The 57,343-nt window shown below is 64.0% G+C and carries 43 protein-coding genes and 1 other RNA gene; 19 read left to right on the top strand and 25 right to left on the bottom strand.

From position 1 onward, the window contains the following. Positions 1–478 precede the first annotated feature (478 nt). From CR105_RS24265 to CR105_RS24285, 5 genes are read right to left on the bottom strand one after another with little or no spacing between them, the layout of a single operon-like run. Positions 479–1,546 (bottom strand): alpha/beta hydrolase, encoded by a 1,068-nt coding sequence (locus CR105_RS24265; protein WP_099793053.1) that lies wholly within the window; start codon positions 1,544–1,546, stop codon positions 479–481. Continuing rightward, positions 1,543–4,338, bottom strand: coding sequence for an esterase (locus tag CR105_RS24270; protein ID WP_099793055.1), 2,796 nt, complete (start codon positions 4,336–4,338; stop codon positions 1,543–1,545). The genes CR105_RS24265 and CR105_RS24270 overlap by 4 nt, the downstream gene beginning before the upstream one ends. Further along, positions 4,335–6,080, bottom strand: a complete 1,746-nt coding sequence (locus CR105_RS24275) for an amylo-alpha-1,6-glucosidase (RefSeq protein ID WP_099793057.1) — start codon at positions 6,078–6,080, stop codon at positions 4,335–4,337. The genes CR105_RS24270 and CR105_RS24275 overlap by 4 nt, the downstream gene beginning before the upstream one ends. An 18-nt stretch (positions 6,081–6,098) precedes the next feature. Further along, entirely contained in the window at positions 6,099–6,620 is a 522-nt protein-coding gene (locus CR105_RS24280; RefSeq protein ID WP_131021825.1) for a hypothetical protein, read from the bottom strand. Between the two features lies 1 nt (position 6,621). Beyond that, on the bottom strand, positions 6,622–8,481 hold the full coding sequence (locus tag CR105_RS24285; protein ID WP_229414106.1) for a glycoside hydrolase family 13 protein: 1,860 nt from the start codon (positions 8,479–8,481) through the stop codon (positions 6,622–6,624). 466 nt (positions 8,482–8,947) lie between these two features. On the opposite strand from CR105_RS24285, the gene CR105_RS24290 reads away from it, so the two are divergent. From CR105_RS24290 to CR105_RS24300, 3 genes are all read left to right on the top strand, one after another. Then, entirely contained in the window at positions 8,948–11,677 is a 2,730-nt protein-coding gene (locus CR105_RS24290; protein ID WP_099793063.1) for a TonB-dependent receptor, read from the top strand. 562 nt (positions 11,678–12,239) lie between these two features. After that, a complete protein-coding gene (locus tag CR105_RS24295) occupies positions 12,240–14,072 on the top strand; it encodes a DEAD/DEAH box helicase (RefSeq protein ID WP_099793065.1) in 1,833 nt (610 codons plus the stop codon). Positions 14,073–14,129: 57 nt separating this feature from the next. Beyond that, complete coding sequence (locus CR105_RS24300) at positions 14,130–14,501, top strand: glutaredoxin domain-containing protein (RefSeq protein WP_099793067.1); 372 nt, start codon at positions 14,130–14,132, stop codon at positions 14,499–14,501. Positions 14,502–14,508: 7 nt separating this feature from the next. Here CR105_RS24300 and CR105_RS24305 read toward each other — a convergent pair whose 3' ends face one another. Both CR105_RS24305 and CR105_RS24310 read right to left on the bottom strand, forming a co-directional pair. Next, positions 14,509–15,516, bottom strand: a complete 1,008-nt coding sequence (locus tag CR105_RS24305; protein ID WP_099793069.1) for an alpha/beta hydrolase family protein — start codon at positions 15,514–15,516, stop codon at positions 14,509–14,511. Between the two features lie 144 nt (positions 15,517–15,660). Further along, positions 15,661–16,932 carry an MFS transporter gene (locus tag CR105_RS24310; RefSeq protein ID WP_099793071.1) on the bottom strand — a complete coding sequence of 424 codons (1,272 nt, stop codon included), beginning with the start codon at positions 16,930–16,932 and terminating at the stop codon, positions 15,661–15,663. Positions 16,933–17,133: 201 nt separating this feature from the next. On the opposite strand from CR105_RS24310, the gene CR105_RS24315 reads away from it, so the two are divergent. The 4 genes from CR105_RS24315 to CR105_RS24330 all read left to right on the top strand — a co-directional run bounded on the left by CR105_RS24315 (position 17,134) and on the right by CR105_RS24330 (position 23,849). Further along, positions 17,134–18,465 carry an MFS transporter gene (locus tag CR105_RS24315; RefSeq protein ID WP_099793073.1) on the top strand — a complete coding sequence of 444 codons (1,332 nt, stop codon included), beginning with the start codon at positions 17,134–17,136 and terminating at the stop codon, positions 18,463–18,465. Between the two features lie 82 nt (positions 18,466–18,547). Continuing rightward, positions 18,548–20,179, top strand: coding sequence for an alpha-D-glucose phosphate-specific phosphoglucomutase (locus tag CR105_RS24320; protein WP_099793075.1), 1,632 nt, complete (start codon positions 18,548–18,550; stop codon positions 20,177–20,179). Between the two features lie 13 nt (positions 20,180–20,192). Beyond that, positions 20,193–21,848, top strand: coding sequence for an alpha-amylase family glycosyl hydrolase (locus tag CR105_RS24325; protein ID WP_099793077.1), 1,656 nt, complete (start codon positions 20,193–20,195; stop codon positions 21,846–21,848). A 153-nt stretch (positions 21,849–22,001) separates the two neighbouring features. Continuing rightward, positions 22,002–23,849, top strand: coding sequence for a glucokinase (locus tag CR105_RS24330; RefSeq protein WP_099793079.1), 1,848 nt, complete (start codon positions 22,002–22,004; stop codon positions 23,847–23,849). Here the strand turns inward: CR105_RS24330 and CR105_RS24335 are convergent, their stop codons facing one another. Next, a complete protein-coding gene (locus CR105_RS24335) occupies positions 23,850–26,567 on the bottom strand; it encodes an alpha-1,6-glucosidase domain-containing protein (RefSeq protein ID WP_099793081.1) in 2,718 nt (905 codons plus the stop codon). Between the two features lies 1 nt (position 26,568). Then, positions 26,569–28,110, bottom strand: coding sequence for a POT-type proton-dependent oligopeptide transporter (locus tag CR105_RS24340; protein ID WP_099793130.1), 1,542 nt, complete (start codon positions 28,108–28,110; stop codon positions 26,569–26,571). A 317-nt stretch (positions 28,111–28,427) separates the two neighbouring features. Here CR105_RS24340 and CR105_RS24345 point away from each other — a divergent pair, with 317 nt between their 5' ends. Both CR105_RS24345 and CR105_RS24350 read left to right on the top strand, forming a co-directional pair. Beyond that, complete coding sequence (locus CR105_RS24345) at positions 28,428–30,050, top strand: alpha-amylase family glycosyl hydrolase (protein WP_099793083.1); 1,623 nt, start codon at positions 28,428–28,430, stop codon at positions 30,048–30,050. Beyond that, on the top strand, positions 30,047–31,903 hold the full coding sequence (locus tag CR105_RS24350; protein ID WP_099793086.1) for a glucokinase: 1,857 nt from the start codon (positions 30,047–30,049) through the stop codon (positions 31,901–31,903). The genes CR105_RS24345 and CR105_RS24350 overlap by 4 nt, the downstream gene beginning before the upstream one ends. A gap of 152 nt (positions 31,904–32,055) precedes the next feature. Here the strand turns inward: CR105_RS24350 and CR105_RS29115 are convergent, their stop codons facing one another. From CR105_RS29115 to groES, 7 genes are all read right to left on the bottom strand, one after another. Continuing rightward, complete coding sequence (locus tag CR105_RS29115; RefSeq protein WP_229414107.1) at positions 32,056–32,532, bottom strand: hypothetical protein; 477 nt, start codon at positions 32,530–32,532, stop codon at positions 32,056–32,058. Between the two features lie 136 nt (positions 32,533–32,668). Next, on the bottom strand, positions 32,669–34,699 hold the full coding sequence (locus CR105_RS24360; protein ID WP_099793088.1) for a S9 family peptidase: 2,031 nt from the start codon (positions 34,697–34,699) through the stop codon (positions 32,669–32,671). A gap of 26 nt (positions 34,700–34,725) precedes the next feature. Next, positions 34,726–36,567, bottom strand: a complete 1,842-nt coding sequence (locus CR105_RS24365) for a hypothetical protein (RefSeq protein ID WP_099793090.1) — start codon at positions 36,565–36,567, stop codon at positions 34,726–34,728. Positions 36,568–36,576: 9 nt separating this feature from the next. After that, positions 36,577–37,500 (bottom strand): ABC transporter ATP-binding protein, encoded by a 924-nt coding sequence (locus CR105_RS24370; RefSeq protein ID WP_099793092.1) that lies wholly within the window; start codon positions 37,498–37,500, stop codon positions 36,577–36,579. Then, positions 37,500–37,910, bottom strand: coding sequence for a GntR family transcriptional regulator (locus CR105_RS24375; RefSeq protein ID WP_099793094.1), 411 nt, complete (start codon positions 37,908–37,910; stop codon positions 37,500–37,502). The genes CR105_RS24370 and CR105_RS24375 overlap by 1 nt, the downstream gene beginning before the upstream one ends. A 302-nt stretch (positions 37,911–38,212) precedes the next feature. Continuing rightward, entirely contained in the window at positions 38,213–39,862 is a 1,650-nt protein-coding gene (gene groL / locus CR105_RS24380) for a chaperonin GroEL (protein ID WP_099793096.1), read from the bottom strand. Positions 39,863–39,911: 49 nt separating this feature from the next. After that, a complete protein-coding gene (groES, locus tag CR105_RS24385) occupies positions 39,912–40,202 on the bottom strand; it encodes a co-chaperone GroES (protein WP_099793098.1) in 291 nt (96 codons plus the stop codon). Positions 40,203–40,562: 360 nt separating this feature from the next. On the opposite strand from groES, the gene CR105_RS24390 reads away from it, so the two are divergent. From CR105_RS24390 to CR105_RS24415, 6 genes are all read left to right on the top strand, one after another. Next, entirely contained in the window at positions 40,563–40,796 is a 234-nt protein-coding gene (locus CR105_RS24390) for a hypothetical protein (protein ID WP_099793100.1), read from the top strand. After that, the gene (locus tag CR105_RS24395; protein WP_099793102.1) at positions 40,793–41,104 is read left to right on the top strand and encodes a cell division protein ZapA; all 312 of its coding nucleotides are present in this window, start codon (positions 40,793–40,795) and stop codon (positions 41,102–41,104) included. The genes CR105_RS24390 and CR105_RS24395 overlap by 4 nt, the downstream gene beginning before the upstream one ends. 46 nt (positions 41,105–41,150) lie before the next feature. Beyond that, positions 41,151–41,331, top strand: a non-coding RNA gene (gene ssrS / locus CR105_RS24400) — 6S RNA. A 110-nt stretch (positions 41,332–41,441) separates the two neighbouring features. Continuing rightward, positions 41,442–41,900, top strand: a complete 459-nt coding sequence (locus tag CR105_RS24405) for an EVE domain-containing protein (protein ID WP_099793104.1) — start codon at positions 41,442–41,444, stop codon at positions 41,898–41,900. Positions 41,901–42,024: 124 nt separating this feature from the next. After that, complete coding sequence (locus tag CR105_RS28545; protein ID WP_180288303.1) at positions 42,025–42,468, top strand: glycine zipper family protein; 444 nt, start codon at positions 42,025–42,027, stop codon at positions 42,466–42,468. A gap of 111 nt (positions 42,469–42,579) precedes the next feature. After that, complete coding sequence (locus tag CR105_RS24415; RefSeq protein ID WP_099793106.1) at positions 42,580–43,392, top strand: sulfite exporter TauE/SafE family protein; 813 nt, start codon at positions 42,580–42,582, stop codon at positions 43,390–43,392. Here CR105_RS24415 and lgt read toward each other — a convergent pair. After that, positions 43,389–44,231, bottom strand: coding sequence for a prolipoprotein diacylglyceryl transferase (gene lgt, locus CR105_RS24420; protein ID WP_099793108.1), 843 nt, complete (start codon positions 44,229–44,231; stop codon positions 43,389–43,391). The two genes, CR105_RS24415 and lgt, sit on opposite strands and share 4 nt — an antisense overlap. Next, positions 44,225–45,127 (bottom strand): LysR family transcriptional regulator, encoded by a 903-nt coding sequence (locus CR105_RS24425; protein ID WP_099793110.1) that lies wholly within the window; start codon positions 45,125–45,127, stop codon positions 44,225–44,227. The genes lgt and CR105_RS24425 overlap by 7 nt, the downstream gene beginning before the upstream one ends. Before the next feature lie 115 nt (positions 45,128–45,242). Here CR105_RS24425 and ilvD point away from each other — a divergent pair, with 115 nt between their 5' ends. Next, entirely contained in the window at positions 45,243–46,928 is a 1,686-nt protein-coding gene (gene ilvD / locus CR105_RS24430) for a dihydroxy-acid dehydratase (RefSeq protein ID WP_099793134.1), read from the top strand. Positions 46,929–47,035: 107 nt separating this feature from the next. Here ilvD and CR105_RS24435 read toward each other — a convergent pair whose 3' ends face one another. Beyond that, complete coding sequence (locus CR105_RS24435) at positions 47,036–47,260, bottom strand: TIGR04438 family Trp-rich protein (RefSeq protein ID WP_099793112.1); 225 nt, start codon at positions 47,258–47,260, stop codon at positions 47,036–47,038. Between the two features lie 186 nt (positions 47,261–47,446). On the opposite strand from CR105_RS24435, the gene CR105_RS24440 reads away from it, so the two are divergent. After that, positions 47,447–47,755, top strand: a complete 309-nt coding sequence (locus tag CR105_RS24440; RefSeq protein WP_099793114.1) for a c-type cytochrome — start codon at positions 47,447–47,449, stop codon at positions 47,753–47,755. Between the two features lie 223 nt (positions 47,756–47,978). On the opposite strand, the gene CR105_RS24445 is transcribed toward CR105_RS24440, so the two are convergent. The 6 genes from CR105_RS24445 to folD form a co-directional block, all read right to left on the bottom strand. Further along, positions 47,979–49,121 carry a branched-chain amino acid ABC transporter substrate-binding protein gene (locus CR105_RS24445; RefSeq protein WP_099793116.1) on the bottom strand — a complete coding sequence of 381 codons (1,143 nt, stop codon included), beginning with the start codon at positions 49,119–49,121 and terminating at the stop codon, positions 47,979–47,981. Between the two features lie 210 nt (positions 49,122–49,331). Further along, positions 49,332–49,871 carry a DUF2486 family protein gene (locus tag CR105_RS24450; protein ID WP_099793118.1) on the bottom strand — a complete coding sequence of 180 codons (540 nt, stop codon included), beginning with the start codon at positions 49,869–49,871 and terminating at the stop codon, positions 49,332–49,334. After that, on the bottom strand, positions 49,868–50,293 hold the full coding sequence (locus tag CR105_RS24455; RefSeq protein WP_099793120.1) for a DNA polymerase III subunit chi: 426 nt from the start codon (positions 50,291–50,293) through the stop codon (positions 49,868–49,870). The genes CR105_RS24450 and CR105_RS24455 overlap by 4 nt, the downstream gene beginning before the upstream one ends. Positions 50,294–50,301: 8 nt before the next feature. Continuing rightward, positions 50,302–50,895, bottom strand: a complete 594-nt coding sequence (locus tag CR105_RS24460) for a glutaredoxin family protein (RefSeq protein ID WP_180288304.1) — start codon at positions 50,893–50,895, stop codon at positions 50,302–50,304. 49 nt (positions 50,896–50,944) lie between these two features. After that, the gene (locus tag CR105_RS24465) at positions 50,945–53,035 is read right to left on the bottom strand and encodes a M3 family metallopeptidase (RefSeq protein WP_099793124.1); all 2,091 of its coding nucleotides are present in this window, start codon (positions 53,033–53,035) and stop codon (positions 50,945–50,947) included. 19 nt (positions 53,036–53,054) lie between these two features. Further along, the gene (gene folD, locus CR105_RS24470) at positions 53,055–53,915 is read right to left on the bottom strand and encodes a bifunctional methylenetetrahydrofolate dehydrogenase/methenyltetrahydrofolate cyclohydrolase FolD (RefSeq protein ID WP_099793126.1); all 861 of its coding nucleotides are present in this window, start codon (positions 53,913–53,915) and stop codon (positions 53,055–53,057) included. A gap of 295 nt (positions 53,916–54,210) precedes the next feature. Between folD and aceE the strand changes: the two genes are divergently transcribed. Together aceE and CR105_RS24480 are read left to right on the top strand one after the other, a co-directional pair. Further along, positions 54,211–56,907, top strand: a complete 2,697-nt coding sequence (aceE, locus tag CR105_RS24475; protein WP_099793128.1) for a pyruvate dehydrogenase (acetyl-transferring), homodimeric type — start codon at positions 54,211–54,213, stop codon at positions 56,905–56,907. A 107-nt stretch (positions 56,908–57,014) separates the two neighbouring features. Beyond that, positions 57,015–57,343: biotin/lipoyl-containing protein (locus CR105_RS24480; protein WP_307189655.1), on the top strand; the 329-nt coding region annotated here is incomplete at its 3' end.

Raw genomic sequence — 57,343 nt, forward strand, 5'->3', positions numbered from 1 at the left:
GTTCGTGCATCATCTGGAGGAATGGCGTACGGCATTCTGCCTTGACACGAAACCTGTCAACGCCGCCGTCGAGACACGCGAGGTACGCAGTCTGCAGCAAGAAAACGATAAGCTCAAAAAGGATCTGAGTAGATCCTCCGGGGTCAGTGCCGGCAAGCGGACACGGTCTCAGCCGTTCAGTAAATCCTCCGGGGTCAGTGCCGGCAATCGGACACGGTCTCAGCCGTTCAGTGGTCACTACGGATCGGCTCGTGTCCGATTGCCGGCACTGACCCCGGCGGGTAGTACCCCAGTAAATCCTGCGGGGTCAGTGCATCCTGCGGGGTCAGTGCCGGCAATCGAACACGGTCTCAGCCGTTCAGTGGTCCGCGACGGATCGGCTCGTGTCCGATTGCCGGCACTGACCCCGGTGGGATTACGTTCAGTGGTCCGCGACGGATCGGCTCGTGTCCGATTGCCGGCACTGACCCCGGTGGGATTAGTAGCTGGTGCTGCCCCACGGGAAGAACCAGGTGAGCGGCTTTTCCACGCGCGCGGCCCACGATGCTTCGTTGTGCTTGCCCCCTTCGGCGGAATCGAACAGCAGGTCGGCCCCGGCCCTGTAGCCTTGCGCGAGCATGGCGTCGCGCATCAGCAGCGTGTCCTCCAGGCCGTCGCCGCTGGTGCCGGCGTCGAGATAGAACTTGACGGGCACCCGCGCCGCAGCTTTTGTGACCAATGTCCGTTCGTTCCACCAGAACGAGCTCGATACCCCGCCCGCCTTCGAGAACACGTCCGGCCGATGCTGGGCGATCAGCACGGATGCGATGCCGCCGAGCGACGAACCCATGATCGCGGTGGCTTCCTTGCCCGGCAACGTGCGCAGCCTCTTGTCAATCATCGGTTTGACGGTGTCGACGACGAACGCCTCGTACGCATCGAGCTTGCCGCCGCCGTGTTTCGGATCGCAGCACGGCGTGTACTCGGGGATGCGGTCCGGTGTGTTGTCGATGCCGACCACGATCACTTCGTCCATCGCGCCAATGGCCACCAGGCGGTTGACCGTTTCGTCGATGGCCCATTCGACGCCATACGCGGCCGTTTTGGCGTCGAACAGGTTCTGCCCGTCCTGCATGTAGAGCACGCGGTAGCGCTTGGCGAGGTTTTCCTGGTAGCTGGCCGGCAGGAAGATGCGCAGCGAACGACTGTTTTTCAGCTGCGGCGATTCGACGCCCGCAACGATGGTCACCTTGCCGAAAGGCGGCCCGAAAAACGGGTAGATGTCGACGCTTGAACCGGCCGCGATTCGGTAGGTGCCGCCGATCGAGACCTTCTCGCCCAGCGCCGGCTTCATCGTGATCTCGCCCAGTTCGTCGGGCCACGAATAGGTCCACACGTGGCCACTGCCAGCTTTCGCCGGCGCGCCTTTCGACCAGGTCATCGGCCCCTTGTCGCCCAGGATCGCGATGCTGCCCTTGCCGGCGTCGTAATGCACGCGCACGGTGGTGGCGCCGGCGCTCGTCGCCACCAGCAGGGCCACAAGGGCGGCGGGAAGGTTGTTCTTCATTTGACCCTCAACAGGCGTATGCCGTAAATATCGAAACGGTTAAAGATGCCATCGAACCCGCCTGCGGCACTGAAGGTGCTGTTGTTTTGCAGGTAGCTCATATTATAAAAATCGTCGAGTTCGACGCTGTAGGTACCGGCCGCCAGACGCGCCTTCAGCGGCGTCGAATACACCGCCGGCGCGCGCGAGTGCGGAAGCTGTATCACCTGGCGCGCGACGATCCGGCCAGCCTGGTCTTTCACCGCCATCCATTTCACGCCGCCGCTGATGCCCAGGCTGATCTGGCTGGCGCCGTTATGATAGCGAACCTGCACCTGGTACTCGCCGTCCGCCGGCACGGCGATTGCATCGACCGCAAACCGGTCGCCAGGCTTGCCCCAGTCCTTGACCGCCCGCGCGATGTCGATGCCGGGATCGGCGCAGATCGCGGCGCTGTGGTGGCTGCGATTGCCCGATGCGCGATCGACCGCTTCAACGGCGTAGCAGGCGGTCGCACTGCGGTCGCGCCAGGCTCCGGCCTTCAGGCCGACAGCGGCGAGCTTGCCGTCGCGGTAGACGTTATAGACGATACCCGCTCCGTTTTGTCCGGCGTCGATGTGAAAGCGCACGCCGCCGCCATCGCGCGTGAAGTTGGCGATCGCCGGCTCGCCTGGCGCGAATACCGCGCCCGACGTGGCATACGGATCGGCGTTGACGCGGCGGATGCGCTGCTGCCCCGGCGCCAGCGTGCCGAGCACGATCTCGACGGCGCTGTTGGCCGGCAGCGCATTCCAGTTGACGTGTCGCGAGACCCGCACGCCATTGACGCTGATACGTTCGACCAGGTAAAAGCCTTCGCCAGGCTGCGCCGGCGGCAAGTGAATCTTTACCGATATCGTCTTGTCGCGCAGCCGCAGCCCGTTAAGCGAAATCGAGGTCGATTGGCCAAACGTTTCGCGCCGCAACCTGGTCGTGATGAAAGGGCTGATATTGACGCCGGTGGCGGTGGCCGAGATGCCGAACACGTTCTCGATCACCATGCCGAGGTAGGCGCCGACGGACCACAGCTGGCGCCGCGAATTGATGACAGGCCCATTCAGCGCGGGGTTCTTCTCGTCGAGCAGCAGCGGCTGGCCGCTCAGCCACTCCAGGTTCTCCATGTGCGACAGGTTCAGCGCGGCGCCGCGCATCAGCGACTCGTAGGCCGCGTCGGCGACACTGGCGTTGCCGGTTATGGCCGCGGCCTTCAGGCCGTACGCCGTGACGAAGGGCCACATCGCGCGGTTGTGATAGACCGGCACTCCCTGCTGCTGCGGATGAATCACGGGCGGTCCCATCGGACCGTGCGGGTAGCGCTCCAGGATGCTGCGCGCGCGCTCGAACCCGGCGACCCCGGTGACGATCGCCAGCGACTGGCCCAGCCAGTCGAACTTGTGCATCGGCGCACCGTCGAAATGCGGCGCCGTCAGGCTGCTGTACATGCCTTCGTCCGCCAGCCAGAAACGCTGGTTGATGGCACGCTGCAGGTCGACCGCCCACGTACCGTACTTCTTCGCCAGCGCCCGTTGGCCCTGCTGGCCGGCGAGCGACGCGGCCAGCGTCAGCGCCTTGTAGTGCGCGACGTTGGTCGACAACGCTTTCGAGCTGGCCAGCGATGCGATGTCTCCGGTAATCCACGAGGCGTAGCTCTGCTCGCGCCAGTCGAGGAAGGATTGCTCGCCCGTGTAGAGCCGGTCGGTCGGGTCGAACGCGGCCAGCCGGTCGTTTTCGATGGTGTTGACCAGGGCGCGCAGCGCGCGCTCGGCAAACACCTTGCGCTCGTCGCTCGGCAAGGTCTTGAGCACTTCCTCGGCGCCGAAGGCCCAGCTGACCCGGTCGGTGCTGACCGGCCAGCTGCCGCCGCTGCCGGTGTCCTGGATGATTTGCAGGCCGTCGGCGCTGCCCGCCACCTGGGCCGGATTGATGGCGCCTTCGCGGTAGCCGGACAGCTTGAAGTTCAGCGAATTCATCACGCGCAGCGGGTCGAGCATGGCCAAGCCAAGGTCGGCCGCATACGCCAGGTCGCGCGTCCAGACGTAGTGCCACTTCTCTCCGGTGGCGAAGCAGTCGCAGGCTATCGCGGCGCCGCCATTGTAGTTGCCATCCCTGATGTCGCTGACCGAGTTCTGCTTCATCTCGGTCGCCGCCAGCGCGAACAGCGCATCGAAGGCGAGGTTGCCGCTGCGGACAGTGGGCAGGCCGGCACTTTCCTGGTACGTGACGAATTGCGGTCCCGGATCGCGCAGTTGCATCGTGCTCGATTGCGCATAGTCGCGCAGCGGGGCATCGGCGTCTTTTGCCGAGAAGCGCGCGGTCTCCTGCTTGCCGTCGAAAGCAGGGTAGGCGACCGCCACCGATTGCCGATGGTCCTGATGCGGATCGATTGTGGCAACCGGCGCCGAGGCGACGCGTGCAACCCGCAGCACCGGTTTCGCTTTCGACATGTCGATGCTGAAGCGGTAAGTCCCGGTCTGCCTGACGAACAGGTAGTTCTCTGGCCCGGACTGGGCGCCAAGGATGTAGTCGGTATCGGTCGCTACCGTCACGCTGGCCGCCGGGTCGATGACCCACTCGACCGACCAGTCCTTGTGGCCGACCTTGAAAACGTGGTTGCCCGGGCTGATGACAATCTGCGTTTCCAGCACGCCGTTGCCCTGGTCGACGAGCAGATTGTCGATGCCCCAGCCGTTGAAGGCGCCGCGGACGTACAGGTCCTTCGCAGGCGAGGCGCCAGTTAGCAGCAACACGCAGATCAGAAAGGCGGATCGCTTCATCGGTACTCACCCCGCTCGACGATCCCTTTGAGGGCATCCTTCGACCTCAGCATAAGAAAGCGGGCGGGATCGTACCGGGCCGGCTGGCGAAATCCCAGCTTGCCAATGACGCCTGCGTGCGAAGCCTGCACCGGCCGCACCGCCAGCGCGCGGCCATTCAGGCTGGCCCCGCGTGCGCCGACCAGCAACGTGGCGCGTCGGCCCGCAGCGAGCGTGAAGCGCACTTGCGAGCGGCTCTTGTCGCCATTGAGGAAGCTGAAGCGCACCGTCCGCGCCGCTGCGCCGTCGAGGCGGAAATGCCAGCGTCCCGGCGTGTAGTCGACCTGTACCGATTCGCCGCGGCCAAATGGCAGCACCGCGTAGAACGATGTCCATGCGGCGGGAATCGCTGGCGTAAACGCCAGCGTATCGGCCGGCAGGTCCGGCTTAAAGCCGACATAGTCCTGGTAACCGTTGCGCGCATATTCGGCCACGCTCCACGATTGCGCCCAGGTCCCCGATGGTGTCGGCTTTCCGGCGGCGTCGGGCAGCGCGTTTAGCAGTTCGCTCATCGTGCCGAGCGTACCGAGGCCAAGGATCTGGCGCCCGAGATTTTGCGTCAGCGGCCACGCCAGGTCCTGGTAGCCAAATTTGGATAACGCGGTGACGGTGAACCCGGCGTTCCAGCCCCAGATCGTGCCCTGGTGATAAGCGGCGTCCTTGTGGTGAAAGCCCGGGTTCTCGTGGAGCGGGTGGAAATAGCGGTCGTCCTGGCTCAGCGATGCGATGCCGTAAGGGTAGAGCAGCTGCGACGCCGCGTTGCGCGTGACCCGTGCCTGCACCGCCGGCGGCACGAAGTCGCCGAACGGGATCGACACCAGCATCAGCTGGTTCGGCCGCACGCGCATGTCGCGGCTGCCGTCTTCGCGCAGGCGGTCGGCCATGACGGCGCCATCCCAGAACGTCGACAGGAAGCTGCGCTGCACCTGTGCCGCCAGTGCGCTCCATTCGCGCGCCTTGGCCTGGTCGCCCGCCTGCCGCGCCAGGTACGCGCCGGTTTGCAGCGCGGTGTACCACAGCGCCTGGATTTCGACCGCGCGAGGGCCGCGCGCGGACCACGGCTGCTTGTTGTCGATGCGCGCATCCATCCAGGTATCGGCGCTGTCGTGCGACAGCAGGCCCTGGCGGTCGGTGTAGTTGGCGATGGCGCCTTCGAAGTAGGGCAGGGCCAGCTTGTACATCTGGGCGGTGAACTCCCTGTCGCCGGTATAGCGGATGTACTCGAGCGCCTCGCGCAGCATCCATGGCGTGCCGTCGACGGTGTTGTAGATGGTTTTCTCGGTGGCCGACACGCGGTTCGGGATGCGGCCGTATTCCTTGTCGCGCGCGTCGAGGTTCTGGTAGCGGGCGAAATTCGACAGCACCGCTTTGGCCTGTTCGAACTGGCCGGAGACGAGCAGGGTGCCGGCCAGCGCGATGAACGTGTCGCGCCCCCAGTTGTCGCGAAACCACGGCAGGCCGGCCCAGATGCCGGTGCCGAATTCCTCGACCACGAACATGGCGGCCGACGCCTTGGCCCAGTTCAGCGCCTTGTTGTACTCGGCGTCGCTGGTAGCGAGGTAGCTGCGGGTGAGCGCGGCATGGCGGGATATTCTTTCGGCGCGGATCGGATCGGCGGTGGCCAGTTGGCGGGCCCGCTGCGCTGCTTCCCCGGCGCTGGCGCCGAACGCGGCGACCACCGTCAGCGATGTGGCGGGATGCACGGTGCGCAGCGTCAGCGCCTAGTCAAGCACGATGGGCTGGTCGGCGGCGAACGCGGCAAACTGGCCGGCGCCTTCGACGATGACGACGTCGCCTTCCTGGCGCACGCTGCGCGTGTCCTTTAGCAGCGGGGCGATCGCCAGTATCGCCGCGCGCGGGCTGGCGACCGACATGGCCAGCGCGTGCCGCTTCGACAGCAGCGCCATCTCCTCGACCGCGCCGTTTGGATAGCGCACCCGGTGCCCGTAAGGCAGCACCTGCTCGGCCGAGCGCGAGCGCTCGTTGGCATTGCCATCGACAAAGCTCGCATAGTCGATGAACAGCGTGCCTTGCCGCGTTACGTAGCCTTCGCCTTTGCCCAGGCTTTGGGTGCGCCCTGCGAAGTAGCCGGCAAGGTTGTCGCCGCTGACAAATTGCGCTTGCTGGCCCGGCGCTACCGTGATTGCCATGGCGTCGAAATAGGCCTCCACGCCTGGCACCGCACCGGCCGCCGCCAGGGGCATCGCCAGTGCGGCAGCCAGCGCCATCATCGTTCGCCGCATGTCAGATCTCCACGATGACGACCGAGCGCGCCGGCAGCGCCAGCGCGTCCTTCAGGTCGACCGTCCTGCCGGTCAGCGCATCGACGCCGCTTTGCGCGCCTTTCAGCATCTCCTGGAAGCGTGCGGTCGGCAGGCTCACCGCCTTGGCGTTCTTGTTGAATGCAACCATGACGCGCTTGTCGCCGGTGTAGCGGAAGTAGACCCAGGTGTCGTTCTCGGGGCCGAACTGCATCGTCTTCCCATGATGGATGACGGCGCTGGTCTTGCGCCAGTTGACCAGCTTCCTGACAAACGCCTGCGCGTCCTGCTGCCTGCCGGTCAGGCCGGCGCCGCTGAAGGCGCTGACCTTGTCGCCGGCCCAGCCGCCGGGAAAATCGCGCCGGTAGCTGGCGTCGTCACGGCCCTTGGCGGTGCTGGTCATCAGGATCTCGGTGCCGTAATAGAACTGCGGGATGCGCGGCGTCGTCATCGTGAACGCCAGCGCCATCTTGTACAGGTCGACGTCTTCGCCCACGGCGCTGAACAGGCGCGCGACGTCGTGGTTGCCTTCGAACAGAACCAGCCGCGATGGATCGGGATACAGGTAGTCGAGCGACAGCGTTTCATATGCTTCGTTAAAGCCGGCTTCCTGGTCGGTCAGCGCCGTGCGCATCGCGTACATCATCGGGAAGTCCATCAGGCTTGGCAGCGAATTGGTATAGCCGCTGGCGTTGACTTTGCCACGCTGCCAGTGCGACACCACCGCCGGCGACTTGTGCCACTCTTCGCCCACCAGGTTCAGGTTCGGATATTCGGCCATGATGCGGCGCGTGTATTCGGTGAGGAAGGCGCCGTCCGAATAGCCATGGGTATCGATGCGCAGCCCCGAAAGGCGGGCGTACTCGATCCACCAGATGTTGTTCTGTATAAGGTAAGTAGCCACCAGTGGATTGGTCTGGTTCATGTCCGGCATGTGCGGGCCGAACCAGCCGGTGGTGAAGTTCTGCCGGTCGGCCTGCGATCCGTACTGGTCCTGCACCGACACGCGGTGGTGCGCCGTCGGCGCGAATTTGCCGCCATGGTTGGTCCAGTCGGGCGTCGGCATGTCCTGCATCCACCAGTGTCCCAGGCCGATGTGCGACAGCACCACGTCCTGGATGATGCCGATGCCTTTCCGGCGCGCCTCGTCCGACAGGCGGCGCAAGTCGTCGTTGCTGCCGTAGCGCGCGTCTATCTTGTAGTGGTCGGTCGCGGCGTAGCCGTGATACGAATGCTCGGGCATGTCGTTTTCGACCAGCGGCGTTGGCCACAGCTGGGTGAAGCCCATTGCCGCGATGTAGTCGAGGTGGTCGATGATGCCGCGGATGTCGCCGCCGTGACGGCCGCCGCCCAGCTTGCGGTCGGCCTTTTCAAGCAGCGCCGGCACGCTGTCGTTGGTCGTCCTGCCATTGGCAAAACGATCCGGCATGATCTGGTAGATGGCGTCGGTGGTATTGAAGCCCGCGCGCTGCGCCGAACCGGGCTCGCGCGCCAGCAGCTCGTAACGGTACTTGATGGCGCCGGCGCCGCTGCCGAACACCAGGTCGAAGGCGCCTGGCGCCACCTTGTCGGCGAAGGCCAGGTCGATGAACAGGTAATTGCGGTTCGCGACCCGCGTGACGCCGGCGATGCGCACGCCGGGATAGTCGAGCGCAGGCGCGAGGTCGGCGATGCCGGCGCCATGGACCATCAGCTGCAGCGTTTTGTGTTGCATGCCGGCCCACCAGAACGGCGGCTCCAGATGCGCGATGCGCGTTGGCGGCGATGCGGCCGCGGCCGGCACCATCAGTATGCCGGCGAGGGCGATGCAAGCGATCAGGCAACTGCCAGGTGGTCGGGTCATGCAGTCCCCATATTCTAAGAATGAAATCAGTAGTTTAGCTACACAGACTACATGAGGCTGTCACGCGAATCTTGACCAGCTGCTGTGTACTCTTGAGCAAAAGAATACTATGGAAACCCAGCCGCATCAATCGATGCTGATGCGTCGATAGCTAGTTTTAGTACACGCTCCTTGGACGAGTTAGGGCGACAGAACCGGCGCCATTTGGCGAAATGTAGTGCAACTACACATCTGAAGCATGCATGTTGTAGCATAAATACAACGCGAAAATCCGTCCCTCTCCTATAAGTAGATAAAAAACATCAGCCGGATGTAGCCGAGTTGAACTCACGTTGACAGTGAATCTAGTTTTAGTACAAAATCTTCAACAGAGCGTCTCAGAACGCTCGGTTCCGGCTCCCGTGTTGTAGGCATTTCGGCTGTAGTTGCGGGAAATACGTAGTTCTAAATGAAATTGAGGGGACAAATGAAAATTTTCGCAAACAAGCCTGTGGGCACCCGGGCCGGCCTGTTCTTCCAGCTGAGCCCTGTCGCCGCCGGCTGTGCCGTGCTGATCTCGGCCATGTCGGGCCAGGTGCACGCGCAAACGTCGTCGACCACCAATGCCGCCGACGCACCGATCGCCAGCGTCACCGTGTCGGGTATCCGCCGCGGCATCGAAGACGCCATCTCGGTCAAAAAAGACTCCAGCTCCATCGTCGAAGCGATTTCGGCGGAAGACATCGGCAAGCTGCCGGACGCCAGCATCGCCGAATCGATCTCGCGCCTGCCAGGCCTGGCCGCGCAACGCGTCGGCGGCCGCGCCCAGGTCATCAGCGTGCGTGGCTTGTCCCCGGATTTCTCCACCACGCTGTTGAACGGGCGCGAGCAGGTCAGCACCGGCGACAACCGCAGCGTCGAATTCGACCAGTACCCGTCGGAGCTGCTCAGCGGCGTGACCATCTACAAGACGCCGGATGCGGCGCTCGTCGGCCAGGGCCTGTCCGGCACGATCGACATGCAGACCGTGCGTCCGCTGGCGTTCGGCAAGCGCACCGTCGCGATGAACGCGCGCGCCGAGCGTAATTCGCTGGGCAGCATCTCGAACGCGAAAGCGACCGGCAACCGCTTCAGCATCAGCTACATCGACCAGTTTGCCGACCGCACCATCGGCGTGGCGATCGGTTTTGCCCACCTCGATTCCCCGGTGCTCGACAACGAAACCGGCCTGTATGAGCCGTGGAAAACCGACGGTCGCCCAGGCGTGCCAGCCGGCACCTCGCTCACCGACGGCATCAAATCGGTCGCGCGCAGCGGCCGCAACGAACGCGACGGCCTGATGGCTGTGCTGCAATACCGTCCGTCGAAGGCATGGAACAGCGTGCTCGACCTGTACGGTTCGACTGCCAGGCGCGAAGAAACCGCGAACCAGCTGGAAATCAATCTCGGCGACTACAACGGCGGCTTCACGCCAGGCCTGATGTACAACCCGGCAACGACCCAGGGCGGCGTGCTGACCGGCGGCGTGGCCAACAACGTCTATCCGCTGGTGCGCGGCATGTATAACGACCGCAAGGACGACATCCGCGCGGCCGGCTGGGCCAACACGTTCAAGCTCAACGACATCACCCTGCTTGCCGACGTCAGCTACTCGACCGCCAAGCGCGACGAGCTGAGCCTGGAAAACAACACCCAGATCAGCACGCTCTCGGGCACCCCGTTCCTCGATTCAGTCACGCTGCGCCTTGGCGCCGGCGGCTTCCCGACCATTACGCCGGGCCGCGACTACAGCAATCCGTCGACGCTGTTCGTGCGCAACACCATTTACGGCTCGGGCTACGGCAAGACGCCGCTCGTCGAAGACGAACTGACGAGCGTGAAGTTCGCCGCCAACTTCCCGCTCGACGGTTTCCTGTCGAGCGTGGACGTGGGCGTCAGCTACGCCGACCGCAGCAAGATGAAGCGCCAGCCGGAAGGCAACATCGACCTGAAGGGCGCGCCGTCGACGATTTCGAGCGACCTGCAGTACGCTCCCGTCAACCTCGGCTTTTCCGGCACCGGCATGATCCCTTCGTGGAACGTTCCTGGCGTCGTCGCGAAATACATGATTTTCGCGCCGACCGACACCAAGGACTACCTGATCGCCAAGGGCTGGGACGTCAACGAGAAGATCACCACCGCCTACGCCAAGGCCAACATCGACACCGAACTCGGTGCGGCGACCCTGCGCGGCAACTTCGGCCTGCAGATGCAGCGTACCGAGCAGTCGTCGGACGCGAACTACTGGGACGGCACCGCGGCTGTCGGCAAGCAAGTCAAGCCGGTGCATGACGGCAAGAGCTACACCGACGTGCTGCCAAGCGCCAACCTGGTATTCGGCTTCGATGGCGGCCAGACGCTGCGCCTGGCTGCCGCGCGCCAGATCGCCCGCGCCCGCGTCGACCAGCTGCGCTCGGCGCTCGACTTTGGCGTCAGCAACGTCGACTTCAAACCGGGCGGCAGCGGCGGCAACGCCCAGCTCGACCCTTGGCGCGCGAATGCCTTCGATATTTCGTACGAAAAGTATTTCGGCACGAAGGCGTATGTAGCAGTGGCCGCTTTCCACAAGAAGCTGGTCAGCTACATCTACACCCAGACCAAGGACTACGATTTCTCGAAGTTCACTCCTGGCACCATCGCCAAGACGCAGATCGGTAACTATTCGGCGCCTTACAACGGCCAGGGCGGCACCTTGAAAGGTATCGAGCTGTCCGGCTCGCTGCCGCTGAACCTGGTCACCCCGGTGCTGGACGGTTTCGGCGTGCAGGCCAGTTATACCCATAGCGACAGCTCGATCACGATCGAAGACCCGAGCGGCAGCATCGGCAGCAAGATTCCGCTGCCGGGCCTGTCGAAGAACATCAGCAACCTGACCTTGTACTATGAAAAGGCCGGTTTCGAGACGCGCATCAGCCAGCGCAAGCGTTCCGACTTCGTTGGTGAGATCGGCAACTTCGCCGGCGAGCGCAGCCTGCGCTACGTCGTTGGCGAAAACGTCGTCGACTTCCAGATCGGTTACACGTTCCAGGGTGGTCCACTGAAGGGCGTCGGCCTGCTGGTCCAGGTCAACAACCTGACCGACTCGGCGTACGAGACCTACAACGGCGATCACCGCAAGCAACTCGAGTATCACAAGTACGGCCGTACGGTCCTGGTTGGCGCGAACTACAAGTTCTAAGCGTCTGCAAGGCAAGATGGTCGACAGCCCCGCCGCGAAAGTGGCGGGGTTTTTTACTTTTTACGGTGGAAACTGCACCACCGGCCCGCTCGCCTTCCAGTCCGGCGGGACGAACGCGCCAACGCCGGGGTCACGCCAACGCCGGGGTCAGGTCTGACATTCGGCCATTTTGCTGGGGTCAGGTCTGACATTCGGACATTTTGCCGGGGTCAGGTCTGACATCCCGACAGTTTGCCGGGGCAGGTCTGACATCCCGACAGTTTTCGACGGATCTCGTGCATGAGTACGCTAGTCGCGTTGATCAGGCCAGTGGCGTCTTGAGTCGTCGACTGGTTTATGCGGCCCGAAATGTCCGAATGTCAGACCTGACCCCACCGTTTTGTCCGAATGTCAGACCTGACCCCAGTATTTTGTCCGAATGTCAGACCTGACCCCAGCATTTTGTCCGGGCAATGAGGGTGAATTTGTGTTCGGCAAGGCACGGCGCGTGGCGAAATTAGCACGTGTCGGGCGTCAAGAGAGTAAACTGTCACCTTTACGCGTTAATTAAGTGAGCAACTCCATGTCCGACACCCCCCTTCCGCAGTTTTCCGACCTGAACCTTTCGGCCGCCGTACTCAAGGTGATCAAAGAAGTCGGCTACGAAACGCCATCGCCGATCCAGGCCGCCACCATCCCGCTGCTGCTGGCCAATCGCGACGTGCTCGGACAGGCCCAGACCGGGACCGGCAAGACCGCCGCCTTCGCGCTGCCGATCCTGTCGAACCTCGACATCAAGCAGCACTCGCCACAGGCGCTGGTGCTGGCGCCCACCCGCGAACTGGCGATCCAGGTCGCCGAGGCGTTCCAGACCTACGCCGCGCACATCAAGGACTTCCACGTGCTGCCGATCTACGGCGGCCAGAGCTACGGCCCGCAGCTGTCGGCCTTGCGCCGCGGCGTACACGTCGTCGTCGGCACGCCAGGGCGCGTGATCGATCACCTCGACAAGGGTTCGCTCGACCTGTCCAAGCTGAAGACGCTGGTGCTCGACGAAGCCGACGAGATGCTGCGCATGGGCTTCATCGACGACGTCGAACAGATCCTGCAAAAGACCCCGGCCACGCGCCAGACCGCGCTGTTCTCGGCCACGATGCCGTCGGCGATCAAGCGCATCGCCAAGACCTACCTGCGCGATCCGGCCGAAGTGACCGTCGCCGCCAAGACCGGCACCGCCGACAATATCCGCCAGCGCTACTGGATGGTCAGCGGCATGCAGAAGCTCGAGGCGCTCACCCGCATCCTCGAAGCCGAGCCGTTCGACGGCATGATCATCTTCGCCCGCACCAAGCTCGGTACCGAAGAACTGGCAACCAAGCTGCAGGCGCGCGGCTTTGCCGCCACCGCCATCAACGGCGACATGCAGCAGACGCAGCGCGAGCGTACCATCGCTCAGCTCAAGGAAGGCAAGATCGACATCCTGGTCGCCACCGACGTCGCCGCCCGCGGTCTCGACGTCGAGCGCATCAGCCACGTCATCAACTACGACGTGCCGTCCGATCCGGAAAGCTACACCCACCGCATCGGCCGCACCGGCCGTGCCGGCCGCAGCGGCGAGGCAATCCTGTTCATCACCCCGCGCGAGCAGGGCCTGCTCAAGGCGATCGAGCGCGCCACCCGTCAGCCGGTGTCGCCGCTGACGCTGCCGACGGTGAAAACCATCAACGACGTTCGCATCGCCAAGTTCAAGGACCAGATCACCGAGACGCTCGCCGCCGGCGGCATCGACGTGTTCCGCACCCTGATCGAAGAGTACGAGCGCGAACTGAATGTGCCGGCAGTGGAAATCGCCGCGGCGCTGGCCAAGCTGGCGCGCGGCGACGTGCCGCTGCTGCTTGAAAAGCCGGACCGCAGCGCCAAGGCCGCGCCGGTGTGGGAAGAGCGTCCGGCCCGCGCACCGCGCGCCGACGCGCCGCCGATGCGTTCCGATCGCGGCGACGCGCCGGCCTTCAAGCGCGAGCGCACCATGCGTCCAGCCGAAGACGGCATGGGCACGTTCCGCATCGAAGTCGGTCACTCGCACGGCGTCAAGCCGGGCAACATCGTCGGCGCCATCGCCAACGAAGCGGGCATCGAATCGAAGTACATCGGCCGCATCGAAATCTACGACGACTACAGCACGCTCGACCTGCCGGCCGATATGCCGCCTGACCTGATCGACCACCTGAAGACGGTGTGGGTGGCGGGCCAGCAGCTCAACATCACCCGCGACGGCGAGCCGCCTGCGGTGAAGAAGGCCGCCGGTGCGTTTGCCGGTCCTAAAAAGGCGGCGGGCGATCGCCGCTTCGCCGAAAAGGCGGGCTACGCCAAGGGGCCGAAGAAGGAACACCGCAAGGGTCCGCCGAAAGCGGAGTAAGCTGCGAAGGGCGCCTGTGGCGCCCTTTTTTTCATCTCAACTTTCAATGGACGCCGCATGACCCGCTCAATTCTCGCCGAACACCACATCCATCCGGCCATCCGCCAGGCCATCTCCGAGCGCAACGCCGATATCGTGCGCGAGGTGCAGGGCGCTGTCGCCGGCAACGACGTGGTGGTGGTCGGCATGCAGCTCAATCCGTTCCCGAAGAAGGCGCGCAAGGCGCTCGATGCCATTGCGGCGCCGTACAAGTACCTCGAGTATGGCAGCTACCTGAGCCAGTGGCGGCGCCGCAACGCGCTGAAGATGTGGACCGGCTGGCAGACTTTCCCGATGGTGTTCGTCAAGGGCACGCTGGTCGGCGGCGCCGGCGAACTGCAGCGGCTGATCGACAGCGGCGAGTTCGCGCGCATGCTGGCGCTGCCCTGAGCTGCTCTCAGCGTCCCGGGCGTATCGCCGTCAGCGACTGATGTTCGCTACGGCTGGACGGCACATACGCCAGCTGCGCGGCGCGCACTTCCTGGCCGGACCGCACGGCCATATTGACCTCGGCGAGAAAGGCGTTTACCCTCGCCTGGACCGCCAGCATCGACGTTATCTCTCTCGACTCGATATCGGCCGCGTAGCGCGGATCGGCGATGTAGCGACGCACTTCGAGCGGCGCGCCGCCCATTGCACCATGCGTCGCTGGGAAACGTTCGATCGTCAGCTTGCAGCCAGCCTCCGCTTTCAGGCCGGTGTTGTAGAAGCTGAAACCGGTCGATACGCCCAGCTTGATGCAGTCGAAACGGCAGGCGTCCCGCAGCCGTCGATGCATCTGGCGCATGCGCACCAGCTGCGCCATATTGTCGTCCGCCCGCGCTGTGCTGGATCTGGCGCCTTCCTGCAAGCCGCGATATTCGTCCGTCTGCAGAAAATAATTCGAAAACTGCTCGTCGCGCACAACGTGCAGGGCGCGCTTGACATTGCCGGGGATAATGTCCACTTCCTGCGAACCGATCTGGAAGAAGTCGTGGCCGATTTCGATCACTGCGGAGACGGCGTTGTAGGCCAGGTGCGCCGGCGTGAACGATTCGGATATCTGCCGCGCATAGTCGGTGACCGATTTCTGCAAGGCGCGCCTGACCGCGTCGAACAGGACCATCGCACGCACCTCGATCTTATCGCGCTGCAGCTTGCGCGCGAGATGGATGACGGCCGATCCGCCGCGGCTGTGGCCCGCCAGGACGATTTCCGTATTTGGCGCTGCCTTGAGCTGGGCCTGCACGTCGGCGTACATCAGGTCCGCGATTTCCCACGTCTCCAATCCAAGTTCGTTGGGGCCGCGCAGGTAGCTTGCCGCCAGTTTGTTCTGGGTCCACAGGCTCCAGCAGAAGCCCCGGCTCATGTCGGCGTGATAGTCGGAGAAGTCATCCGGTCCGGTACCGTCGATAATGAATATCAATTTGCTCTCCTGGAGTGGACGCCCGGCGGTCTGCGCGCGAATATGGCGATTCTTGCGCGCGGGGCCAATTCAGGTAACGGGTAACACTGCTAGTGGCCGCAGCGCGAAATGTGTGATGCAAAGGAACCGCCCGTGCAAGCGCGGTTAGTAGGCCAGTGCCGGCGCATCCGCTACGGTGACGTTGTTCTCGCTCACCAGGCACCACAACACGGCCGATATGGCCAGGCAGCTGCCGCAAATGATGAACAGGATGTTCGAGTTCTCGGTCGATTTCAACACGTAGCCCACGCCGGTCGACAGCAGCTGGGGAATGACTACCGACAGGTTGAAGATCCCCATGAAAAAACCCATGCGGCTCTTGTCGACCTTCTCGCTCATGATCGCGAACGGCAGGCTCACCACCGCGCTCCAGCCGATGCCCACCACCGCCATCAGCGCGTACAACCGGTGCGGCGAGTGGCCGGCGAATGCGATCGCGAAGTAGGCCGCTGCCATGATGGCGATGCAGCCGACCTGCGTTTTCACGCGGCCGATGCGCGACGCTAGCGGCGCCAGCACCAGCGCCGGCAGCACGAAGCCGACCACGTTCATCACCGCGAACGAAATCGCGATCACGCGCCCCGACTGGGTGGCAAACGATTCGGGCGAGGTTTGTCCGTCGACGATGTGCTGCTGGATGAACGCGATGATATACACGAACATCGACTGCACGCCGATCCACGAGAAGCCATGCGCGAAGTAGATTCGCCACAGCTGGCCCCACTCCGTGCGGGTGGCAGCCACCTTGTCGTTCTTGGCCACCAGCTCGCGCGGCTCGGTGACGAAGAACATCGGCACCACCGAGAACGCGAACACGAGGACGACGCCGACCGAGATTAGGGCGTAGTTGTCGATGAAGGCGCCGATCAGGTAAGCCATCACGCCCCAGAAGCCGGAGATGGTCTGCATCCACGTGAAGCCGCGCGTGCGCGCCTCGCCGTCGGGCGTGACGTCGGCAATCAGCGCGCGGGTTGGGTTAAAGCCGATGTTGATCGACAGGTCGAGCGTGAGCGCGACGATCACCGCCACCACCAGCAGGTTGCCGATGCCAAGCACGCCGGCGACGACGTCGATGCGCGGCAGCAGGAATACCATCAGTGCCGCCAGCGTGCCGCCGATCAGGATGAACGGCCGGCGCCGGCCGCCCCAGAACCAGGCGCCATCGCTGATAAAGCCGATCAGCACCTGGCCGATGATGCCGGCCAGCGGCCCGGCCGCCCAGACGATGCCGATCTCGTGGATGTCGAGGTGGTATTTGGTGCTGAGCAGCCAGCTGAGTGCCGAAATCTGGATGCACAACGCAAAGCCCATGGCCGTCGACGGCAGGCTGATGATGGCGTTAAAGGAATTGCTCAGGCGCTTTTGCATGTCCAGCATGGTGTCCCCATCGTTGTTTTCAATTACGGGGCCGCTGTTATTTGACTACAAAACTCGCTGTTTTCGGGCCGTCGCTGCGCCGATTCTACTATGAACTGGTTTAGATTGACACTTAGAAATCGCTATGTTACTTTCCTACAAATAAGCAGATGCGCCAGCACCGCGCAGCGCAACGATATCAGAGAAAATTCGGAGACACAGATGGAAATGAAGCTACCCTCGTTGCGGCCGCGCCTGACGTTCTGGCAGTTGTGGAACATGAGCTTCGGCTTCTTCGGCATCCAGTTTGGCTTCGCGCTGCAAAACGCCAACACCAGCCGCATCTTCTCCACCCTCGGCGCCCAGCCGGACGACCTGCCGCTGTTCTGGCTTGCCGCGCCTGTCACGGGCCTGCTGGTCCAGCCGATCATCGGCTACCTGAGCGACAACACCTGGCATCCGTACTGGGGCCGCCGCCGTCCGTTCTTCTTCATCGGCGCCATCCTCGCCTCGATCGCGCTGTTCCTGATGCCCAATTCCTCGGCCCTGTGGATGGCCGTGGCGGTACTGTGGATGATGGACGCGGCGATCAACATCTCGATGGAGCCGTTCCGCGCCTTTGTCGGCGACAAGCTCGATCCTACCCAGCAGACTGCCGGCTTCGCGATGCAGACCTTCTTCATCGGCTGCGGCGCGGTGATCGCCTCGCTGCTGCCGACCATGTTCTCCGACGTATTCGGCGTCAGCAATGTGCCGGTCGGCGGCATGGTGCCCGACACGGTGCGCTACTCGTTCTACATCGGCGGCCTGGTGTTCTTCCTGTCGGTGATGTGGACGGTGTTTACAGCCAAGGAATTCCCGCCCGACGATATGGAAAAATTCAACGCCGCGCGCAAGCAGTCCAGGCACCTCGGCGTCGCGCTGCGCGACATCATCGGCGGCTTCGGGCAGATGCCGAAAACGATGGTGCAACTCGCGTTCGTCCAGTTCTTCACCTGGATCGCGCTGTTCGCGATGTGGATCTACACCGGCACCGCGATCGCCGACAACGTGTACGGCACCACCGACGCCCAGTCGCCCGCCTACCAAAGCGCCGGCAACTGGGTCGGCATCATGTTCGGCGTCTACAACGGCGTCTCCGCGCTGGCCGCATTCCTGCTGCCGGTCGTCGCCCGCGCCACCAGCCGCAAGGCGGTCCACACGGCCTGCCTGATCATCGGCGGCGTCAGCTTGGCCAGCATCTTCATGATTACCACGAAGGAGCTGCTGATCATCCCGATGATCGGCGTCGGCATCGCCTGGGCCAGCATCCTGACGATGCCGTACGCGATCCTGGCCGGCGCGCTGCCGGCCAACCGCATGGGCTATTTCATGGGGCTGTTTAACTTCTTCGTCGTGATCCCGCAGATCGTCAGCGGCCTGCTGCTCGGCTGGATGACCACCCATGTATTTGGCGGCCACACGGTGCAGACGTTGATACTCGGCGGCGCCAGCATGATCCTGGCCGGCGTGCTCACGCTGTTCGTCACCGACAAGGCAGTCGCGGCGAAGTGACCCGCGCCACGCTTTTGCCAGCTGTCGTATGGTGGAGGATTGATAACATCCAATCCATATTGAGAGCGAACAGGAGCCGCGAATGACAATCCACTCGGTAGCAAGTACGCCATACGCCGGGCAGCGCCCCGGCACGTCGGGCCTGCGCAAGAAGGTCAGCGAATTTCTTCAACCAGGCTACCTGGAAAACTTCGTCGAGGCGATTTTCCAGACCATCGGCGACTGCCGCGGCCAGACCCTGGTGCTCGGCGGCGACGGCCGCTATTTCAACCGCACCGCCGTCGGCGTGATCTTGCAGATGGCGGCCGCGCATGGGGTCGGCCGCGTGCTGGTCGGGCAGGGCGGCATCCTGTCAACGCCGGCGGTCAGCTGCGTGATCCGCAAGCACGCAGCGTTCGGCGGCATCGTGCTGTCGGCCAGCCACAATCCGGGCGGCCCTGAAGGCGACTTCGGCATCAAGTACAACATCGGCAACGGCGGGCCGGCGCCGGAAAAAATCACCGAAGCGCTCTACCTGTACACCCAGACCAACGCGCTGTACCGCATCAGCGATGCCGCCGTGCCCGACCTCGACACGGTCGGCGTGTCGCGCATCGAACAGATGGACGTAGAAGTCATTGACCCGGTATCCGACTACGCCGAACTGATGGCGTCCCTGTTCGATTTCGCCGCCATCAAGGCGCTGTTCGCCGGCGGCTTCACGATGCGCTTCGACGCCATGCATGCGGTGTGCGGCCCGTATGCGCACGCCATCCTCGAAGGCATGCTTGGCGCGCCCGCTGGCACCGTCATCAACGGCACGCCGCTGGAAGACTTCGGCGGGCACCATCCGGATCCCAATCCGGTCAACGCGGCCGAACTGATCGCCGAGATGTTCGGCGCCGCCGCGCCCGACTTCGGCGCCGCCTCCGACGGCGACGCCGACCGCAACATGATCGTCGCGCGCGGCCTGGCCGTGACGCCGTCCGACAGCCTGGCCATCATCGCCGCCAACGCCAAGCTGGCCCCAGGCTACCGCGCCGGCCTGGCCGGCATCGCGCGCTCGATGCCCACCTCCACCGCGGCCGACCGCGTCGCCAAATCGCTCGGCATACCGTGCTACGAGACGCCGACCGGCTGGAAATACTTCGGCAACCTGCTCGACGCCGGCATGGTCACGCTGTGCGGCGAAGAGAGTTACGGCACCGGTTCGAGCCATATCCGCGAAAAGGACGGCCTGTGGGCGGTGCTGTTCTGGCTCAACCTGCTCGCCGCCAGCGGCAAGCCGGCCGCCACGCTGGTGCGCGAGCACTGGGCCACGTTCGGCCGCAATTACTATTCGCGCCACGACTACGAGGCTGTCGACGCCCAAGCCGCGGAAGCCATGATGGCGCACCTGCGCGGCCAGCTCGGGCAACTGGCCGGCCGGCAGCTCGATGGCTTCACCGTCGCGCTGGCCGACGATTTCGTCTACACCGACCCGGTCGACCTGTCGGTGACGAGCAAGCAGGGCGTGCGCATCGTCATGACGGACGGCTCGCGCATCGTGTTCCGCCTGTCCGGCACCGGCACCGAAGGCGCCACCATCCGCCTGTACCTGGAAAAATACGAGGCCGACCAGGCACGCCACGCTATCGATCCGCAGCAGGCGCTCGCCGGCCTTGCCACCATTGCGGCCAATTTGTCGCAACTGAAGACGCGCACCGGGCGCGATCATCCAACCATCGTCACCTGAAAGAACCCAACGCATGAAGTTATCCGTCCTTGCCGTATCCGTCGCCCTCGTCGTTGGTGCAGCCGCCACTCCGGCGCTGGCAAAGCAGCCGTTCTCGTGGAATAACGCCACCATCTATTTCCTGATGACGGACCGCTTCAACAACGGCAACCCGGCAAACGATCATGCGTACGGCCGCAAGGACGATGCGGCGCCACTGCGCGGCTACATGGGCGGCGACCTGGCCGGCGTCACCGCCAAAATCAGGGAAGGGTACTTCCGTGACCTTGGCGTCGACGCCATCTGGATCACCCCGCCGGTCGAGCAGATTCACGCCGGCACCGACGAAGGCACCGGCAAGTCGTACGGCTTTCACGGCTACTGGGCCAAGGACTTCACCAGCATCGACGCCAGCCTCGGCACCGAGGCGGACATGCGCGAACTGGTCGACACCGCGCACGCCAACGGCATCCGCGTGCTGCTCGACGTGGTAATGAACCATACGGGACCGGTGACCAGCGAAGACCCTGCGTGGCCGGCCGACTGGGTGCGCACCGGCCCCGCCTGTACCTACAAGGACGCCGCCACCACCATCGACTGCACGCTGGTGGCCAACCTGCCCGATATCCGCACCGGCAGCAACGCCGCGGTCAGGCTGCCGCCCGCGCTGGCGGCGAAGTGGAAGGCGGAAGGGCGCTACCAGCGCGAAGTCAAAGAGATCGACGACTTTTTCAAGCGCACCGGTTACCCGCGCGCGCCGCGCTACTACCTGATCAAGTGGCACGCCGACTGGGTGCGCAAGTACGGCTTCGACGGCTTTCGCGCCGACACCGCCAAGCACACCGAGGCGCGCATCTGGAAGGAGCTCAAACAGGTCGCCGGCGCCGCGCACGAAGAGTGGAAGCGCGCCAATCCGGCCAAGCGACTCGGCAACGACAAGTTCTTCATGACGGCCGAAGTCTACAACTACGCGATCCAGCATGGCCGCAAGTTCGACATGGGCGGCGGCCAAACGGTCGACTTCTTCGAGAACGGCTTCGACAGCCTGATCAACTTCAGCATGAAGGAAGACGCACAGAAGGGCGCCGAGGCGCTGTTCTCCAGCTATTCGGCCGCGCTGAACGGACCGCTGGCCGGCTACTCGGTGCTCAATTACGTCAGCTCGCATGACGACGGCTCGCCGTTCGACCCCTTGCGCACGCGGCCCTTCGAGGCCGCCACCAAGCTGATGCTCGCTCCGGGCGCCGCGCAGATTTATTACGGCGACGAGACCGCACGCCTGCTGCGCTTTGACGGCGCCGAGGGCGACGCCAAGCTGCGCAGCTTCATGAACTGGGACGACCTGGCGAAAAACGCGCAGCGCGCCGGCTACCGCGTGGCCGATGTGCGCGACCACTGGGCCAGGCTGGGACAGTTCCGACGCGCCCACCTTGCAGTCGGCGCCGGCGTGCACCAGATGATCCAGCACTCGCCTTACGTGTTCAAGCGAACCTACGACAAGCAGGGCGTGAGCGACAAGGTGGTGGTGGCGCTAGGCCTGGCGACAGACAAGCCGGCCAGCATTCCGGTGCGCGGTGTATTTGGCGATGGACAGACGGTGCGCGATGCCTATTCCGGCACCAGCGCGGTGGTCGCCGGCGGCATGGTGCAGTTCCCGGCGCAAAACGCCATCGTCCTCATTTCGCACTAGAAGCTTGAAGAAGTCTGACACTATGTGTCAGACCACGGTGATGGCCTAATAGTTCGGCGAAAGGGCGCCGATTGTGTGTTTTGATGTATTTCATTCAATAGGGTATGCTACGCGCCAACCGTGAAGCTTCACTCCGATGCCCCGTCAACTGCGATGATCAAAGACCTCGACTCCGAACAGAAATACAGCCGCACCGCCTATGCGGACGGGCCGCGCCTGCTGGCCGACATCGGCGCCACGCATGCGCGCTTCGCGCTTGAGACGGCGCCTGGCGTATTGCGCGCGGTGCGCGTGCTCAAGTGCGACGACTTCACCGGCATCGTGCCGCTGCTGCACTCCTACCTGGCCGATCATGCCGGCACGCGCATCAACCACGGCGCCTTTGCGCTGGCGAACCCGATCAGCGGCGACATGATCCGCATGACCAATCGCGACTGGCAGTTTTCGACCGATGAGGTGCGGCGCGAACTGGGCCTGAACACGCTGCTGATCGTCAACGACTTCACTGCGCTGGCGATGTCGCTGCCTGGTTTGTCGGGCCAGGACGTGATGCAGGTCGGCGGTGGCGCGCCGGCGGCGAACGCGGTGATTGGCGTGCTGGGGCCTGGCACCGGGCTTGGCGTATCGGGCGTGATCCCGACGCTGGACGGTTTCGTCACGCTCGGCAGCGAAGGCGGGCACGTCAACTTTGCGCCGGCCGACGAGCGCGAGTTCGCTATCCTGCAGTTTGCCTGGAAGGAGTGGCCGCACGTATCGAACGAGCGCCTGATCTCCGGTCCCGGCATGGAGATCATTTACCGCGCGCTGGCCGAGCGCAACGGCGTGGCGACGGCCGGGCGCAGTTCGCCCGACATCATCACCGGTGCTCTCGAGGAGCGCGACGGGCTGTGCCTCGAAGTGCTGGAGTGCTTCAGCGGCATGCTGGGCGGCGCCGCCGCCAACCTGGCGGTGACGCTGGGCGCCTTCGGCGGCGTGTTCATTGGCGGCGGCATCGTGCCGCGCATGGCCGAGTGGTTCGCGACGTCGCCGTTTCGCGCGCGCTTCGAAGCGAAGGGGCGCTTCACCGACTACCTGGCGCAGATCCCGACCTACGTCATCATGACGCCGAACCCGGCGTTCTATGGCGTGGCCACCATCCTGTCCGAACACCTGCGCGGGCGCAGCGGCGCCAACACGCTGATGGAGCGGGTGCAGCACCTGCAGCACGAGCTGTCGCCGGCGGAGCAGCGCGTCGCCACGCTGGTGCTGGAGCATCCGCGCAAGGTGCTCGGCGAGCCGATCGCCGAAATCGCGCGGCTGGCCGAAGTGAGCCAGCCCACCGTGATCCGCTTTTGCCGCTCGCTCGGCTTCCTGGGCCTGGCCGACTTCAAGCTTAAATTTGCCAGCAGCCTGACCGGCACGATCCCGGTGCGCCACAGCCAGGTGCGTGTCTCCGACAGCACTCACGACCTGTCGGCGAAGGTGATCGACAACACCGTGTCGGCGATCCTCAAGTTCCGCGACCAGCTCGATGTCGTGTCGATCGATCGCGCGATCTTGTTGCTGCGCGCGGCGAACCGCGTCGAGTTTTACGCGATGGGCAATTCGCGCGTCGTCGCGCTGGACGGGCAGCACAAGTTCTTCCGCTTCCGCATCCCGACGTCTGCGTATGGCGACTCGCACCTGTTCACGCTTGCCGCCGAACTGCTCAAGCCGGGCGACGTCGTCATCGCCATCTCGACATCGGGCGAGCTGCCGGAGCTGTTGGCCGCGGTCGACACCGCGCGCGCGGCCGGCGCCGACGTCATCGCCATCACCAGCAGCAAATCGGCGCTGGCGAAAAAGGCCAGCATCTGCCTGGCGGTCGATCACAGCGAAGACAGCACCACGTTCCTGTCAATGATCTCGCGCATTCTGCAGCTGCTGCTGATCGACATCATGTCGGTCGGGATCTCGCTCGCCGCGCCGGAAGAGGGCGAGCCGGACGCGCGGCGCCTGATGATTTCGCACCTGGACCTGTAACTACTGGACGAACACCACCGCAGTGCGCGCCGGGATGGTGAATACGCCCGCGGCGCTGTCATACGTGGCGGATTTCGCGCGCGGGTCGGCGCGGTGTGCCGGATGCAGGCGGTACCGCTTCGCCTTCTCCGCATCAACCGTGATCGTATGCGCGACCTTGTCGACGTTGATGAAGTAGCAGATGTCCTGGAACGCCGCGCCCGGATAGCCTTTGCCGTCGAGGTGGGCGGCGATCACGGTCGGCACCTGGCCAGGCCCGGTGTTGTGGAAGCGAAGGCGCCGTTCGATGTCGGCCGCGCTACGCAGCCGGAACAGCGACGAACTCGCGCGGATGGCGAGCAGGTCGCGGAAGACGTCGCGCGCAAAGGCGATGTCCGCCGGCGCCGGCTTGAGCGCCGGATTGGCCAGCAGCGGCAAGATCCACGCATAGTCCGCGCCGTTGTCGCCGGCGGGCGGCGCGCCGGTGCCGAAGTAGTTGTCCTGGTAGCTCCAGTCGACGCGGTTGAACCAGTCGCCTGAATTGAAGCTGTTGCGGTCGAGCGATTTCGAACGCAGCGTATCGACGCCGGCGTGGAAGTAAGCCACGCCCTGGCTGAAGGCGTTGATCGCCGCGCCGAGCATCTGCACGCGCGCGCGGTCGGCGCTGGAGGTCGCCAGCGGCAGCTTGAAGACGTTGATGTCGTACAGCGTCTGGTTGTCGTGGTTCTCGATGTAGTTGACCGCTTCGGCCGGTTCGCTGGCGTAGCCGGCGCTCTGGCCGTTGTAGTCGATATCCTCCAGGCGCCGGGTCGCCCCGTCATGGGTCACAAGTGGATAGCTGCGCACCGAGCCGGCAAGGCCGACCTTGACCATGTCGGATGCTCGGAGAAGATCGGCGGACGGCCGCGTGTCGGCCAGCGCATTCGGGTCGAACACCAGGCCGTTGATATAGCCCTGCAGCTTGAACAGCTTGTCGCCGGCATCGCTGGCGGCGCCGCCGCGCACGGCATCGCGCGCGCGGTCGCTGAAGGTGCCGATGCCGGACCCGTTCAGCGACAGCTGCGAAGCCTGCACGAAGCGCTTGCCGTCGGCCACTTCGCCGAAATTCCAGCCTTCCCCGATCAGCTGGACGTGGCGGCCGGCGGCGCGGTCGACCTGCCGCTGCAGTTGTTCCATCACGGCGCGCGGCTGGTGGCCCATCAGGTCGAAGCGGAACGAATCGATCCGGTAGTGCTTCGTCCACAGCACCGCCGAATCGATCATCAGCTTGCCCATCATGCGGTTTTCGGTGGCGGTGTTGTCGCAGCAGGTGGATCGCTCGACCACGCCGACGTCGTTGAGGCGATGGTAGTACCCCGGCACGATGCGGTCGAGCACCGACTTCTCGTCCTGGCCGGAGCGGAACGTATGGTTGTAGACGACGTCCATGCCGACGCGCAGGCCGATGCGGTGCAGGTTCATCACCATCTCGCGCGTTTCGACGATGCGGCGAGCACCGTCATGCGGGTCGCTGGCGTAGCTGCCTTCCGGCGCGTTGTAGTGGAAGGGATCGTAGCCCCAGTTGAAGCAGTCCGCATCGGCCTTGCGCATGACCAGCGCCTGCTGCTCCATGCCATCCGGCTTGCCGGCCACGGACTCTGCGCGGCAGCCGCTTTCCGGCACGCTGCCGATGTCGTAGACCGGCAGCAGGTGAACGTCGGTCAGGCCGGCGCGTGCCAGCGCCGCCAAATGCCGCATGCCGTTCGAGCCGGCTTCGCCGAAGGCGCCGTACTTGCCGCGGCTTGGCGCGCTGACGGTGGCGTCGTTGATGGAGAAGTCGCGCACGTGCAGTTCGTACACCACCATGTCGGTCTGCGCCTTGACGGCGTTCGGCGCCGCGCTTCGGTTCCAGCCGCGCGGTTTGAGCGCCGGCGAATCGAGGTCGGCAATATAGCTGCGCTTCGAATCGGTGGTGAGGCTGACGGAATATGGATCGGTGACCAGGTTGCGCACGATGCCGGCGCCGTCGACCGCGACGTCGACCAGGTAGGTGTAGTACTTGCCGGACAGGTCGGCCTGCGCCGCGGCGCTCCAGGTGCCCGAGCGCGGATCGCGCCGCATCGGCGCGATGGCGGCGGCGCGCGAACTGCCGCTGTCGTAGGTGCAGACGGCGACACGCTGGGCGGTCGGCGCCCACAGTGTGAAAGCGGTGCGGCGCTCGCCGACGCTGACCCCCAATTGTGCCGTGCCGGCCGCAGCGAACAGGTCGTCGAGCGCGCCGGCTGACTGGACGCGGGTAGCTGCGAGGACCTTGCCGTCTGCTCCTTCGCGCACCAGTATCAGTTGCTGGCGGTGCAGCGCGGGCAAGCGGGGCAGGTCGGCGGCCCTGACGGCGACGACGGCGCCGGCAGCCACATACTGAAAGCGCGCGGGCACGGCATCGGTGACGGCGTCGAGCGTCAGTGCGCCGTCAGCGCCGGTGACGACGGCGCCGGGCCTTGCGTTGATCGATCCGATGGCGGAGAAGTACAGCTTGAAGACGCCGGCGGCATCGATGCCCGGCCACTTGGCGAGGCGGCGGTCGAGCCAGACGGCGCGCGCCTCGAAGCGTTCGCCGGAGGCATGCAGGATGGTCTGGTGCGAACTGGCGTCGCATGCCGCCAGCGGAATGTCGGCCGCGGCGGCCGCAGCGGCTGCGGCGCACAGCAGCGCGCCGCAGCCCGCGACGACGACGCGGACCCGGCGCGCGCGGTTGACCATGTCAGACCCGATAGTTGTTGGTCATGCGGTAGCGGGTCGCATACCAGCCGAAGATGATGGCGGCAACCAGCGCGAACGCGGCGAAGAAATACATCTGAAAGGCGATGACGCCGATGCCGCTCTCGCTGATGTAGCCAACTACCGCGTCGTTCTTGACGCTCTTGTTGACGATCAGGACCCACAGACTGCCGACCGTGACGGCCAGGTACCACAGCGACATGATGGTGCCCTTCATCGACGGCGGCGCCTGGCTGTAGGCAAATTCGAGACCGGTGGCCGACACCAGCACTTCGCCCATCGTCAGGATCGCGTATGGCAGGATCTGCCACATCATCGACGTCGGCGTGCCGCCGTCCATCTGGCTCTGGATCATGCCGATGACAACCCACGCCAGCGCGGTGAAGACGATGCCGGCGGTCATGCGCCGCAGGGCGGTGACCTCGATGCCCATGCGGGCGATCGCCGGGAACAGCACCATGTTGTTAAACGGGATCAGGATCATCACCAGCAGCGGGTTCAATGCCTGCATCTGCGCCGGCAGGAACTTGAAGTCGCTGCCGAAGAAATTGAAGGTCGGCTGGACCATCGAGTTGGCCTGCACGATCCAGGTCGAGGCCTTCTGGTCGAACAGCGACCAGAAAGGCGTCACCAGGGCGAACACGATGAGGATGCGCAGCACGGCGCGCACGCCGTCGACCGCTTCGTCGGGGTGAGAGCCGCGCGCGCGTTCGAGCTGGATCGACGTGCCCCAGCCGCCGAACGCGATGACCAGCACCAGCGCGGTACAGGCGCTGATGACGAAACCCCACGACGGCGACATCGCCAGCGAGATCAGGGCGCCGACGGCGCCGACACTGGCGATGCCCAGGCCCCAACGGGTGCTGCCGGGTTTGTGCGCCAGCAGGGCCGTGCGCGACACGCGCATGAACGAGTGCGGGTTGGCCGGCGCCGGTGGGACGTGCACGTACTTGCGCTTGCCGAGCCAGAAAATGAAGGTGGCGATGAACATCAGGATGCCGGGAATGCCGAAGGCGACCGAAGGGCCGTAGCTCTTCAGGAAGTACGGCATCAGCAGCGAGGCGAAGAACGAGCCGAAGTTGATCATCCAGTAGAACGCGTCGAACACCTGCTTGGCGCGGTGCTTGTTGGTCTGGTCGAACTGGTCGCCGACGAACGAGGCCACCAGCGGCTTGATGCCGCCCGAGCCGAGCGCGATCAGGAACAGGCCGAAGTAAAAGCCATTGAGGTTGTCGTCGAACGCGGCCAGGCAGGCGTGGCCGGCGCAGTAGATGAGGCTCATCCAGAACACGGTATTGTATTTGCCGAAGAAGCGGTCGGCGATCCAGCCGCCCAGCAGCGGGAAGAAGTAGACCCCGATGACGAAGGTATGGAAGATGTGCTTCGCTTCACCGGCGCGGTCGGCCTCCGGCAGGAACATCAGCAAGGTGCTGATCAGGAACGGCGTGAGGATGTTGCGCATGCCGTAAAAGCTGAAACGCTCGCAGCCTTCGTTGGCGATGATGTAGGGGATCTGCCGGGGCATTTTCCCGGTGCCTTGCTTGCTTGCGGCCTGCGGATCGAGCGTAGCTTCCTGCGACATTGATGTCCCCTCAATTTTTAAATTAGACGCGATCCTAAGCTGAAGCCGCGTTACTGGCAACTGAATAATGCGCCGTCGAATAAAAACGCAAGAATAGATGTAGTTAAACTACCCAGAGTACCATCGAATTTTATTCGAATTCACCGTAACATCATGATCTTTAAACGTTTTGTTGGTTTATGGAGTCGGTGCGGCGGAATTGAAAAAACTGTTGGGCTGATGTATATTATGTACAAATTTTCACATCGATTTGGACGACCATGAACCTCCCAGACTCGCCGTGGTGGCGCGAAGCCATCATCTACCAGGTTTACCCACGCAGCTTCCTCGATACCACCGGCGACGGCGTGGGCGACCTGCCCGGTATCACGGCCAAACTCGATTACATCGCGGCCCTGGGCGTCGACATCGTGTGGATTTCGCCGTTCTTCAAGTCGCCGATGAAGGACTTCGGCTACGACGTGTCGGACTACTGCGACGTCGATCCGCTGTTTGGCACACTGGCCGATTTCGATCAGCTGATCGCCAAGGCGCACGACCTGGGACTGAAGATCATGATCGACCAGGTGCTGTCGCACACGGCGGAGGAGCACCCGTGGTTTGCCGAAAGCCGCAGGAGCGGCGACAATCCGAAGGCCGACTGGTACGTGTGGGCCGATCCGCGCCCGGACGGTAACCCGCCCAATAACTGGCTGTCGGTGTTCGGCGGTTCGTCGTGGCAGTGGGACAGCCGGCGCAAGCAGTACTTCCTGCATAACTTCCTGGCCAGCCAGCCGGACATGAACTTCCACAATCCCGACGTGCAGCAGGCGCACCTCGACAACCTGCGCTTCTGGCTGGCGCGCGGCGTCGACGGCGTGCGCATGGACGCCTGTAATTTCCACTTCCACGATCCTGAACTGCGCAGCAATCCACCGGCGCTCACGCGCGACACGGCCACCGTCACCGACGTCAATCCGTACGGCATGCAGGCACACGTGTACGACAAGACGCGCCCGGAGAACATCGACTACCTGAAGAAAATTCGCACGCTGCTCGACGAATTCGGCGCTATCGCGATCGGTGAAGTGGGCGCCGACGACGCGCTGGCGGTGATGGCCGACTACACCGCCGACGGCGACAAGCTGCACCTGGCGTACAGCTTCAATTTGCTGACGCCCGAATTCTCGGCGCGGCACATCCGCACCCAGGTCGAGCAGTTCGAAGCGCGCGTCAAGGGCGGCTGGGCTTCCTGGTCGGTCGGTAATCACGACAGCGTGCGCGTGATGACGCGCTGGGGCGGCCCCAAACCTTCGCCAGCGCTGGCGAAGGTGGTGCTGGCCATGCAGCTCTCGCTGAAGGGCACGCCTTGCCTGTACCAGGGCGACGAGCTGGCGCTGACCGAAGCGGACGTGCCATACGACCTGCTGCAGGACCCGTACGGCATCACCTTCTGGCCCGAGTTCAAGGGCCGCGACGGCTGCCGCACGCCGATGCCGTGGACTGCCGACACACCGAATGCCGGCTTCACTACCGGCACACCGTGGCTGCCGGTCGATCCGGCGCACCTCGCGCAAGCGGCATCACGCCAGGAAGCCGATCCCGATTCGACCCTGAATGCGGCGCGCCGCCTGATCGCATGGCGCCGCGGCCAGCCGCAGCTGACGCGTGGCGACATCGTCTTCTTCGACGCGCCCGAACCGGTGCTGGCGCTGCGGCGCGACCTGGCCGGCCAACCGGGGCTGCTGGCGGTGTTCAATCTCGGTCCCGACACGGCCAGCTTCGACTGGCCTGAGGCGCAGGGCGCGACCGCGCTGTCGGGCCACGGCATGGATGGCGACGTCGCCGCCGGCGTGGTGACGCTGCCTCCGTTCGGCGCCTGGTTCGGCACTGCGCACGAATGAGCAGCGCCGCCGACACGACCAAGACCGGGCGCACCGCATTTGCCGACGGCCCGCGCCTGCTGGCCGATATCGGCGCGACCCACGCGCGCTTCGCGCTGCAGACGGCGCCCGGCGTGTTCGGCTCGGTGCGGGTGCTCAAGTGCTGCGACTTCGACGGCATTGTGCCGCTGCTGCGCTTCTACCTGGCCCCACATGCCGGCGTGACGCTCAATCATGCGGCGCTGGCGGTGGCCAATCCGGTGACGGGCGACCAGGTGCGCATGACCAATCGCGACTGGCAGTTTTCGACCGATGCGGTGCGCCGCGAGCTTGGCCTACAGACGCTGTTGATCGTCAATGATTTCACCGCGCTGGCGATGGCGCTGCCAAGCCTGAAAGCGGAAGACCTGATGCAGGTCGGCGGCGGCGTGGCGGCGGCGAACGCGGTGGTCGGCGTGCTTGGGCCGGGCACGGGGCTGGGCGTGTCGGGCGTGATTCCGACCGTCGACGGCTTCGTCACGCTTGGCAGCGAGGGTGGCCACGTCAACTTCGCGCCGGCCGACGAGCGCGAATTCGCCATCCTGCAGTACGCGTGGAAGGAGTGGCCGCACGTATCGAACGAGCGGCTCATTTCCGGGCCGGGGCTGGAGATCATCTACCGCGCGCTGGCGGAGCGTAACGGCTTGCAGGCGACAGGGCGCGGCGCGCCGGACATCATCAGCGGCGCGCTGGAGCAGGGCGATGCGCTGTGCCTCGAAGTGCTCGACTGCTTCTGCGGCATGCTGGGCGGCGCGGCGGCGAACCTGGCCGTGACGCTGGGCGCATTCGGCGGCGTGTTCATCGGCGGCGGCATCGTGCCGCGCATGGGCGAGTGGTTCGCCGGCTCGCCGTTTCGCGCCCGCTTCGAGGCGAAGGGACGCTTTACCGACTACCTGGCGCAGATTCCGACGTACGTGATCAGCGCCGACAATCCGGCCTTCTTCGGGGTGGCGACGATCTTGTCGGAGCACCTGCGCGGGCGCAGCGGCGCCAACACGCTGACCGAGCGGATCGGCCACCTGCAGCACGAACTGACGCCGGCCGAGCAGCGCGTGGCCAAGCTGGTGCTCGAGCAGCCGCGCCTTGTGCTGGGCGAGCCGATCGCCGACATCGCGCGGCTGGCCGAAGTGAGCCAACCGACCGTGATCCGTTTTTGCCGATCGCTGGGTTTTTTGGGACTGGCCGACTTCAAGCTGAAGTTCGCCAGCAGCCTGACCGGCGCCATCCCGGTGCGCCACAGCCAGGTGCGCAACAGCGACAGTACGCACGACCTGTCGGCCAAGGTGATCGACAACACGGTGTCGGCGATCCTGAAGTTCCGCGACCAGCTTGACGTGCGCTCGCTCGACCGCGCCATCGAGCTGGTGGCCCATGCCAAGCGGGTCGAGTTTTACGCGATGGGAAATTCGCGCGTGGTGGCGCTCGATGGCCAGCACAAGTTCTTTCGCTTCCGGATTCCGACCGCCGCGTATGGCGACTCGCACCTGTTCACGCTGGCGGCCGAACTGCTGAAGGCGGGCGACGTCGTGATCGCGATTTCGAATTCGGGACGGCTGCCCGATCTGCTGGCGGCGGTCGACGCGGCGCGCGCGGCCGGCGCCGACGTCATCGCCATTACCAGCAGCGGCTCGCCGCTGGCGAAGAAGGCGAGCGTGTGCCTGGCGGTCGACCATGCGGAAGACAGCACGACGTTCCTGTCGATGATTTCACGGATCTTGCAGCTGCTGCTGATCGACATTGTCTCGGTCGGCATTTCGATCGACGGACAGGCCGGGCAGCGCGATCCCGACGGCGAGGACCAGCGCAGATTGCTCATTTCGCACCTGGACAGCTAGGCAATAGCGCTTGGGGTTGGCGCCACCGGCCGAGGGAGGGGGCATCGCCATCGCGTTCCACGTACGACAGCGTTGTTTGTCATCGGCCAGCGGCAGAGGCAACAATAAGCGGCCGCGAGGCAGCGGCGTTGAGATGCCTCAATCGTGCCGGACTAGTTGGCGCTGATGCGCGCGAGCGGCTGCTTGTCCTTGCGCCATTGATCGAGCGTCATCGTCGTATCGGTCGCTGCGTCCTCGACCAGGATGTCGTTGCCGCTCTCGGCGACCAGGAAACTTTCCCAGCGGTGGGCGGCATCGGCGCCGTTCTCGACGAAGCTCAGCTGGAAGTAACGCTTGCCGTCGATCAGCTTCGGATTGGCATCGTATTCAATCAGCGCGCCGCGGACCTTGCCGCCGGACGATTTTTCGAGATGGCTGGACCATGCCTTCAATTCCGGCAAGGCCATCAGCGCAGCCATCGCCTGCTGCTTGCTGCGCGGCTGGGCGTCCGTTGTGGCCACCGCGGCCGCCGGCGCTACCGGTGCGGCGGGCTTGTCGCCGCGGCATCCGAAGATCGTCGCACTTACCGAAATGATAACGACCAGCCCCAGGAACTGTACTCGTTTTGACGGCGCATCTCGCTTTTGCATTGGGCTCACCCTGAATAGTATCGATCCATACTAAACGAAATATAGGTTTTCGGCAACATTTCTTAATCAAAAGCGATGCTCGCGTGCAATTCCGTTAAAACCGGAGCCAGCAACTGGTCTGACCCCGGATTTGCAACTAGCGTGCGAGGGCGCCGTGGGCGCGCATGGTTTGCTCGAGCAACCTGGCCAGCTCGGGGCTCGGCGCGGCGACGGCCGGCCCGCCCAGGTGCTGGTGCAACATGCGCTGCAGCAGGTACACGTAGGCCTGGCGCGTCAGCGGCTTGCGCGGATTGTGGCCTTCGTCCGGTTCCACCAGCAGGCTGACGGGCTTGCCGGCGCCTTGCAAGGTGGCGACGTAGTCGGTGACCGCGGCGATGCTGACCATCGTGTCCTTGCCGCCAGCTATGATGAGCAGGGGCTTGGTGAGCTTGCCGGCGTTGGCCGCAGGCGACGTGTCGGCGATGCGCTTCATCAGCGCGCTGTCGCCCAGGTCGACGCCGTAGTCGACCAGCTGCACGCCGAGCGGCAATTCGCCGGGACCGGCGGGATTGCCGGCGGCGCCGCGCATGGTCTTTTCGAAGTCAGGCGGCGGCGACAGCGCCATGCCGAACTGGAACAGGTCGGGGTTGTGCGTGAGCGCCAGCAAGGTCGAATAGCCGCCGAAGGAGTCGCCGATGATCGCCAGCCGTTGCGGGTCGCCAACGCCATTGGCGACCAGCCACTTGACGCCTTCGACGATGTCGGCCTGGGCGCGGCCGTTGCCGAACTCGCCCTTCGGCGCACGGATGTACTGTTCGCCATAGCCGGTCGATGCGCGGAAGTTGGGCTGGAACACGGCGAAGCCGCGGTTGACCAGCAGCTGCACCAGCGTCTGATAGCCGCCGTCGAAGGCCGCCCACGGGCCGCCGTGCACCATCGTCAGCAGAGGCAGGCGCGCTGCATCCTTGCCCGGCGGCAGGCTCAGGTAGCCGTGCACCAGCGCGCCGTCGGAGGCGCGGTAGTGCAGCGCAATCTTGGCGGCCAGCTGCTGCTCGGGCAAGGGCGTGCCGAGCGCGCGTTCCTGCTCGAGGATTGCACGGAAGCTGCGCAGCTTGCGGTCGTATAGCCAGAAGCGCTCCTGCGGCAGGCGCGCGCCGCGCTCGGTCAGCAGCCACTGCGCGGCGTCGTCGCTGGCGTCGATGCTGATGCTGGCGTCGGGAAAGCGCTTGTCGATATCGGCGCCGGCCTGGCGCGCGGCCGCGCTGAGGCCGTAATTGCGCCGGCGCGGCGCGTCATACACGGCAAACAGGGCGGCGCCGGTGCGTGGCGACAGCTTGACGTGGTCGAGGTCGGCCAGCGCCATCGGGTCGCCGTGCAACACGCGCTGCGGCTTGCCGGCCAGGTCCACCTGGACCAGGCGCTTGCGCTCGTCGCTGCTGAGGAGCATCGTCAGCGCGCGGCCGTCGGCGGAGGCGGACACCAGCTCGCATGCACGCATGCGCTTGCATTGCGTGGCCGCCACCCACTTGCCATCTTGCCGGCGGGCGACGCGCTGGACGTAATCGGCGTCGAGCGTGCGGATGAAGCTGAGCTGGCCCTTGTCGTCCTGCAGGAAGTCGAGCAGCTTGTCGCCTTCGTACAGCACCTCGCGCGCACCGTCGGCGCCGATGCGGGCGATGCGGTGGCGCTTAGCGAGCTCGTCGTAATCTTCCACCAGCGCGCTCTGCGGCCGGGAAGTGTCGACGCGGACGAATTGCTGCTGCAGCTTGCGCTCGAAGGCGGCGATCCTGACGCTGGCGCCGTCCTTCACTTGCAACAGCGACAAGGCGTCGCCGCTGTCGACGAACAGCGCCTGGCCGTCGGCGGACCAGTGCAGCTGCGCCCGGCCGAGATCGGCGAGCAGCTGTCTTTTTTCCTGCGTGACGACGTTCATCAGTTTCAGGCTGGCGCCCTTGTCGGTCGACTCGAGGTAGGCGACCCAGGCGCCATCGGGCGACAGCTTTACTTCTCGCAACCGCGAGCGGCGGCTGAAGTCGTCATCGCCGATGCGCGGCGCGGCCGGCAAGGCCAGGTTGCGCGCGGCGATCTGTTTTAGCGAGCGCGTTTCCAGCGACGCGGGCGCGGCCTGGGCAGCCGATACGAGAACGAGTAGCGCGATGCATGCGCAGGACAGTTGTGGCAGGGACATGTTGACTCCAGGGGTGACGAAAAAGTTCAGGCGGCAGCGGGCGCCGGCGTGTGCTCGGCTGCCAGGCGCGGCGGGCGCGATTGCAGCTCCATCAGGCAGGCGAGCGCGGGCGGCCCGATCAGCAGGACGGCGGCGATCCAGCCGGCCTTGCGGCGCCGCGTTGCCGCCACTGGCCGCAGCCACCACCAGGCGGCGCCAGCCGCCAGCAGCGCGCCGAGCAACGCGGCGGCGAGCACCGGCCACGGGCGCGGGCGCAGCAGCGGCTTGACGTACGACGTCAAGCCTTTGTCGAGCACGATGCCCTTGTCGAGCAGCACGTCGGGCAGCGCAACAGCGGTGTGCAGCAGCGGCGACAGCCACCAGTCCTTGTGCTCGAACAGCAGCGAGAAGTCGTGCGCCAGCGGGCGCCGTGCCACCACTTCGGCATGGCCGGCGGCGTCGACGAACAGCACCGCCTGGGTCGAACCGGACTCGCCATTGACCATGTTGCGGCCGGGATTGAAGGACAGCAGCGTGCCGTCGAGCAGGGTGGCGATGTCGACGCGGTCGAGATCGCTCACTGGCCCCGGCAGGGCGACGCTGAACAGCTCAGTGGGCAGGACGTCGGCGTCGGCCGGTTTGGCATACGCGATCAGCCGCTCGTTGGTCAGCACGTAGATCCGCGCGCCGATCTGCTTGGCACCGCCGGCCAGCGTTTCCGGCGCCTTCAGGTCGACCAGCTTGCGCAGTTTCTGCGTGTGCGGCGCAATGGCGTAGTACTGTTGCGGCGTCATCAGGCCGCGTTCTGCCAGCATCGGCACGGCCGCGAACGGGGTAGTGTCGCCGACGCCGTTCGCACCCATCCAGCCGCGGTGGGCGGCGGTGTAGACGTCGCGGCCGCGGAACAACATCGCATCGTGGCTGAAGCTCCAGAGAATATTCTGCTTCGGGTCCGTCCAGACCAGCTGGCCCTTGTTGACGGCCTGGTTGCGCAGCGGGAACTGGCGCTCGGCCGGTTCGATGTCCGCCACGTCGAGCAACGGTATCTGACGGCGCCATTGGGGCGCGCGCTGATCGTTCGACGCCGCCAGGCCCGTGAGGAAAGCGGTGCGGCCGTCGGCGCGGGTCAGCTCGGTGAAGGCGCCGGCCGGCGGCATGGCACGGTTGAGCGGGTGGACGTCGGCCGCCATCTGGACGAACTGGTAGGCGACCGAGCCACCGACGGCGATGGCAAGGTAGAACCCGAACAGCAGCGGCAGCGAGGTGGCCAGCAAGGCGGCGCCAGTGGCGGGTGGGGCGGTGCGGTCCGGCTTGAAAGCGCCGTACACGGTGAACGCCAGCAGGGCCGTGCACAGCAGCGCCGGCAGCAACATCACGACGCCGTTCGCCAGGTGGGCAAGCATCAGGTAGGGCAGCACCAGGATAACGATCGCGCTGCGACTGCCGTTGATGACGACGAAGGCGCCCGCCAGCCAGGCGATGATGGTCAGCAGCGCCACATGGACGACCAGCAGGTAGTGGCGCAGGTCGACCGCGCCACCGCCGAGGTGATGCTTGGCCAGCACGGTGATCAGCGCGGGCAGGCCGACCGCGAACAGGATCAGCGAGGTCGAGGCAAGGGCGATGGCGCCGAAGATGGCCGCGCGCGACAACGGCCGGTGCAGCAGCCACAGCCAGCGGCCGGGCTGGCGCCAGCTGGCGAACTGATACAGCGCGAAGCCGAACCCGCTCAGCAGGTAGAGCGCGAGCGCCAGCAGCTGCTTCTCCCACGCCATCTGCAGCACGTCGTCGATGCGGCTGACAAACAATTGCAGGCACAGGTGGACCGCGGAAAAGATCAGCGCGGCGTTGCGGAAGCGGCGGCATTCGGCCAGGAACAGTTGTTTCATCGGGACTCCTCAGGCGGCAGCCGCGATGGGCGCATTGGCAATGTGGCCGCGCGCCAGGAAGCCGTTGACGGCGCGCTCCAGGCTGACCGGCATGCTGTGGACGCTGCGCGCGCCCATCAGGCGCAGGCGGGCGCCGAAGTCGTCTGCCTGGTCGAAGACGATGAAGTGGGTCAGACCGTCGATCTGCTGGACCTGCAGCACGCCGGGCAAGTGGCTGCTGTCGGGTTGGCGGAATGGGAACTCGGCCACCCACAGCTGCACCCGCTCACAGAAATCGAAGGGCGGCGACATGTGGCGCAGGGCGCCGCGCTCGAGGATGATAAGGTTGTCAGCGACGCGTTCGATCTCTTCCATCTGGTGCGAGCAGAAGATGATGGTCGCGTCGGAGTCGATGCTTGCGGACATCAGGGCTTCGAGGAAGGCGCGGCGCGCGACGACATCGAGACCGAGGGTCGGTTCGTCGAGAATGAGCAACTCGGGACTCTGCGCCAGCGCCAGCGCCAGGTTGACGCCGGCGCGTTCGCCGCGCGAGAGCTGGGAGATCAGCTGCGCCGGGCCGACGTTGAAGTTGCGCACCACTTCGGCGTAGCGCGCCTGGTTCCACTGTGGATAGAGGCGGCGCTGCATCGCGGTCAGCTGGTCGACGCGCATCCAGCCGGGCAGCGTGTGTTCCTCGTTGACGAAGCCGATGCGACCGCGCAGGGCCGGCGTCAGGTGCGCGCTGTCGCAGCCGAGAATGCTGGCGCTGCTGGCGCTGCCGGCGGTGGGCGCCTGGAAGCCTAGCAGCACGCGGAACAGCGAGGACTTGCCGGCGCCGTTGGCGCCGACGATGGCGTGCACGCCGCTGCGCTCGACCGACAGCGTCAAGCGGTCGAGGGCGCGCTTGCCCTGATAGTGCAGGCTAAGGTTGCTGGTGACGATAACGTGGTGCATCAGGCGCTCTTTTTCGGCAGGCACAGGTCGAGCTCGACGGCGACGCGGTCGAGGACGGTGGAGGCCGGATAGTCGAGGCCGATGATGTCGCCGGCGAAGCGTTGCACCGCGTCATCGAGGCGGCGCGCGCGTTCGTCGTCGGAGAGCCGCTGGCGCGGGATCGCGACGAACAGGCCGAGGCCGGCGCGCGCGTCGAGCCAGCCTTCGGTGGTCAGCTCGGTATAGGCCTTGGCGACGGTATTCGGGTTGACGGCCAGCTGCTGGGCCAGGCCGCGCACGCTCGGCAGCGCGGCGCCGACGGGCAATTCGCCGCTGGCGATCAGGCGCCGCACGCCATCGACGATCTGGCGATTGATCGGGCGCGGGTCGCCGGTGACGACTTGCAACATCAAAGGAACGCGACGGCTCATGTTGGACTCTTTACTGTACTAGCACGGTTAGTACAGTAGCACCGCCATCTCTTACCGGTCAACAACTTTTGAATGCATACAATTTGGGGTCAGACCCGTTTGTTATTCGGCCAGAAGCGGTATTTTATCGCTTGTGTTCAATTCGCCGGTCCGGGCGCCGGAAGTAGTTTGCCCAAGAGGTGAATTGCCCGTTGAAGAAACGGGTCTGACCCCATTTTTTTAGTTGCGCGCAAAAAAATGGCCACCCGGAGGTGACCATTTTGGTGTTGGCGGGAAGCGCCGTGGCGCTTCCTGACGGGCAATTACATCATGCCGTCCATGCCGCCCATGCCGCCCATACCACCCATGCCGCCCATGCCGCCGCCAGCTTGCTTGTCTTCCGCCAGCTCGCACACCATCGCGTCGGTCGTCAGCATCAGGCCAGCGATCGAGGCTGCATTTTGCAGTGCCGAACGGGTGACTTTGGCTGGATCCAGAACGCCCATTTCGACCATGTCGCCGTAGGTGCCGTTGGCAGCGTTGTAACCGAAGTTACCCGTGCCAGCGAGCACTGCAGCAACCACAACCGATGGCTCTTCGCCGGCGTTTTGCACGATCATGCGCAGAGGCTCTTCCATCGCGCGCAAAACGATCTTGATGCCAGCTTCCTGGTCAGGATTGTCGCCCTTGACGGTGATGTTGGCACGCGCGCGCAGCAGCGCTACGCCGCCGCCAGGAACGATGCCTTCTTCAACCGCAGCGCGGGTAGCGTGCAGTGCATCTTCAACGCGGGCTTTCTTTTCTTTCATTTCGACTTCGGTGGCAGCGCCAACCTTGATCACTGCAACGCCGCCTGCCAGCTTGGCAACGCGCTCTTGCAGCTTCTCGCGGTCGTAGTCCGACGTCGCTTCTTCGATCTGCACACGCACTTGCTTGACGCGCGCTTCGATCGATTCCGGCTGGCCGGCACCGTCGATGATGATGGTGTTTTCCTTGCCGACTTCAATGCGCTTGGCCTGGCCGAGTTCTGCCAGCGTGACCTTTTCCAGCGTCAGGCCGACTTCTTCAGCGATGACCTGGCCGCCGGACAAGACAGCGATGTCTTCCAGCATGGCCTTGCGGCGGTCGCCGAAACCTGGCGCCTTGACGGCGCAAGTCTTCAGGATGCCGCGGATGTTGTTGACAACCAGGGTTGCCAGCGCTTCGCCTTCGATGTCTTCGGCGACGATCAGCAGCGGACGGCCAGCTTTTGCAACTTGCTCGAGTACCGGCAGCAGATCACGGATGTTCGAGATCTTCTTGTCGCACAGCAGGATGAACGGGTTATCCAGGATCGCGACTTGCTTTTCCGGATTATTGATGAAGTACGGCGACAGGTAGCCGCGGTCGAACTGCATGCCTTCGACGATGTCGAGTTCGTCGTTGAGCGACTTGCCGTCTTCAACGGTGATGACGCCTTCCTTGCCGACTTTTTCCATCGCTTCAGCGATGCGCTCGCCGATCGAGTAGTCCGAGTTGGCGGAAATGGCGCCAACCTGGGCGATTTCCTTGGTGGTCGTGCATGGCTTGGAGATCTTGGCCAGCTCTTCGACGGTGGCCAGGACAGCCTTGTCGATGCCGCGCTTGAGGTCCATCGGGTTCATGCCGGCGGCAACGAACTTCATGCCTTCGCGCACGATCGCCTGGGCCAGCACGGTCGCGGTGGTGGTGCCATCGCCGGCGTTGTCGCTGGTTTTCGACGCGACTTCCTTGACCATCTGCGCGCCCATGTTCATGAGCTTGTCTTTGAGTTCGATTTCCTTGGCGACCGAGACACCGTCCTTGGTCACGGTCGGCGCGCCGAACGAGCGCTCCAGCACCACGTTGCGGCCTTTAGGGCCGAGGGTGACTTTGACTGCGTTGGCGAGAATATTGACGCCTTCAACCATCTTGGCGCGCGCTGCGTCGCCGAATACTACATCTTTAGCTGCCATGTTTTTTCTCCGTTACTTGTGGAAATTTGTCGGAATGGGGGAAGACTGATTACTTGACCAGCACGGCCATGATGTCTTCTTCGCGCATGACCAGGAGTTCTTCGCCGTCGACCTTGACGGTCTGGCCGGAGTACTTGCCGAACAGGACGCGATCGCCAACTTGCACTTCCAGCGCGCGGACCTTGCCGTCGTCCTGGACTTTACCGTTGCCGACGGCGAGGATCTCGCCCTGGTCCGGTTTTTCGGCAGCTGCGTCAGGGATGATGAGGCCGGAAGCGGTTTTGGTTTCCTGGTCGAGACGCTTGACGATGACGCGATCGTGCAAAGGGCGAAGGTTCATGTAAAACTCCTTTAAAATCAATGGATTGACTGGCGCGCCGGAACAGCGTTGGCCGCTCCGGTCCTTCAAGTTGCCGCTCCCGCTGGGCGGTCTCGGCTTGAAAAGGTTGTTAGCACTCTCTGCCAACGAGTGCTAATTATAGGGACGATAAGGGCTATTTTCAAGAAGCTTATTTTGTTTATTTCATTAGGACAGTTGAGAAAACGCAAACCGGCGAGGTCATTAATCGCCGGAAGGACGCGCTGGCGCAATCCCGGCGGCGCGGTCCGGCTGATCGCCGAAACAATAATTTCCATCAATAGTCGGCGCTAACGTACTGAATCTGTTGACGGAAATTCGTTCGCAGTTCTATAGTTACGGATGATTTCTGAATTCCAAGAACTATCCGACAAAATCGACCGTCTCGCCGAGATGACCGCGGCGCTGCGCCGCGAAAACGCCGGCCTGCGCCACGCCAACGCCGTGCTCGCGGCCGAGAAGATCGGCTACCTCGGCTTGCTGGCCGAAGCGCAGCAGCGCGTCTCCGCTTTGCTCGACAAGATTCCGGCCGACGCCGGCGCCACCACCGCTCCCGACGACGAGGCTGCGCAATGATCCAACTCGATGTCACCATCATGGGCAACCCTTACCGGCTTGCTTGCAAGGAGGGCGAGGAGCGCACCCTGAAGGAAGCAGTCGCCTTCCTCGACGGCAAGATGTGCGCGGTGCGCGATGCCGGCAAAGTCAAGGGCAACGACCGCATCGCGGTCATGGCCGCTCTTAGCGTGGCCGCCGAATTCCTGTCGGTGAAGTCGCCGCAAGGACCGCTTTCCGAGATGTCGATTTTGGACGTCAGGCAAAAAATTGAGGCGATGCACACGGTATTGGACAGCGCCCTGACGCCGCAAGAAAATCTGTTCTGACCGGTCAAATTCGTTTGACTTGTGAGTTCATCGGAGTAAACTTCGTTCCACCCTGCGGTGTTCGCGATTGCCATATATTCCTTGAACCATTTATGTGCACCGGTTGCGGAATTTTGTTCGATGGGAGTGAGCGTCGCTAGTCCGACGAACCCGAAATTGAACTAACTGTGACCACCTTGAACCGTTTGGTTCGGGATGCCGGTAAAAACGGCACAGGCGGGGCTTTTATTTGTAAAAAGCGGTTGCTCACATTCGATGCGCAACCGTTTTTTTTGCGCGCGTTTTTTGTGCGCTGACTTTAAATGGCCGAATAACGGGGCCGCTGCGGGAGCGATACATGCGTTATTGGTTGATCAAATCCGAGCCCGATGAAGTCAGCATCGACGACGTGCTGGCCGCACCCGCGCACACGGTGGCCTGGTTCGGCGTGCGCAATTACCAAGCCCGCAATTTCATGCGCGACGACATGCGGCCGGGCGACCAGGCGTTCTTTTATCACTCCAGCTGCGCCGAGCCTGGCATCGCCGGCATCGTCGACATCGTCGGCGCCGCTTATCCGGATGCCACTCAGTTCGATTCCGCCAGCCCGTATTACGATCCCAAGGCAACGCAGGAACAGCCGCGCTGGATCAGCGTCGACGTCAAGGCGGTGCGCAAGACCGCGCTGCTGAGCTTGAAGGAGATGCGCACGATGCCGGAGTTGTCCGAGATGCGCCTGCTGGCCAAGGGCAGCCGGCTGTCGGTGATGCCGGTCGAAGCGGCGGAGTGGAAGTTCATCAAGAAGATCCTCAAGTAGAGGCGAGCGGTAGCGACCCCTTTTGCATCGTCGCGGACTTTTTCGCGCTGCTGCGCGATTGATCTAGCTCAAACTCTGCGCGCATCGCCCCGCCTAACCTTATTGATGATGGTAGGGGGTGATCATGCAAAAGCTTTCATTATCTTTGGTGGCCGCAGCATTGCTGACAAGCTGCGCGCAATTGCCGGTTGGGCCGACTGTCGCGGCGATGCCGGCGCCAGGCAAACCGTTCGAGGCCTTCATTGGCGATGACCAGCTGTGCCGCAACTGGGCCGCATCGACGGTCGGGCCGGGCCGCGATGTCGCCAACAACCAGATGGTCACCGCCACGCTCGCCGGCGCCGCGCTCGGTGCGCTGGCCGGTGCGGTTGGCGGCAACAGTGGCGATGCGGCCACTGGCGCCGTGGTCGGCACCGCCCTGGGCGCAGGCGCGGGTTCGGGCATGTCGTCGGGCACTGCGTGGACGGCGCAGCGCCGCTACGACATCGCCTATCAGCAGTGCATGTATGCAAAGGGCAATGTCATTCCAGGCTATTACCCGCAGCCTGCGCAGAGTTGGCCACGCTAGCCCGCGGCGACAACCGCGAGGCGTTCCAGGGCTGGACGCTGCACCAGGCCGGTGCACGGAGTAAAATGTTTCCTTCGGGCGCGGGCCCGCCCGACCTGAAGGATGACTCCGATGACCTGGACCGTGGTGCTTTCCTTGTGTGCCATGGGCGTCGTCGGCGGCTTTGCGGCCGGGCTGCTTGGCATAGGCGGCGGCATGATCCTGGTGCCGTTCATGACGATGGTGTTTACGTCGCTGGCGTTTCCTTCCCATCTGGTAGTGCACATGGCGATCGCCACCGGCCTGGCGACCATCGTGTTCACGTCGATCTCATCGGTGCGCGCACATCACATGCAGGGCGGGGTGCTGTGGCCGGTCGTCAAGCTGTTCACTCCCGGCATCCTGGTCGGCTCCTGGCTGGGACCGTGGGTCGCGCAGCAATTGAACAGCACCATGCTGGCGCTGTGCTTCGGCATTTTCGTGTTCGTCGCCGCCACCCAGATGCTGATCAACGCCAAGCCGCCCGCCAAGTACCAGCTACCGGGCACGGCCGGCATGTTCGCCGCCGGCGGCGTGATCGGCCTGGTGGCCGGGCTGGTGGGCGCCGGCGGCGGCTTCATCTCGATTCCGTTCATGACCTGGTGTAACGTGCGGATCCAGAATGCGGTTGCCACCAGCGCCGCGCTCGGCTTTCCGATCGCGCTGGCGGGCACCTTGGCCAACATCTATTACGGCCTGGGCGAGACCGCGCTGCCAACATATTCGCTCGGCTACATCTACCTGCCGGCGCTTGGCGTCATCGCCGCCGCCAGCATGGTCATGGCGCCGATCGGGGCGCGTACCGCGCACCGGTTGCCGGTGGCCAAGTTGAAGAAAATCTTCGCCATGATGCTGTACGCCCTGGCCATCTACATGCTGTGGCAGGCGCGTTCGCTGGCGAACTAGGCGTGCAGCGGGCGCTTCGCCTCGTTCGAATATGCCCATGCCAGCATGACGATGCCGCCGATAATCATCGGCAGCGACAAAATTTGACCTGAGGTGACCGGCAAGCCCACAACGGTGATCTGCCAGTCCGGCACGCGGAAGTATTCCGTGAAGAAGCGGGCGCAGCCATACAGCAGGGTGAACATTGCGCCGACCGCCAGCCGCGGGCGCGCCTTGCGGGCGAACAGCCACAGGATGGCGAACACCAGCAGGCCGTCGACCAGCATCTGGTACAGCGGCGATGGGTGGCGCAACCCTTCGAGAAACACCGGCACCGGGTGCAGCGCGTAATGCGTGTCCGGCCAGCGCATGGCCCACGGCAAGCTGGCGTCGGCCACGCGGCCTGGCAGTTCAGCGTTGATGAAGTTGCCCATGCGGCCTGCGGCGTAGCCGAGCGGCACCAGCGGCGCGATGAAATCGTAGACGTCGAGCAGCTTGCGTTTCGACTTGCGCGCCCAAAGCGCCATCGCGATCAGCACGCCGATGAAGCCGCCGTGGAACGACATGCCGCCATGCCACACCATGAAGATTTCCAGCGGGTTCTCGAGAAAGAACTTGGGCGTGTAGAACAGCACTTCGCCGAGGCGCCCGCCGATGATGACGCCGAGCACGCCGTAGAACAGCATGTCGTCGAGGTCATCCTTCTTCCAGCCTTGCGCGGCGATGTGCGGCTGGCGGATGCGCATCCGGCCGAGTGCGATGAACAGCGCGAACGCCAGCACGTACATCAGGCCGTACCAGTGCACGTCGACCGGGCCGATCGAGAATGCAACGGGGTCGGGCATCGGGTGGGTCAGCATAAAATGTTCTTTCTAAGTAAATCCAAAAAGCCCAGCAGCACGGGCGAGTGGTTGTCGCGGCGCCAGGCAAGGCCGGTTTCCACCAGCGGGGAATGGTCGTGCAGCGCCCGGTATTCTACGCCGGGACGCATCAGGTTCGACACCGATTGTGGCACAAGTGCCAAGCCCATGCCGGCCGACACCAGGCTGACGATGGTCTGCATCTGTATCGCCTGCTGGCCGATCTCGGGCGTCACGCCGGCGGCGTGAAAGCAGCCGAGGATGGCGTCGTGCAGCGCCGGCGCAATCGGCCGCGGAAAGATGATCAGCGGCAGCGGCGGCAAGTCCTTTAGCCAGACCGGGCCGCCGCCTTGCAACCCGGCCAGGCCGGCCGGCGCGGCCAGGATCAGCGGCTCGGACAGTACCTTCAGGTAGTCGAGCTCGACGCGTGCCTTGTCCGGCAGCGGCGGGATCAGCAGGCCGGCGTCGATGCGGTTGTGCAGCAAGTCGTCGACCTGCAGGTCGGAGGTCGCTTCCTGCAGCACAATTTGCACCTGGGGAAACTGCGCGCGGTAGGTGCGCAGGAACGGCGGCAGCACGCTGTAATCGGCCGAGGAGACGAACGCGAGCGCCAGGCGGCCCGATTCGCCGGCGGCGGCGCGGCGCACCAGTTCCGGCAGTTCGGCGGACTGGGCCAGCAAGCGGCGCGCTTCCGGCAGCAGCGCGGCGCCGGCCGGGGTCAGCGCGACGCCGCGGCGGCTGCGCACGAACAGCGGCGTGCCCAGCAGCTCCTCGAGGGCCTGGATCGTTTGCGACAGCGGCGGCTGCGTCATGTGCAATCGCGTCGCAGCGCGGCCAAAATGGAGTTCTTCGGCGACAGTGGCGAAATAGCGCAGTTGTCTCAAGTCGATATTCATTGCAGTCTTAAAATCGTCGATTGATATGTTTTTCAACTCACAGGCACGATCATACTGTATTTGACTTGGCATGGCTGGCAAGGCATTCTGCAACATCGCTTACCAGGAGTTCACCATGGCAGACCAGCCTCGCTACAACCGCCGTTCCCGCAACATCACCGAGGGCGTCTCGCGCAGCCCGAACCGATCGATGTACTACGCGATGGGATACGAGGAGGCCGATTTCTCGAAGCCGATGATCGGCGTTGCCAACGGCCACTCGACCATCACGCCATGCAACTCGGGGCTGCAGAAGCTGGCCGACATCGCCATCGCGTCAATCAAGGCAGCGGGCGGCAATCCGCAGGTGTTCGGCACGCCGACCATCTCGGACGGCATGTCGATGGGCACCGAAGGGATGAAGTATTCGCTGATTTCGCGCGAAGTCATTGCCGACTGTATCGAAACGGCCGTCAACGGCCAGTGGATGGATGGCGTGGTGGTGATCGGCGGCTGCGACAAGAATATGCCTGGCGGGATGATCGCGATGGCGCGCACCAACGTGCCGAGCATTTATGTGTACGGCGGCACCATCAAGCCGGGTAACTGGAAGGGCAAGGACCTGACCATCGTGTCGGCCTTCGAGGCGGTGGGCGAATTCACCGCCGGGCGCATGTCGAAGGAAGATTTCGACGGCATCGAGCGCAATGCCTGCCCGTCGGCCGGTTCGTGCGGCGGCATGTACACCGCCAACACCATGTCGTCGTCGTTCGAGGCGCTCGGCATGGCGCTGCCGTACTCGTCGACGATGGCCAATCCGGACGACGAAAAGGTCGGCTCGGCGGCCGAGTCGGCGCGCGTGCTGGTCGAAGCCGTCAAGCGCGACCTCAAGCCGCGCGACATCATCACCCGCGAGTCGATCGAGAACGCGGTGTCGCTGATCATGGCGACCGGCGGCTCGACCAATGCGGTGCTGCACTACCTGGCGATCGCCCACGCAGCCGAAGTGGAGTGGACGCTCGACGACTTCGAGCGCGTGCGCCTGAAGGTGCCGGTCATCTGCAACCTCAAGCCGTCCGGCCAGTACGTGGCGACCGACCTGCACAAGGCCGGCGGCATTCCGCAAGTGATGAAGCTGTTGTTAGACGCCGGCATGCTGCATGGCGACTGCATCACCATCACCGGCCAGACCATCGCCGAGCAGCTGGCCGATATACCATCGGTGCCGGATCCGAAGCAGGACGTGATCCGCACCATCGACAAGGCGCTGTATGCGCAGGGCCACTTGGCGGTGCTGAAGGGCAACCTGTCGCCGGAAGGCTGCGTCGCCAAGATTTCGGGCCTGAAAAATCCGGTGATCACCGGGCCGGCGCGCGTCTTTGACGACGAGTACACGGCAATGGATGTGATTTTGGCCGACGGCATCAAGCCGGGCGACGTGCTGGTGTTGCGCTACCTGGGGCCGCAGGGAGGTCCGGGCATGCCCGAGATGCTGGCGCCAACCGCGGCGCTGATCGGCAAGGGGCTGGGCGAGTCGGTCGGGTTGATCACGGACGGCCGCTTCTCCGGCGGCACCTGGGGGATGGTGGTCGGCCACGTCTCGCCGGAAGCCTATCTGGGTGGCACGATTGCGCTGGTGGAGGAGGGCGACTCGGTGACGATCGATGCGCACCAGCAGCTGATCCAGCTAAACGTGGCTGATGAAGAGATCGCGCGGCGCCGTGCGCTGTGGAAGCAGCCGGCGCCGCGTTATACGCGTGGCGTGCTGGCCAAGTTTGCGAAACTGGCCTCGTCGGCCAGCAAGGGCGCCGTCACCGACTGACGACGCCGAGTGTGACTGCAACGGGGGCCAGACCTGTGACTCGGCGTCCCCGTCTCGGCGTCCCCGACTCGGCGTCCCCGACTCGGCGTCCCCGTCTGACCCCCTTGTTATTTGCGCTTGTCGAACGTTTGCTTGATGCGGTCCTTGCGACGCTGCTCGTCGACGTTGTGTTCTTTCTTCTTGTCCAGGCCGAGCATCTTTTCGATGAACTCGAACCAGATGAACGCGAACAGCATCAGGCCGATGATGTACCACCACGATATCTCGGCAAAGCGCCAGACCTCGAAGAAACGTAGTCCGACCAGTAGTGCAATGATGATAATCAGTGGCATTGAGAACTCCTTTTCATCCCTGCATCTTACAAACATTTCGGTGTCATAGGGCAATTAATCGCAACGTAACGACGAGGCTGTGGTCAACCCTCCGCACCTGCCGCGCGTTAATTGTTACAGTCGCCTTGTTTCACCTTTTCGGAAACACGGTAGAATGTATTTCTAAGTAGTCACACTGGAGAAAAAATGAAACGCTCAATGATGCTGTGCATGGTTGTAACGGCCCTGGCTTCGACTTCCGCGATGGCAAATGCCGACTTGGCAAAAGCGAAGAACTGCATGGCTTGCCACGCTGTTTCCAACAAGCTTGTCGGACCAGCATATAAAGACGTCGCAGCGAAGTACGCCGGCCAAAAAGATGCCGAAGACAAACTCGTCGGCAAGGTCCTCAAGGGTGGTTCGGGCACATGGGGAGCGGTCCCGATGCCGGCCAACCCGCAGGTCAGCGACGCCGAAGCGCGCACCCTGGTCAAATGGATTCTCGCGCAGAAATAACATTCTTCGCCCCAAACGAAAGCGCGCCGACCGAAGTCAGCGCGCTTTTTTTATTCCGGGTGCGTTCCGTTCTTAATACGGTATTTCTGACAAACGCTTGCCGTTTAAACGGGTCTGACCCAGGTTTTGGAGCAATTAAAAATTGGGGTCAGACCCGTTTTTTGTTAGGTTTTCGGAGTCGGCGCGTGCCGATTAAACGGGTCTGACCCTGGTTTTGGGGCAATTAGCGGACGACTTCCATCTTTGTCTTCTTGCCGCCCTTGTAGGTGAACAGGGTCAGCGAGCCGTCCTTGATGTCACCGAAGTTGTCGAACTGGATCAGGCCGGTGACGCCCTGGTACTTGATCTTCTTCAGCTCAGGCAGGTACTTCACAGGATCGGCCGACTTGGCATTCTGCATCGCGGTCGCCATCGTCATCACGGCGTCGTAGACGTACGGCGCGTAGATCTGGACGTCGGCGTTGTACTTCTTCTTGTAGCGGGCAACGAAGTCGGTCATGACTTTTTCTTGCGCGCCGGTCACGCCGCCGGCTTCGGCGCAGGTCACGGTCCCTTCGCCGATGCCGTCGCCAGCCAGACGCGCCAGCGCTTCGGTGCAGATGCCGTCGCCGCCCATGAACTTGGCAGTGATGCCGAGCGCTTTCATTTGCTTGAGCATTGGGCCGCCGACCGAATCCATGCCGCCGAAGAAGATCAGGTCAGGCTTCTTGGCCTTGATCGAGGTGAGGATGGCGGTGAAGTCGGTTGCGTTGGCGTTGGTGAATTCCTTGCCGACGATTTTGACGCCAGGCATTTTGGCCTTGGCACCTTTGACGAACTCGTCAGCCACACCCTGGCCATAGGCGGTGCGGTCGTCGATTACGGCAATGTTCTTGGCGCCCAGCTTCTCGACAGCGTAGCGGCCCAGCGTGCCGCCGAGCTTGTTGTCGTTGGCAACGACGCGGAACGCACCCTTGAAACCTTGCTTGGTGTAGGTCGGGATCGTGGCCGATGGCGAAATCTGCGGGATGCCGGCATCGTTATAGATGCGCGACGCCGGCACGGTGGTGCCCGAATTGAGGTGGCCGACCACGCCGTTGACTTTGGCGTCGACCAGCTTCTGCGCCACTGCGGTGCCTTGCTTCGGATCGGCAGCGTCGTCTTCGTTGAGCAGCTGCAACGTCACTTTTTTGCCGTTGATCATGAAGCCTTTGGCGTTCAGCTCCTCGACGGCCATCTTGGCGCCGTTTTCGTTATCTTTTCCCAGGTGCGCGCTGGCGCCCGAAATAGGCGCCACATGGCCGATCTTGACAATTTCCTGCGCGCCGGCGGTGCCGGCAAACGCCATTGCGATGGCTACTGGGATGAGCTTCGTTGTGAACTGCATGTGGCATTCTCCAAAGGGATTGATGAGGACAACAGCGCTCGTGACGCCATATTGTAATTTTTGCGTAGGGCAAAAGGTACAACAAATTGCAACGTTCGCAAAGGGGTAAACGTGCCGAATGGCAGTTGGGTGGACGTGTTCTGTCGGGCCGGCGCATCATTTTTGTAAGCAGATGCAAGCCCAGGTGGCGCCGGCGACCCCGGCCGGGGCCTATTTCTTCGGCGTCTGCAGCTGCGCCAGCTCGTCGCCGACGGCGCCGGTGACGATCTTTTCGATGGATTGCTGCAAGCCGCTGCGCAGCTCGTCGGTGATGCCGGCGACTGCGCCCTCGAGTATTTTTTCCAGGCTCGCGCGCACGCGCTGGTCCAGCATGGCGTCGATCTGGTCGTGCAATTGCGTAAGGATGCGTTCGCTAATACGCTGTTCCAGCTCGGCCCATTGCGGCTCGCCCTCAGCGGCAACCGGCGGCTCCTGAGCCACTTCAGCGACCTCGACGAACTCAACGGTATCGACCACCTCGGCCGCCAGGATCTGCTCGGCGACCTCCGTCATCTCGGCGTCCAAAACTTCCTCGGCCACCTCACTCTCCAGGACCATCTCGGCGACTTCAGGCGGCTCGGCATCGACGACCTCCTCAGCGACCTCAGCCGGTATGTCGGGTTGTGCCTGCGCTCCTTTCTCGACAGGCCGATCCTGGAAAACCTCGGTCAACACCGGGATGCTGGCGTCGAACGCCGGGTTCTTGATCATGACTGGCCTGCCACGAAGTGGGTCAATGGATAGGATTGCTGTTTGTACGCGACATAGCGGATGCGGCCGGCGGCCGCGTCTTCCTCGTCGGTGGAAATAATTTCGAACACGCGCTGGAAACGGTCGACATTGGCCGGCGTGCGCCGCGTCAGGTTGACCAGCATGTCGCCATGCGGAAAGTCGGCCTGGTCGCTGTCGGTGACGATGATCGGCGTCTGCGGCGCCAACGCGTCGCCGGCCATCACGTGCGGCAGGAAATCGGTCTCCGACACTGTCCACAGCGCTTCGTTAAGGCTGGCTGCCTGGCCCGCATCCTCGGCCAGCAGCACCAGCTTGCCGCCGGCGGCGTACGCTTTGCGCGCAAGCCGGCAGGCATAGCTGAGCTTGTCGGCAATATTGGTATGGAAGTCGATCCGGGTCATCGGCGTGCTCAAAACTTGAAGCCGGGCGGGGTGTCGGGCGGTACCTGGCGGGGCGGCGGTGCTTCCCGCGGCAGCTCGGGCACCACGTCGCGCGCCAGCGGCCGCGGCGGTGGCGCCGGCGCGGCCGGTTCTGCCGGCGGATTATTGTAGCCAGATGGCAATCTTCCGCGCGAGGGATAGGCAGCCGCAGTTAGTGCCGCATTCCAACCGGAGGCCTCGAAGCCAACCCGCCTGGCGCCGCCCACCAGAAGCAGCGGCACCTGGGTCGATCCACCGGCCTCGTTGAGCTTTTGTTGGTCGTCATTCGAGGAAACGGTTTTTTCGGTGAACGGGATACCGCGCTGCTGCAGCAAGGCACGGCCCTGGTCGCACGGCAGGCATGGCGACCCGGTGTACAGCACGACCGGGCTCTTCCTTGCAGCCTCGGCCAGCGCGTACGGCAACAGCACGCCCTGGGCGCTGCGCGGCGTGGTTTTGCGCTCGACCTTGGCAACGTTGCCCGGTGGCGGCTGGTCGCTGAAATGCACGACGCCTTTGGCATCGGTCCACTTGAACATTTGCGCACCGGCGCCGGCCGTGCACAGCAGCAAGACCAACCCCACGTTCAATTTCCTCATCGACTGCATACACTCTCTCGTCGGCAAGCCCCCATCAGGAACTCATGCCGCTATGGCGAAGCAAGGCGTCGATGCTCGGCTCGCGGCCGCGGAAGGCCTTGAACGATTCGAGCGCCGGACGCGAGCCGCCCACCGCAAGGATCTCTTGCTGAAAGCGCTTGCCGGTTTCTTCGGACAGGGCGCCGCCTCCCGCCGCGACCGCTTCTTCGAAGGCGGCGTAAGCGTCGGCGGACAAGACTTCGGCCCACTTGTAGCTATAGTACCCGGCAGCATACCCGCCGGCAAAAATATGTCCGAAAGAGTGTTGGAATCGGTTAAATGCGGGCGGCATCATGACGGAAAACTTCTCGCGTACTTCGTTGATCAGCTGCTGCACCGACTGGACGCTGGCCGGATCGTAGTCATAATGCAAATGCATATCGACCAGCGAAAACTCGACCTGGCGCAGTGTCTGCATGCCCGACTGGAAGTTTTTGGCTGCCAGCATCTTGTCGTACAGCGCACGCGGCAACGGCTCGCCCGTCTTGACGTGCGACGTCATGTGTTGCAACACTTCCCATTCCCAGCAGAAGTTTTCCATGAATTGCGACGGCAGTTCGACCGCATCCCACTCGACGCCGGAAATGCCCGATACCGAGATTTCATCGACCTGGGTCAGCATGTGATGCAGCCCGTGGCCGAACTCGTGGAACAGCGTTGTCACCTCGTCATGCGTAAACAGCGATGGCTGCAACACGCCGTCGACGGTGGCCGGTGGCGTGAAGTTGCACGTCAGGTAGGCGACCGGCGTTTGCAAGGTGCCGCCGGTTTCCAGGCGCCGCCCGCGGGCGTCGTCCATCCAGGCGCCGCCGCCCTTGCCGGCGCGCGCGTACAGGTCGAGGTAGAACTGGCCGATCAGCTTGCCGTCGCGCTCGATGCGGAAGAAGCGCACGTCCGGATGCCACACCGGCGCGCTGTCGGGCGCGATGCTGACGTTAAACAGTGACTGCACCAGGTGGAACAGGCCGTCGATGACCTTCGGCTCAGGGAAATATTCTTTCACTTCCTGCGCCGAGAACGCATAGCGCTGCTCGCGCAGTTTTTCCGACGCGTAGGCGACGTCCCAAGCTTCCATCTGCTCGATGCCAAGCTGCTCCTTGGCGAACGCGCGCAGTTCGGCCAGGTCTTTTTCGGCGAACGGCCGCGCGCGGCGCGCCAGGTCTTCGAGGAACTCGATCACGTGCTCCGGGCTTTGCGCCATTTTCGGCACCAGCGACACCTCGGCGAAGTTGCGGTAGTCGAGCAGCTTGGCTTCCTCGTCGCGCAGTTTGAGCAAGGTGGCAATGTTGTCGGTGTTGTCCCACTTTTGCAGCTCGCTGAAGACGGTGCCCATTTCCGATGCCTTGGTCGAGCTGGCGCGGTAGATGGTTTCGCGCAGTTCGCGCTTGTCGGCAAATTGCAGGATCGGGAAGTAGGAAGGGAAGTGCAAGGTGAACTGCCAGCCGGCCTTGCCGTCCTTTTCGGCGGCAGCGCGCGCGGCCTGCTTGACGTCGTCCGGCAAGCCGGCCAGGTCGGCTTCGTCGTCGACGATCAGCTTGTAGTCGTTGGTGGCGTCGAGCACGTTTTCGGAAAAGCGCGTCGACACCGCGGCGTGCTGCTCCTGGATGTCGGCGAAGCGCTCCTTTTTTTCGGGCGGCAGTTCGGCGCCGCCCAAGCGGAAGTCGCGCAGCGCGTTGTCGATGATTTTTTTGCGCGCGAACGACAGGCCGACGTACTCGGGACTTGCCTTGATGGCCTTGTACTTGGCAAACAGCGCTTCGTTTTGCGCCAGCGCGGTCCAGAACTCGGTGACCTTCGGCTGTGCTTCGTTGTAGGCAGCGCGCAGCTCGGGCGTGTCGACGACGTTGTTGAGATGGTTGACCACGCCCCAGGCGCGGCCCAGTTTTTCGGTGGCGTCTTCGAGCGGGACGACGAAGTTTTCCCACGTCACATTGGCCGACGGCGCCTCGAGCTCGGCGACGACCTTGGCAGCGTGCGCGATCAGTTCGTCGATGGCCGGCTGCACCTGTTCGGGCTGGATGGCGTCGAAGCGCGGCAGGCCGGAAAAATCGAGCAGGGGATTGGCAGTGTTGTTCTCTGTGTTCATGGGCACTCCTCAGTATTAGTTAGACGCGGCCGCGCGGTTCGCGTTCCGCCGCTTCCACGGTATTCATCAGCAGCATGGTGATCGTCATCGGTCCGACCCCGCCTGGCACCGGCGTGACGTGCGAGGCGACTTCGCCCACGCCGGCAGTGTCGACGTCGCCGCACAGCTTGCCGTTGTCGTCGCGGTTCATGCCGACGTCGATGACGATGGCGCCCGGCTTGACCATGTCGGCCGTCAGCGTATTGCGCCGGCCGACCGCGGCGACGACGACGTCGGCCTGGCGCGTGTGGTAGGCCAAGTCCGGTGTCGCGCTATGGCATATGGTCACGGTGGCGTTCGCTTGCAAGAGCAACAGCGCCATCGGTTTGCCGACCGTGTTGCTGCGCCCGATGACCACCGCGTGCTTGCCGCGCAGGTCGACGCCGGTGCTTTCGATCAGTTTCATGCAGCCGTACGGGGTGCATGGGCGGAAGCCGGGCAGGCCGGTCATCAGTTCGCCGGCCGACAGCACCGAGTAGCCATCGACGTCCTTGGCGGTCGAAATGGCTTCGATGACCTTGTGCGGGTTGATATGGCGCGGCAGCGGCATCTGCACCAGGATGCCGTGAATGGCGGCGTCGGCATTGAGGGCGGCGATGCGCTCGAGCAGCGCCGCCTCGGACAGGTCGGCGTCGTACTTTTCCAGGGTCGAATGAAAGCCGACGTCGGCGCAGGCCTTGACCTTGTTGCGCACGTAGACCTGGCTGGCCGGGTCTTCGCCGACCAGGATTACGGCCAGTCCCGGCTGCTTGCCGCGCGCGCTCAGCGCGGCGGCGCGCGACGCGATTTCGGCGCGCAATTGTTGGGAAAGGAGGACTCCATCGATCAGTTGGGCGGGCATGGTAGGGGCTAAGAGCAGAAGGGAAACAAGATTATAAAGCCGCTGCCGCTATCGCGCGCCCCCATTCCCGGAACGTCCGCATATTCCTATATAAACATATTTCAAAAACGGGCAACCGCAGGTCTTCGCCGCGAAGTGGATTTCACAATACGAAATGGCTTATCGTAATTTGAAATTATCAGGAAGTGCTGTTAGAATCCTCACACTACAGCAGAGTATTAGTAAATAATCAGGTAAAAACCGTCCGCCGGCGAACCGCGACCTGGCAGGGCCACCACAAAAGGAGACGCATTACATGTCAGCTCAACTCGACCAGTTGACGGCCCAGGCCGCCAATGATCCGGACACCCTCGAAACCCAAGAATGGCTTGAAGCGCTCGAAGCGGTCATCGAAAACGAAGGACCCGAGCGGGCCCACTACCTGATGGAGCGCCTGGTCGACCTGGCCCGTCGGCGCGGCGCCCACATTCCGTTCTCCAGCAATACCGCCTACGTCAACACGATCCCGGCCCACCTCGAACAGCACTGCCCCGGCAACCTCGAATTCGAAGAGCGCCTGCGCTCGTGGATGCGCTGGAACGCGATGGCGATGGTGGTCAAGGCCAATCGCGTCGATGGCGACCTTGGTGGCCACATCTCCAGCTTCGCGTCGCTGGCCAACATGCTCGGCATCGGCTTCAACCACTTCTGGCACGCGCCGACCGAAGACCACGGCGGCGACCTGCTGTACATCCAGGGCCACTCGTCGCCCGGCATCTACGCCCGCGCCTACCTCGAAGGCCGCCTGACCGAAGACCAGCTGCTCAACTTCCGCCGCGAAGTCGACGGCAAGGGCCTGTCGTCGTACCCGCACCCGAAACTGATGCCGAAGTTCTGGCAGTTCCCGACCGTCTCGATGGGCCTTGGGCCGCTGATGGCCATCTACCAGGCGCGCTTCCTGAAGTACCTGCACGCGCGCTCGATCGCCGACACCGGGAACCGCAAGGTGTGGGTGTTCTGCGGCGACGGCGAGATGGACGAGCCGGAATCGATGGGCGCGATCGGCATGGCCGCGCGCGAGCGTCTCGACAACCTGGTGATGGTGGTGAACTGCAACCTGCAGCGCCTCGACGGCCCGGTGCGCGGCAACGGCAAGATCATCCAGGAACTCGAAGCGGACTTCCGCGGCGCCGGCTGGAACGTCATCAAGGTTATCTGGGGCCCGGGCTGGGACGAGCTGCTGGCCAAGGACAAGAACGGCATCCTGCAGCGCGTGATGATGGAAACGGTCGACGGCGAATACCAGAACTACAAGGCCAAGGATGGCGCCTACGTGCGCAAGAACTTCTTCGGCAAGCATCCGGACCTGCTCAAGATGGTCGCCAACATGACCGACGACGACATCTGGCGCCTGACGCGCGGCGGCCACGATCCGCACAAGATCTACGCCGCCTTCAAGCTGGCGCAGGAAAACAAGGGCACGCCGACTGTGCTGCTGGTTAAAACCGTCAAGGGCTTCGGCATGGGCAAGTCGGGCGAGGCGCGCAACACCGCGCACCAGACCAAGAAGCTCGACGACGAAGCGATTCGCGAAATGCGCGACCGCTTCGCCATCCCGATCCCGGACGACCAGCTGGCCGACATCCCGTTCTTCAAGCCGGCCGCCGACGCACCGGAAATGATCTACCTGCACGAGCGCCGCAAGGCACTCGGCGGCTACCTGCCGCAGCGCCGTCCGCAGGCTGACGAGACGCTGGTGGTGCCGCCGCTGACCGCGTTCCAGAACGTGCTCGACGCCACCGCCGAAGGGCGCGAAATCTCGACCACGCAAAGTTTTGTCCGCATCATCTCGACCCTGCTGCGCGACCCGAGCCTGGGCCAGCGCATCGTGCCGATCCTGGTCGACGAATCGCGCACCTTCGGCATGGAAGGCCTGTTCCGCCAGATCGGCATCTTCAACCAGCAGGGCCAGTTGTACGAGCCGGTCGACAAGGACCAGGTGATGTACTACCGCGAAGACAAGGCCGGCCAGATTCTGCAGGAAGGCATCAACGAAGCGGGCGGCATGAGTTCGTGGATCGCCGCGGCGACGTCGTACTCGTCGAACAACCGCGTCATGATCCCGTTCTACACCTTCTACTCGATGTTCGGCATGCAGCGCATCGGCGACCTGGTATGGGCCGCCGGCGACATGCGCGCACGCGGCTTCCTGATGGGCGGCACGGCGGGGCGCACGACGCTCAACGGCGAAGGCCTGCAGCACGAAGATGGCCACAGCCACGTGTTCGCCGCGACGGTACCGAACTGCATGCCGTACGACCCGACGTTCGCGCATGAAGTGGCGGTGATCGTGCATGACGGCCTGCGCCGCATGGTGACGAACCAGGAAGACGTGTTCTACTACATCACGCTGATGAACGAGAACTACTCGATGCCAGGGCTGCGCCAGGGTACCGAAGAAGGCATCCTGAAGGGCATGTACCTGCTGCAGGAGGGACCGGCAGAAGCGAAGCAGCGCGTGCAGCTGATCGGTTCGGGCACGATCCTGCGCGAGTCGATCTTCGCCGCCGAACTGTTGATGAACGACTGGGGCATCGCGGCCGACGTCTGGTCCGCACCGTCGCTGACGATGGTGGCGCGCGACGGCGTCGATTGCGAACGCTGGAACCTGGTCAACCCGACCGCGGCGCCGCGCGTGCCGTACCTGACGCAGCTGCTTGCCGGCACCAGCGGGCCGATCGTCTCGACGACCGACTACGTGCGCCAGTTCTCCGACCAGATCCGCGCGTTCGTGCCGAAAGGGCGCAGCTTCACCACGCTCGGCACCGACGGCTTCGGCCGCTCCGATTCGCGCGTCAAGCTGCGCGAGTTCTTCGAGGTGAACCGCTACTACGTGACGGTGGCGGCGCTGAAGGCGCTCGCCGACGACGGCATTGTTGCGCTGTCGACGGTGGCCGAGGCGGTGGCCAAGTACAACCTCGATCCGAACAAGCCGAATCCGGTGACGCAGTAAGCTGCCCCCGGCCGTCATCCTTGCGATAGCGGGGATGGCGACTCGCGAGATAGTGGTGGAATCGCGCGCTCTCTTCGCAAAAAAACGAACAATAACGGAGTCATGCTATGAGCATAGTGGAAGTCAAGGTCCCGGATATCGGCGACTTCAAGGAAGTGGAAGTGATCGAGTTGATGGTCAAGCCGGGCGACACCATCAAGGTCGACCAGTCGCTGGTCACGGTCGAATCGGACAAGGCGAGCATGGAGATTCCATCGTCGCATGCCGGCGTCGTCAAGGAAATCAAGATCAAGGTCGGCGACAAGGTCGCTGAAGGCTCGCTCGTGCTGGTGCTGGAGACCGCGGACGCCGCTGCGCCGGCTGAAGCGCCTGCCGTGGCGGCGCCAGCGCCCGCCGCCGCCGCCGCCGCCGCCGCCGCCGCCGCCGCCGCCGCCGC

The sequence above is a fragment of the Massilia eurypsychrophila genome (genome assembly GCF_002760655.1).
GTDB lineage: Bacteria > Pseudomonadota > Gammaproteobacteria > Burkholderiales > Burkholderiaceae_D > JAFCUW01.

Bases quoted from the DNA above. Each gene is read 5' to 3' on its own strand.
- CR105_RS24265 (WP_099793053.1), bottom strand. From the start codon at position 1,546: ATGAAGAACAACCTTCCCGCCGCCCTTGTGGCCCTGCTGGTGGCGACG.
- CR105_RS24270 (WP_099793055.1), bottom strand. From the start codon at position 4,338: ATGAAGCGATCCGCCTTTCTGATCTGCGTGTTGCTGCTAACTGGCGCC.
- CR105_RS24280 (WP_131021825.1), bottom strand. From the start codon at position 6,620: ATGCGGCGAACGATGATGGCGCTGGCTGCCGCACTGGCGATGCCCCTG.
- CR105_RS24285 (WP_229414106.1), bottom strand. From the start codon at position 8,481: ATGACCCGACCACCTGGCAGTTGCCTGATCGCTTGCATCGCCCTCGCC.
- CR105_RS24290 (WP_099793063.1), top strand. From the start codon at position 8,948: ATGAAAATTTTCGCAAACAAGCCTGTGGGCACCCGGGCCGGCCTGTTC.
- CR105_RS24295 (WP_099793065.1), top strand. From the start codon at position 12,240: ATGTCCGACACCCCCCTTCCGCAGTTTTCCGACCTGAACCTTTCGGCC.
- CR105_RS24300 (WP_099793067.1), top strand. From the start codon at position 14,130: ATGACCCGCTCAATTCTCGCCGAACACCACATCCATCCGGCCATCCGC.
- CR105_RS24310 (WP_099793071.1), bottom strand. From the start codon at position 16,932: ATGCTGGACATGCAAAAGCGCCTGAGCAATTCCTTTAACGCCATCATC.
- CR105_RS24315 (WP_099793073.1), top strand. From the start codon at position 17,134: ATGGAAATGAAGCTACCCTCGTTGCGGCCGCGCCTGACGTTCTGGCAG.
- CR105_RS24320 (WP_099793075.1), top strand. From the start codon at position 18,548: ATGACAATCCACTCGGTAGCAAGTACGCCATACGCCGGGCAGCGCCCC.
- CR105_RS24325 (WP_099793077.1), top strand. From the start codon at position 20,193: ATGAAGTTATCCGTCCTTGCCGTATCCGTCGCCCTCGTCGTTGGTGCA.
- CR105_RS24330 (WP_099793079.1), top strand. From the start codon at position 22,002: ATGATCAAAGACCTCGACTCCGAACAGAAATACAGCCGCACCGCCTAT.
- CR105_RS24335 (WP_099793081.1), bottom strand. From the start codon at position 26,567: ATGGTCAACCGCGCGCGCCGGGTCCGCGTCGTCGTCGCGGGCTGCGGC.
- CR105_RS24340 (WP_099793130.1), bottom strand. From the start codon at position 28,110: ATGCCCCGGCAGATCCCCTACATCATCGCCAACGAAGGCTGCGAGCGT.
- CR105_RS24345 (WP_099793083.1), top strand. From the start codon at position 28,428: ATGAACCTCCCAGACTCGCCGTGGTGGCGCGAAGCCATCATCTACCAG.
- CR105_RS24350 (WP_099793086.1), top strand. From the start codon at position 30,047: ATGAGCAGCGCCGCCGACACGACCAAGACCGGGCGCACCGCATTTGCC.
- CR105_RS29115 (WP_229414107.1), bottom strand. From the start codon at position 32,532: ATGCAAAAGCGAGATGCGCCGTCAAAACGAGTACAGTTCCTGGGGCTG.
- CR105_RS24360 (WP_099793088.1), bottom strand. From the start codon at position 34,699: ATGTCCCTGCCACAACTGTCCTGCGCATGCATCGCGCTACTCGTTCTC.
- CR105_RS24365 (WP_099793090.1), bottom strand. From the start codon at position 36,567: ATGAAACAACTGTTCCTGGCCGAATGCCGCCGCTTCCGCAACGCCGCG.
- CR105_RS24370 (WP_099793092.1), bottom strand. From the start codon at position 37,500: ATGCACCACGTTATCGTCACCAGCAACCTTAGCCTGCACTATCAGGGC.
- CR105_RS24375 (WP_099793094.1), bottom strand. From the start codon at position 37,910: ATGAGCCGTCGCGTTCCTTTGATGTTGCAAGTCGTCACCGGCGACCCG.
- groL (WP_099793096.1), bottom strand. From the start codon at position 39,862: ATGGCAGCTAAAGATGTAGTATTCGGCGACGCAGCGCGCGCCAAGATG.
- groES (WP_099793098.1), bottom strand. From the start codon at position 40,202: ATGAACCTTCGCCCTTTGCACGATCGCGTCATCGTCAAGCGTCTCGAC.
- CR105_RS24390 (WP_099793100.1), top strand. From the start codon at position 40,563: ATGATTTCTGAATTCCAAGAACTATCCGACAAAATCGACCGTCTCGCC.
- CR105_RS24395 (WP_099793102.1), top strand. From the start codon at position 40,793: ATGATCCAACTCGATGTCACCATCATGGGCAACCCTTACCGGCTTGCT.
- CR105_RS24405 (WP_099793104.1), top strand. From the start codon at position 41,442: ATGCGTTATTGGTTGATCAAATCCGAGCCCGATGAAGTCAGCATCGAC.
- CR105_RS28545 (WP_180288303.1), top strand. From the start codon at position 42,025: ATGCAAAAGCTTTCATTATCTTTGGTGGCCGCAGCATTGCTGACAAGC.
- CR105_RS24415 (WP_099793106.1), top strand. From the start codon at position 42,580: ATGACCTGGACCGTGGTGCTTTCCTTGTGTGCCATGGGCGTCGTCGGC.
- lgt (WP_099793108.1), bottom strand. From the start codon at position 44,231: ATGCTGACCCACCCGATGCCCGACCCCGTTGCATTCTCGATCGGCCCG.
- CR105_RS24425 (WP_099793110.1), bottom strand. From the start codon at position 45,127: ATGAATATCGACTTGAGACAACTGCGCTATTTCGCCACTGTCGCCGAA.
- ilvD (WP_099793134.1), top strand. From the start codon at position 45,243: ATGGCAGACCAGCCTCGCTACAACCGCCGTTCCCGCAACATCACCGAG.
- CR105_RS24435 (WP_099793112.1), bottom strand. From the start codon at position 47,260: ATGCCACTGATTATCATCATTGCACTACTGGTCGGACTACGTTTCTTC.
- CR105_RS24440 (WP_099793114.1), top strand. From the start codon at position 47,447: ATGAAACGCTCAATGATGCTGTGCATGGTTGTAACGGCCCTGGCTTCG.
- CR105_RS24445 (WP_099793116.1), bottom strand. From the start codon at position 49,121: ATGCAGTTCACAACGAAGCTCATCCCAGTAGCCATCGCAATGGCGTTT.
- CR105_RS24450 (WP_099793118.1), bottom strand. From the start codon at position 49,871: ATGATCAAGAACCCGGCGTTCGACGCCAGCATCCCGGTGTTGACCGAG.
- CR105_RS24455 (WP_099793120.1), bottom strand. From the start codon at position 50,293: ATGACCCGGATCGACTTCCATACCAATATTGCCGACAAGCTCAGCTAT.
- CR105_RS24465 (WP_099793124.1), bottom strand. From the start codon at position 53,035: ATGAACACAGAGAACAACACTGCCAATCCCCTGCTCGATTTTTCCGGC.
- folD (WP_099793126.1), bottom strand. From the start codon at position 53,915: ATGCCCGCCCAACTGATCGATGGAGTCCTCCTTTCCCAACAATTGCGC.
- aceE (WP_099793128.1), top strand. From the start codon at position 54,211: ATGTCAGCTCAACTCGACCAGTTGACGGCCCAGGCCGCCAATGATCCG.